Raw genomic sequence first — 57,531 nt, forward strand, 5'->3', positions numbered from 1 at the left:
TAGAACAGTGGCAAGACCGCCAGAATGCGCGGCCCAAGCCCCGCAACTGGCAATTCAAAACGGCCGATGCTCGCATCAAACTTGCTAAATTATACCCGACTATCTAATGTTTTTCAACCAGTAGTACGAAAAGGCTTGGCACCAGCCAGGCGCCCGGTGCTGCCGATGAGGGAGCGGGGCCGCAAAACGGGCTACCATACCGATGGGCCTAGCGCGCTGGTATGCGCATGACCTCCATCAAGTTGGGCGTTTCGCGCACGACACGCAGGGAGGTGCCTCGCAGAGCCACGCGCAGGGCCTGCCGGCGCGTGAGCCGACCGCGCACTGCTTGCACGGGCACATTCACCAGCGATTGGTCGGTGTAGCGAATAAAGCAGCCCGTGGCATGGGCAATGGCCCGGGCAGTTTCGTCGAAGCGCTGGGCAGGCAGGTTGTAAGTCACCTGCTTATCGCACCGGCCCAGTTGAATGCGGGCCTTAACCGGCCGCGGTTGGGCCGGGTGCTGGGCACTGGCACTGGCAGCGCTGGGGGCGGCCAGCACATACGCGAGAACCATTAGGTAGAAAGCAACGCGGGTAGGAAGCATACGTGAAAGTAATAACTCGGCCTTATTAGAAGGCATCAAAAGGTATGAGGCAGTCCTGCTTTTCAGTCGAGCCGGATGGAAACGACCCAATTTAGCTGTTGCCATCACGAATAGCGCTGCGGGCCGAGCGCCTGGCGCAGTTCCCAAGTCGGTGTACGGAGCAGGCTGCCGGGGTTGAGCCGGCTGGCCGCCCCAGCCAATCTGCACACCGACTTGGGAACTACGCTAGGAACCAATTTCAGCCAATCAGAAAAGCATGGGCACAAAAAAAGGCCGCGCCACCCGGCACGACCCTTTCCAAACCCGGACGCAGCGAGAATTCCCACCCAGCGCTGGTCCGTGGCTCCAACCCAGGGCTAGTGCCGGAACAAAAGCTCGCGGTACTTCACCAAAGGCCAGTCCTCATCGGCTACAAGCAGTTCGAGCTTGTCGGCCGCGCGGCGAATTACCGCGAATTTTTCCTTCACCTCGTCGCAGTACGCAATGGCACGCGCGCGGGCATCTTCAATCTTATTAGCCACCTTGCGGGCTTCGGTCATGGCATCTACCGTCTTTTTGATGGTCGATACGTAGCGCGAGATGGATTTAATCATTTCTACCGTCACTTCGCTGTTCTCGTCATCGAGGCCGAGGTCGCGCAGGCCGCGCACGTTCTGCACCAGCTTGTTCTGGTAAGCCAGCGCCGTAGGAATCACGTGGTTGATAGCTAAATCGCCAAGTACGCGGCTCTCAATCTGAATTTTCTTAGTGTAGTCTTCCAGCAGAATTTCGTGGCGGGCGTGCAGCTCTACCTGCGACAGGATACCGTGGCGGGCAAACAACTCGGCGGCATCTTCGCGCACCATGGCGTCGAGGGCCAGCGGCGTGGTGGGCACGTTGGCCAGGCCGCGGCGGGCCGCCTCGTCCTTCCACTCGTCCGAGTAGCCGTTGCCTTCAAAGCGAATGTCCTTGGAGCTGATAACGTAGCTGCGCAGCACATCCACAATGGCCACTTCCTTCTTCTTACCCTGGGCAATCAGCTCGTCTACTTCCTGCTTAAAGTCGATGAGCTGGTCGGCTACCATGGTGTTGAGGGCGGTCATGGCCGACGAACAGTTGGCCGACGACCCTACGGCGCGCAACTCAAATTTGTTGCCGGTGAAGGCAAACGGCGAGGTGCGGTTACGGTCGGTATTGTCGAGCAGGATGGCCGGGATTTTATCAATGCCCAGCTTGAGGTAAATGTTGTCGCCCTTGTCGAGCGGCAGCTTGGCGGTGCGCTCCAGCTCGTCGAGCACGCCATCGAGCATCGAGCCCAGGAATACCGACATGATGGCGGGCGGCGCTTCGTTGGCCCCGAGGCGGTGGTCGTTGCTAGCCGAGGCAATGCTGGCGCGCAGCAAGTCGCCGTAGCGGTGCACGGCCTTCACGGTGGTAATAAAGAAGGCCAGGAATTGCAGGTTCTCCTTGGGTCGGCGGCCGGGGGCGAGCAGGTTCACGCCGGTGTCGGTGCTCATTGCCCAGTTGTTGTGCTTGCCCGAGCCATTGACGCCGGCGTAGGGCTTTTCGTGCAGCAGTACTTTAAAGTTGTGCTTGAGGGCCACGCGGTCCATCACATCCATCAAGAGCTGGTTGTGGTCGATGGCCAGGTTGGCGTCTTCGAAGGTAGGGGCGCACTCGTACTGGTTGGGCGCTACCTCGTTGTGGCGGGTGCGCAGCGGGATGCCCAGCGCGTTGGCTTCTTCCTCGAAGTCAAACATGAAGGCGTGCACCCGGGGCGGAATCGAGCCGAAGTAGTGGTCTTCCAGCTGCTGGCCCTTGGCGGGCGCGTGGCCAAACAGGGTGCGGCCGGTCATCACCAGGTCGGGGCGGGCGTCGTACAACGCCTTGTCTACCAGGAAGTACTCCTGCTCGATGCCGAGCGTGGTGTTCACGCGCTGCACGTCTTTATCGAAGTAGTGGCACACGTCGAGGGCCGACTTCTCCAGAATGGCCAACGACTTGAGCAGCGGCGCTTTGTAGTCGAGCGCCTCGCCGGTGTAGGCCACAAAAATCGTGGGAATGCAGAGCGTTTTGGCCCCTACCGTTTCGATGATGAAGGCGGGCGAGGTGGGGTCCCAGGCGGTGTAGCCACGGGCCTCAAACGTGTTGCGGATGCCGCCGTTGGGAAACGACGAGGCATCGGGCTCCTGCTGCACCAGCGCCGAACCCTTGAAGGTTTCAATCGGCCGGCCGTCGGAGTTAAGGTCAAAAAACGAGTCGTGCTTTTCGGCGGTAGCGCCGGTGAGGGGCTGAAACCAGTGCGTGTAGTGGCTGGCGCCCTTGGCCATGGCCCAGGTTTTCATGGCCGAGGCTACGGCATCGGCTACGTTGCGCTCTACCGGGGTGCCATGCTTGATGGCAGTCTGTAGCTTCTTGAAATATTCGCCGGGCATGTTGGCCCGCATCGCCTCCAGGTTAAACACATTTTGCCCAAACGAGTCAGAGCGGCGGCTAGCCAAAGGCTTTACCGTCAGCGCCTGACGGTGGTCAACGAGTTCGAGAGCTTTAAAGCGAAGAATGGCCATACTGGCAAGCAGAAAATGGGAGAAGGGATAAACTCCTGCAAAGGTAGGCAGAAAATGGATTTTAGCAGAAATCACTACCAAGAAGAGGGTGATTAAAGAGGATTTCTATTCATTTGGCCGACTACCACCCTTTTATAAACACCTACTTATCAATAATAGTCATAAAAATGAGGCTACCCTGTTTCGGATTTTAAATGGACACATTATTTTAACACTGCTTTTTCGCCAGCCTGACTACTGCTCTAAGTAATGGTAGAAGGTAGCTAAAAGGGTGAAGATAGCCTTGAATCACATGTTAGGTAAAATTATTTTTTTATATATATTTAGTTTCTTTTAATTATTAAACTCAACAAAACGAACACCTTAAACTTGTGAATGTGCTACCTATCATTACTTTTGCCAAAGACGCTTACTTAAGAACTTGGCCTATTATCTTAAGGCACTCCTACTCTTTTGTTCTGTATAAATTCCCTACCCCACCCCCAATCGCATAGTCATTACTGATAAAATCTCTAGGTTTTCCCATAGGACGGGTATAAACCGACAGTCACTCTGCTGCCGTACTCACCTTGTTTTTTCTTTTAAAAGACCTGTTCATCCTATCCCTGAAAATCATGAGAAAAAAGGTACTTTCTACCATCCTGGCTTTAGGGGCCGTGCCAGCAATGGCCCAGATTGACTCTACTGACACTGGCAAACTGAGCATTTCGGGCTACATCGACTCGTATTACCTTACGGCCTTCAATCGACCCAAGTCGGGCAACCTGCTGGGGGTAGACCAGTTGGCCGGCCGGGCCTTCGACCGGCTGCCCAACCAGTTTGCACTGGGCCTGGTCCAAACCAAGTTTGCTTACTCCAACCGCAAGTCGGACGTGGTGGTGGACCTCACCTTTGGACCCAATGCGGAGTTGGGCAACTTCGGCAACACCACCGGGGCCTTTAATTCCTACCGCCCGCAGGCCCCCTACTCGGCGGCGCTCTATGGCACTTCGGCGGCCATCAAGCAGGCCTATTTCACGTACCGAGCCACGCCGAAGCTGAGCTTTACGATGGGGCAGTTTGGCACCCACATCGGCTACGAGGTGATTGACGCGCCGCTCAACTACAACTACTCGCTTTCCAACCTCTTCAACAACGGCCCTTTTTACCACGTAGGCATGAAGGCGGCCTACACCCTCAGCGACCGGGCCGCGCTGATGCTGGGCGTGGTCAACAACTGGGACAACCTCACGGACGACAATACCCAGAAGTCGCTCATCGGCCAGTTTATGTTTAAACCGCTGCCTACCTGCACGGTATACCTGAACTGGATAGGCGGCTACGGCGACGACCCCTACCTCAACAGCCTGGTGAAGGCGGGTACGCTGCCCACGGAGTTTAGCAACTACGTGCGCAACCTCTACGATGTGACGGCCAACTACCAGGTCACGCCCAAGTTTTACCTGGGCCTCAACGCGGCCTACGGGCGCTACGATTTTCACCCTGGCAACGCAGTGCAGGAAACGCTGTATACCGATAAGTTTGGCAGCGCGCAGCCTACCTGGGGCGGCGTGGCGGTGTACAGCAACTATGCTTTCAGCGACGTGGTGGGCCTGGGCGTGCGCATTGAGCACTTTGAGGACAAGCACGCCGTGCGCTACCTCCAAACGGTGAATAGCTCCCTCACCATAACGGCCCCCGTTACGCTGGCCTCCGGCAAGCTGCTGGTGAAGCCCGAGCTGCGGCTCGACGCGACCCCCACCAATTACTACGAGGACTCGAACGGGCTGGGCCAGCAGAGCCAATCGACGCTCGGGGTGGCCTTTATCTATAAGTACTAGCCGCTGGGCTAGCCTGGGGAGCGCCCATTGCCGGCCCCCTACCCCCTCCACTTTTACCGGGTTTGTTTATGCGCGCATCGCTTTGCCTGCTGGCTACGGGGTTTTTACTGGCCTTGGGGGCCCACGGGCAGGCGCTGCCCACCGACGAGCGCGGCCGGGTGGCCTTTTACGAAGTGGTGCCCGCCGACAGCCTGCGCGCCGGCCTGCTCTACGCCCACGCCAAGGCCTGGCTGCACCGCCGCGGTTACGTGCTCGCGGCGGCCGACTCGCTGGGCGGCCGGTTGGTGGCTACCAACGCCTTTGGGGTGTACGACCGGGGCTACGTCACCAAAAAGCTACACGGCAAGGTGGCGTATGAGCTGACCGTGGAAGTCAAAAACGGCCGCTACCGCCAGCAGTTTACCGACTTCGTTTTTGCCTACTACCACGAAGACCGCACCTACCACACGGTGCCCACCGGCAAAACCAAGTCCCTCGAAGAGCCCACCGCTGCGGGCTGGCAAAAGCTCTGGGACGGCCACCGCCAGGCCACTCGCCAAGCCGTGCAAGGCTTCGCGGCCGAACTGAAAACCGCCATGCTGGCCGTGCCCAAACCCCTGGCCCAGCAGCCGCGCAAACTGGCCGACTGGTAGCCAGTAGCTGCTAAGTGCCTATCCGAACGGGAGTTGGGTAAGCTGGCGCTGCCCAGGTTGAGTTGATTACTTGCGCGCCGCCAGAACGAGCGGCGCGAACAACGCGCGGACAGCCGGCGAAAAAGCCAGCAGCCCGCCCAATGCCTATTCGGGTAGCCTATAAGTAATGGGCTGTTGGTTTCCAGTATTGTTTATAATTAATTGATTATCAAATATTTATAAATAATATGCCATTTACTTACTACCGCCTGACTACCTGAGTTTTATTTATTTTTCTCATTTTCAACACGTTACACTTCCTTCTTATGCAGAAACCTAACTACATTCCGCTGCTGCTTTTGCTGGTGGTGGGCCTGGGAGCCGCCCTTGTGCCGTCGTTGCCCACCAAAATAGTGACCGAAGGCCTCGACACTGGCGACACCGCCTGGATGCTGTGCGCCACGGCACTGGTGCTACTGATGACGCCCGGCCTGGCCTTTTTTTACGGCGGCATGGTGAACTCTAAGAACGTGATTTCGACCATGTTGCAAAGCTTCGTGGCCATGGGCATTATCAGCCTGCTGTGGGTGGGGGTGGGCTTTAGCCTGGCGTTTGGCGACTCTATCGGGGGCTTTGTGGGCGACCCGCGCACGTTTTTTCTCTTCAAGGGCGTGCTCGACGGCAAACCCTGGTCGCTGGCCCCCACCATTCCGCTAATGCTGTTTGCGTTTTTCCAAATGAAATTCGCCATCATCACCCCGGCCCTCATCACGGGCGCGGTGGCCGAGCGCATCAATTTTAAGTCCTACATCGTGTTCATCGTGCTCTTCAGCCTGCTCGTGTATGCGCCGCTGGCCCACTGGACCTGGCACCCCGACGGCTTCCTGTTTCAGCTGGGCGTGCTCGACTTTGCGGGCGGCACCGTGGTGCACATGTCGGCTGGCTGGGCCGCGCTGGCCTCGGCCATTTACCTCAAGCCCCGTTTTTCGCACGGCGCCGAGCAGGCGCTGCCGCCGGCCAACATTCCGTTTGTGCTGCTGGGCACGGGCCTGCTGTGGTTTGGCTGGTTTGGCTTCAACGCCGGCTCGGCCGTGGCGGCTAGCCCGCTGGCCGTGAGCGCCTTCGCTACCACCAACGTGGCCGCCTCGGCCGCCGGCCTGGCCTGGATTCTGTTTGACGTGGCGCGGGGCAAAAAGCTGTCGGCGGTGGGCTTCTGCATTGGGGCCGTGGTGGGCCTGGTGGCCATTACGCCCGCCTCGGGCTACGTAACGGTGCCGGTGAGCATCTTCATTGGGGTGGTGGCGGGCGCTACCAGCAATTTCTTCGCGCACCTGCGCTCCAAGTCGCGCCTCGACGACACCCTCGACGTGTTCCCGTGCCACGGCATCGGCGGCATGGTGGGCCTGCTTATGACCGGCATCTTCGCCAGCAAGGCCGTGAACACGGCGGCCGTCGATGGCCTGGCCTACGGTGGTACCGAGCTATTTTTGAAGCACTTGCTGGCGCTGGTGGTCGTGTCGGCCTTCACGTTCGGCGCATCGTTTGCGCTGCTCAAACTCACCGACCTCCTCACGCCGCTACGCGTAACGGCCGAAGATGAGCGCCGAGGACTCGACGTGAGCCAGCACGAGGAGCAGTTGCTGGCCGGCGCGTAGCCGCGCGGCCCGCGGTGGGCTGCTACGTGCCGGCACCCTGCCTTTTTTCAGAGAAGCCGGAGCCGTTGCGCTGGCTTTTTTGTTGGGGGTTGCCCTGGCCACCTGCCAATCAGCCGGCCGGCCCTACCGGCGGGCTAGCTGGCTGGCCGTAACTTTGCAGGCTTATGCCGGGCGGGCAGATTGATTTAACAGTGCGTTGCCTGCCCCCTGTTGCCAGCCCGAACAAAAGCTAACAGCTAGTAGCTAAAGGCTAACAGCTAACTTCTTATGACTCCGCAAACCGTTGCCTTTTATACGTTGGGCTGCAAGCTCAACTTCTCCGAATCGTCGGCCCTGGGCCGGCAGTTTGAGGAGCGCGGCGTGCGCCGCGTCGAGTTTGAGCAGGGCGCCGACGTGTACGTCGTCAACACCTGCTCGGTCACCGACCACGCCGACCGCAAGTGCCGGCGCGTGGTGCAGCAGGCCCGCAAGCACAACCCCAACGCCTTTGTGGCCATCGTGGGCTGCTACGCCCAGCTCAAGCCCGAGGAAATTGCCAATATCCCCGGCGTAGGCGCGGTGCTGGGCGCGGCCGAGAAATTCCGGCTGGCCGAAATTCTAACTGAGTTGGAACTGCCAGAGCCAGGCGCGGCGGCGGGGCCGGGCCGGGTGTTTGCCTCGCCCATCAGCGAGGCGCACGAGTTTCACCCGGCGCAGTCGCTGGGCGAGCGCACGCGCACGTTTCTTAAGGTGCAGGATGGCTGCGACTACTCGTGCTCATTTTGCACTATTCCGCTGGCGCGGGGCGCGAGCCGCTCGGGCAGCGTGGCCTCGGTGGTGGCGCGCGTGGAGGCACTGGCCAGCCAGGGCGTGCAGGAGGTAGTGCTCACGGGCGTAAACCTCGGCGACTTTGGCATTCAGGGCCCCACCCGCGAGCGGCTGGAAAACTTCACCCAATTGGTAGAGGCCCTCGACCAGGTAGAAGGCATGCGCCGCTACCGCATCAGCTCGTGCGAGCCCAACCTGCTCACCGACGAGGTTATCCAGACCGTGGCGGCTTCGCGGCGCTTCATGCCGCATTTCCACCTGCCGCTGCAAAGCGGCTCCGATAAAATACTGGGCCTCATGCGCCGCCGCTACCGCCGCGCCCTCTACACCGAGCGCGTGGCCCGCATCAAGGAGCTACTGCCGCACGCCGGCATTGGGGTTGACGTGATTGTGGGCTTCCCGGGCGAAACGGAGGCTGATTTTCTGGAAACCTATTCTTTTCTTAACGAATTGCCAATCAGTTATTTACACGTTTTTCCCTATTCGGAGCGGGATAATACGCTGGCGCCCACCCTGCCCGGCCGCGTGCCCGAGCGCGTGCGCTCGGAGCGCACCACGCAGCTGCGCAGCCTGTCGGAAAAGAAAAAGCGGGCTTTTTATGAGCAGCACGCCGGCTTCGAAACCGAAGTGCTCTTCGAGGACGACGTAACCGATGGCCGCGTGGAGGGCTACACGCCCAACTACATCCGCGTGGCTGCCAAATACGACCCGCTGCTGGTGGGCGAAATCCGGCCCCTGCGCCTCACCCAAGTCAATGCCCTGGGGCTGATGGAGGCCGAGGAAGTAGGCTTGTTTGTCTAAACCGCGGATTTAGCGGATTCGTCGGATTAATCGGATTTTGGTACTGGCGCGCTACCAGTATTGGTAAGCTCGTTCAAACGCAAAGAAGGCCCGCTGAAGCGGGCCTTCTTTGCGTTTGAAATAGATTTTAGTTTGAGTGCCATCACCAAAATCCGACGAATTCGCTAAATCCGCGGATTTAGCTAGTTCGTTGCAGCAGGGCCACCATTTGCTGCATAAGTGCCTGCTGCGCTACTAAGTGCTGGTTGCGCTGCTCGGCCAGGGCCAGTTGATGTTGCAGGTACTGCGTTTGGAGGGCCACCGTGAGGTAGGCGGGGTCGGGCGAGGGGGCAGCGAAGGGAGCGGCCGGGAGCGGGAGTGAGCCAGTGGGGGTGGCAAGTATGCTGGGCGCGGCGGCGGGTATGCTAGGCGCAGCGGCGGCCATGCCGGGCACGGTGGCGGGCTTGGGAAGATTGGCGGCGGCCAAGGCCACGGTGGCGGCAATGTCAGCGGGTTGCAGCAGGGCTCCATCGTCGGTGGCCCGGCGGCGTAACGGCGGGGGGAGCGGCGGCTCGAATGCTTCTGCCGGGGCGGCAAGCGGCGCGGCCGGGGCGCTTGCCGTGGGGGCGGTGGGCTCCAGCAGCATGGGGCCCTGGCCAAGCATCAGCCAGTCTTTCGACACATTTGGGTATGTATCGAATACCTTACACAAAAGGTCATATCCGGGCTTATTACGCTCATCAACAAGATGTTGGATAACGGTGGCCGTTTTATCCAGCGACTGTGCGAAGGCATTTTTACTCAGGCCCAGATGCTGAATGAGTTGGGTAAAGCGTTGGCCAATGGAATCGGGAGCGGGCATCTGGGCAAGGAGAAGTTTGCACAAATGTATAAAGCTTGCTGTTATCGCGCCGGGGCCTGCCACTGGCCGAGCGGGTAACTTACCTACGCTGGCCAGGATTTATAGCCACTGCGCTACCAGGTCGCAGCATAGTATGCGCAGCTCAGCGCCCCAGAACTGGATTTCGTGGACTACCCTATTTGTGGTGGCCTCTACGCTTATTTCATCAATAAGCAGGCCATCTACCGCATGTTCTACGTCGGGCGGTAAGCGGTTCAGCTGGAAGGAAACCACCCCGTAGTAGTCGATGCGAAGGTTTTTCTCGTGTTTGAATTCACTCTTGTCCAGGAAAACCGTGTGCGACAAGGCTGTGCTACCGTTGGTAATTTCTATTCGATTCAGTTTCAGGTCATGCGTGCAGTACTGGCCGTAAAAATTGTAGTGTTCAGAATCCGAGGCAAAAGCATAGGCATTGGGTGGAAGGAGCCCGGCTATGCGATGCAGGTAAGCCGCATAGGCAGAAGTATCGAGTATCCCTTCGTAGGTTATTGCTTGCATAGGTAACCGGGTTGCGGTAGGCGTCCTCCCAAAAAAACCGGGCCTAAACAGCGCTCAAATGCCTTGGCTGTACATATCATAGGCTTGCACCTTAATATCGGTCAGGTTCTCCAGATTAATGGAATAAACCTGACAGTCGGAATACGCCTTCAGGCGTATTCCGACTACTTCCAATTTTTGAAATGGGTTAGATGCGGTTGAAAACAGGGTCCACAGCAATCCATCTGCGTTAGTAGCCGCCACAAATCCTTCGTTGCCCATTGCGCCCTCTCCACAACGAAAGGTGGTGTCGCCCACAATTATCTGACTCCCATGAAGCTGAATCTCAGTCCAAAGGTCATCGTCGTATTTCACAATGCCTTCAATGGTTGTATCAGCTACTGGGAATGCATAGAATTTTTCAGTTTGGTCAGAACGAACGGTATAAATACGGAGCAGGGTTACCCGACCATCGCCGTAGCTGAGGGCATTGAGCCCTAGCAGATGGCTGTCCGCCCATTGCAATTGCACAGAATTGCGATGGGCGGAAGGCAGAGAAGGAGAAGAAGGCATTTGATAACAAATTTATTTTCTGGGTCAACTGGGCAAGCAGCAAGCTCGCATAATTGTCGCAAACTATATACGTTGCCGCGCCGGGGCCCGCCACGCCCCATGCTGCTGCCGCCACGGCCGAAGCTCGGCGAAGGAGTAACGGTACTCCGGCTCGGGGGCCAGGTTGTAGTATGGGTGGGGGAAATTTTTGGTCAGCAAGTTAAAAAAAACCAGCCCGTGCCGGGTCAGGTAAAAATCGAAATCAGCCAGCGGCACCGCATCCATTTCACCAACGATGCCGGCCAGCTGCGCCTGCATGTCGGGGTCGTCGGGCAGCGCTTCGGCAATGGCTTGCAGCGTTTCGGCTTTGCGGGCGGCGCAGCGCTTAGCCAGGCTGCGGGCCAAGGCCCGGGGCTGGGCCACCAGGTCGGCGGGCCGGAGCTGCCGGCCCATGCCCAAGTCAAAGGTGAGGTGGTGAACATCTTCAATAGACGCCCCCGGTTGGTTCACGGTAAATGCCAGCGAAAGCAAACCGTGCGCGTTGTAGCGCACCTCGTACAGCAGGCTACCGGACGCGTTGCCCCCACTGTGGTTGCGCAGCATTGGCCGGGCAAGCCGCACGGCCTGCCCGGACAATGCTGGCAGCACGGTATCGGCAACTTCGGCCAGATGCTGCACCAGCACCGCGTTGATGCGGGAGGCCGCGGCAGCATTGGGCAGCTGCACCTGCGGCAGCCGCACCTGGTAATCCGGGTCGCCGGGCACGCTATCCCCCAGGGTTACCAGCGTGGCATGCAGGCCCAGGCTATCGGCCGCGAGCGGCGGGGGCAAAAGCAGTACGGCCGATGCTGGCCGCTCGGGCCATTCGGCCAGCGGACCACCCGAAGCAACCGCCTCCTTCGATTGCGGCGCCCCGTAACCAACCACACTGCCCACGCCTAACCAGCCAAGCATCACCCGCGCCATAAGCAGCCGCCCCACTGGCACGTTCATCTTCATTGATTTAAACCCACAAAGTTTACTCTAACCAATCTCCAAACCCAAGCTCCCTCCCAAGTAGCCAGGAGCGTCAGCTCCGTATCTGTGAAATCCGTTAAATCCGTTTGAATCTGCGGTCTATTCGTAGCGCAGGCTGTCGATGGGGTCCAGGGCGGCGGCCTTGCCGGCCGGGTACGAGCCCGCCAGCAGCCCCACCGTGATGCAGATGGTGAGGCCCATCCCTACCCAGGCCCACGGCACGATAAACGATTTGCTGCCCGCCAGCACTGCCACGGCGTTGCCGGCCCCAATGCCCAGCAGGATGCCCAGCGTGCCGCCCATAACGCAAATCACGATGGCCTCCAGCAGAAACTGAAGCCGCACCTGCTTCGCGGTGGCCCCCAGCGCCTTGCGAATCCCGATTTCGCGGGTACGCTCCGTCACCGATACCAGCATGATATTCATGAGCGCGATGCTGGCCCCCAGCAGCGCCAGAAACGCGATGATGCCCCCGGCCACCTGCATTTTGCCGGTGAGCGAGTCGAGCGTGCCGGTGAGCGACTCGGGGCTTTCAAGCTCAAAGGAGTCTTCCTGGCCCAGGCGGTCGTTGCGCACGGCGCGCATTACGCCAGTGGCCTGGCCCTGCAAAAAGCTGAGGGAGGCAGCGTTGGGCGTGGCGGTTTTTACGTCGTAGGTAAGGGCACCCTTGCGGGGCAGCTGGTTGCCGGTTTCGAGGGGCACCAGCAGCAGGCGGTCAGCCCCGGAGCCACCCATTGAGCTGCCACTTTTATCGAGCAGGCCCACCACCTGGAAGCGCTGGCCCAGCGCATACACGTACTTGCCCACCGGCGTTACCTGCGGAAAAAGCTTTTCCTTCATCTCGGCCCCGATGATGGCTACGTTGGCCCCGCTGTTGAGCTCGGCCGGCGAGAAGGTACGGCCCTGGGTGAGGGCGTAGCTCTGGATGCGCAGGTAGTTTTCGTCGCCGGCCACCACCTGCATGTTGGGGTTGGTTTTTAGGCCGCTGGCCTTGATTTCGGTGGCCCCGCTGATGAAGGCCGACAAACCCACCACCGTGCCCGGCTCGCGGCGCACCAGCTCCTTTTTATAGAGCGTGGCTTGCAGGTAGCTGAGCGCCGGGTACTGCTTGCCCTGCACACCCCCGCGCCGGAAGCGGTTGCCGTAGCCTTTGGCCTTGATTTCGAAGGCATTAGCGCCCAGGCTGGCGAAGGTGTCGCCCAGCGAGCTGCGCATGGCATCAATGGCCGTGAGGATGCCCACCAGGGCCATCAGCCCGATGCTCACGATGAGGGCGGTGAGGATGGTACGCAGCAGGTTGCCGGAAATGGAGCGCAGCGCCTCCCGGATATTTTCTAGAAAACTCATCGCAGATTCAAACGGATTTCACAGATACAGAGCTTGTGCTTCTGGCTTACATAATGTGCACATCGTCCAGCTTTATAGTTAGTTGCATGGCCGTTTTAACCATGTTGAATGTCGCGGTTAAGTCAGAAACCAACCCGTTGATATTCAAATCGTACCATACACTGCCGCGCTGGCCGTGCCAGCTTACCTCCTTACGCTGGCGGGCCGGATGCAGCTTACCTGCTCCGTCCAGCGCGGTGCCATTATTAACCAGCGTAACCCTATTATCGGGGCCGTCACCGTAGCTGGCAATTACCTCGGCCAGCAAGTCAGCGTTCCACCAAGTAGCGCGCTGACTCGGAATAATACGCATTGCTTCAGCAAATTTTTGCTGTTCCAGCAACTCAACCCAGCCATCGAGGTGGCTGATGATTTCGGCATCCAACGCACTGGCAGGCAGGACGGTTGTGGGCATGAGAAAGACGTGAAAGCAGGTGTAGATGGCGGAAGTAGCAAGGGCCAACTGCTGGAGGAAAGCCAATTTCCGCCAATGAGGCAGGTTTGCTGAGCTGAGCGCGGCGCGGCTGTTTAACCCGGGCTAAGATACTGGTTCTGGGCCGGTCGGGCTACTTAGCCACCAATTCCCACATGCCGTAGGGGTTTTCAAAGTCTGGGTAGCCGGCGTAGGGCTGCTGCTTGGCTTCGGTCAGGCGATAAACCGGCGCGTCAGCGGCCATGCTGAACGTGTGGCCGGGGGCCAGCACGGGCTGCTCGGCCACGCCAAAGCACGTGAACTCGCGCAGTAAGTGCGTTGCATCGGCGGCGGGCAAGTGGCGCACGAGGGCATCTTTGAGGCCCAGGTTGTGCATGCCGCAGGTAAAAAACGCCCCTTCTGGCGTGCCAATGGCCGCCGCCACAAACAATTCCCACAGGGCCCCGGCCGCATCGGCGGCCGCGAGCGCTTGCCACTGCGCGGCTTCAAAGGCTTTGCCGGCCGTTTCAACCTTCACGGCCAGGCCGCCCGCATCGAGCAAAGCCGCGGCGGCCTGGGCTACCGCGCGGGCGCTGGCGTGGCTGGGTTCCATATCGGGCGGAGTGAGCAGGTAGGCAACCATTTGGTGAGCACCGATGGCTGCTACCGCGGTTTCGCTCATCGCCGAAAACCGGCCCGCCCGCCCAAAAGCCGCTTCCAGCTCGGGGTCGGCCTCGTAGAGCTCCAAGAAGAAATGCACATCGGCAGCGGGCTTCGCCAGAAGACCGCCTATGAAAAGGTACTCCCCATCGCGGGCTTTTATAAGTGCCTGCATAAACTCGGTTCGGCTGGCCCACGGGCCCGGAATGCACAGCACAGTTTGCATGAGGAAGGATAGAAGTGGGCGAAAGTTCGGTAGGTTCGCCCTAACTTAAGCTATGAATTTAGCCGCGCCCGGCCCTAATTGTTGAACCAGCCCCTAAGGCTATCCCGTTAGCCGGTGTTGGCTCCGCTATTTATTTCCCCCTTTCCTATGAATCGTTTGCTGCCTGGGTGCCTATTGTTTGTTGCCCTGCTGGCCCCTACCCTGGCGGCCCGCGCCAACCGCATTTTTATCCCGATGGATAATACCCAGAAGGAATGTCTCAAGGCTTACGGCCTGTGCTACTGGGCGTTGAGCAAACAGCTGGAGGTCGATTGGCTGCTCAACTACCGCGGCGGCTCGTTTGCCTGCGAGTCGCAGCCGGCCCTCGAAAACGAGCTGGCCGTGCGCGGCATCACGTTCCAAACCATCTCGGAGGCGCAGTACACCGGCATTTTGCAGCAAATAGCCGACCCCAACGCCAACATGGACGTGATGAAGCTGGAGAGGGTGCCCAAAATTGCGGTGTACACGCCCAAGGGCAAGCAGCCCTGGGACGATGCCGTGACCATGGTGCTCACCTACGCTGAGATTCCGTACGACAAAATTTACGACGATGAGGTGCTGAGCGGGGTGCTGCCCAAGTACGACTGGCTGCACCTCCACCACGAGGACTTTACGGGCGAGTACGGCAAGTTTTACGCGAGCTACCGCTACGCGCCCTGGTACCAACAGCAGGTGCGCGACTCAGAAGCCGCTGCCAAGCGCAACAACTTCAAAAAGGTGAGCCAGATGAAGGCCGCCGAGGCCGTAAAAATGCAGGAGTTCATTGCGGGCGGCGGCTTCATGTTTGCCATGTGCTCAGCCACTGATAGTTATGACATTGCGTTGGCGGGCTTAGGCATCGACATGGCGGCCGAGATGTACGACGGCGACCCTGCCGACCCCGCCGCCCAAAGCAAGCTCAACTTCAATCGCACGCTGGCCTTCCAGAATTTTCAACTCAAAACTAACCCCTTCGAGTACGAGTATTCCAACATCGACATGCAGCCCGGCGAGCGCGGCCTGTATGAGCAAAACGATTACTTTCAGCTCTTTACATTCTCGGCCAAGTACGACCCCGTGCCGACCATGCTGACCCAGAACCACGAAAAAACCATTCACGGCTTCATGGGCCAGACCACGGCCTTCCGCAAAAGCCTCATCAAGCCCGACGTAATTGTGATGGGCGAAACCAAGCAAACCGGCGAGGTGCGCTACATGCACGGCACCCTCGGCAAAGGCACCTGGACGTTTTACGGCGGCCACGACCCCGAAGATTATCAGCACCTCGTGGGCGAAGAACCCACCGACCTCTCGCTGCACCCCAACTCACCGGGCTACCGCCTGATTTTAAACAACGTGTTATTTCCGGCGGCCAAGAAGAAGAAGCAGAAAACCTGAGTGTTAGTAACGCGAAGTTTCGCGAAATAAAAAAGCGAAGTTTAGTAAAGCCGCCTCAGTCGTGAGTTCGGCTTTACTAAACTTCGCTTTTTTACTTCGCGAAACTTCGCGTTAGATTAGCCTTTAGCCGTCAGCGTAATATACGGAATAATGCACTCCTCCAGCGATACGCCGCCGTGCTGGAACGTGTCCTTGTAGTAGTTCACGTAGTAGTTGTAGTTGTTGGGGTAGGCGAAGAAATAGTCGCCGAGCGTGAAGACGTAGGCCGTGCTCACGTTTTCGCGGGGCAGGAAAATTGCCTCCGGCTTGCGCACCACGTAAATGTCGCGGCTCTCATCGAAGCCCAGGTTGCGGCCGTGCTTATAGCGCAGGTTGGTGTTCGTATTGCGGTCACCCACAATCTTATACGGCCGCTTTACCCGAATGGTGCCGTGGTCGGTGGTGATGATGAGCTTGCCTTTTTTCTCCGAGATGGTTTGCAGCATTTCGTAGAGTGGCGAGTGCAGAAACCACGAGCGCGTGAGGCTGCGGTAGGCGCTTTCGTCGGCGGCCAGCTCCCGTATCATCGCCATGTCGGTGCGGGCGTGCGAGAGCATGTCCACAAAGTTATAAACGATAACGTTGAGCTTGAAATTGTTGTGCAGGTTGGCCATTTTGCCCAGCAAGTCCTTGCCAGCCTGCAAGTTGGTTATCTTGTGGTAGCTGTGCTTGGCCTTCTGGTTGTTGCGCTGGAAGTTAATTTCCAGGAACTCGGCTTCGTGCAGGTTTTTGCCTTCCTCGTCCTCATCCCACACCCACAGGTTGGGGTATTTTTTCTGGATTTCGCTGGGCATCATGCCCGCAAAAATCGAGTTGCGGGCGTAGGCTGTGGTAGTGGGCAAGATGCTGTAGTACAGCTCCTCACTATCAACGGTAAACAACTCAGCAATAATGGGTTCGAGCACCTTCCACTGGTCGTAGCGCAGGTTGTCGATGAGCACGAAGTACACGGGCGTGTCGCCGGTCTGCTTCATCAGCGGAAACACCCGGTCTTTGAAGAGCTGGTGCGACATCATGGGCGCGTCCTTGTCGCGGTTATTCACCCAGTCCTCGTAGTTCTCCATAATGAAGCGGCCAAAGTACGTGTTGGCCTCGTCCTTCTGCATGTTGAACACCTCGGCCATGCTCTTGCCTTCGGTTTCATTGATTTCCAACTCCCAGTATACCAGCTTCTTATACACGTCCACCCACTCGGAGGGCGAGAGGCGGTCGGAGAGCTGCATGCCCAGCTGGCGGAAGTCGCGCTGGTAGCCCGAGTTGGTAGCTTCGGTTACTAAGCGCTTGTTATCCAGCACTTTCTTTACCGATAGCAGAATCTGGTTCGGGTTGACGGGCTTGATGAGGTAATCGGCGATTTTTGCCCCAATGGCCCCTTCCATAATGTGCTCTTCCTCGCTCTTGGTAATCATCACCACGGGCACCGTGGGGCGCACCACCTTGATTTCGGTGAGCGTTTCGAGGCCGGTGAGGCCGGGCATGTTCTCGTCGAGAAAAACCAGGTCATACGTATTTTCCTGCACTTCTTCCAGGGCATCGGCCCCAGAGTTGACGGGCGTGACGTCGTAGCCCTTCTCCTTCAGGAAGAGGATGTGCGGCTTAAGGAGGTCAATTTCGTCGTCGGCCCAAAGAATGGAGTAGCGTTGCATAAGCAGGGCGCGGAGGCGGGCTCCGCGCATCAGGGAAAAGTAAGCGGTAGCGGTTCTAACGGCGGCCGGCGGCGTCCTAGTATCTACGGAGCGTGGGCGGGCCTACCGTAGCTTTACCGCAAAACCAGGGTTTGGGTTCGTCCAACGTCCGGCTTAATCGGCCAACCGGCCCCAAACACCGGCTAATGCCTCCGACCAGCCCGCTGGGCTGCGTTTTGCCTCCGATGAATAAAAAGAAGATTTTCAACGACCCCGTGTACGGGTTCGTGACCGTGCCCACCGAGTTGCTGTTCGACCTCATCGAGCACCCGTACTTTCAGCGGCTGCGGCGCATCCAGCAGCTGGGTCTCACCAACTTCGTGTATCCCGGGGCGTTGCACACGCGCTTTCACCACGCGCTGGGGGCCATGCACCTCATGCAGCTGGCCCTGCGCACGCTCAAAGACAAGGGCGTGACCATTTCGGTGGCCGAGGGCGAGGCGGCCCAAATCGCCATTCTGCTGCACGACATCGGCCACGGCCCACTCTCGCACGCCCTCGAAACCAGCATCTTTCAGGATGTGCCCCACGAGCAGCTGTCGCTGTTTTTGATGGAGCGGCTCGACGCGCAGTTTGGCGGCAAGCTGCGCCTGGCCATTGAGATGTTTAAGGGTAGCTACGGGCGCACCTTTTTTCACCAACTCGTTAGCTCCCAGCTGGATATGGACCGGCTCGACTACCTCAACCGCGATTCCTTCTACACCGGCGTGCAGGAGGGCCGGCCGGGGGCCGACCGCCTCATCAAGATGCTGCAAGTAGTGGACGAGCGCCTGGTGCTGGAAGAAAAAGCCGTGTACTCGGTCGAGAATTTCCTGGTGAGCCGCCGGCTCATGTACTGGCAAGTATATCTGCACAAGACCGTTACGAGCGCCGAGCAAATGGTGATTCGGGTGATGCAGCGGGCCCGCGACCTGGCCCGCGCCGGCGTGCCGGTGCCGGGCAGCAGCTGCCTCACCTACTTCCTGGGCCGCGCCGTCACGCTGGCCGAATTTCAGGAGAACGCGCACATCCTTAACCACTTCGTGCAGCTCGACGACGTGGACATTTGGGCCGCCATGAAGCTGTGGGCCAGCCACGAGGATAAAGTCCTGAGCTTCCTCTCGCAAAGCCTGCTCAACCGGCAGCTGTTCAAAATCGTCATCAGCCCCGACCCCTACGACGAAGAATTTCAGCTCGGCATTGTCGAATTGATTGCCGAGCACTTCGCCCTCCCCCCCGACGAGGCCCGCCAGCTCATGATAACCGGCCGCCTCAGCAACACCGCCTACGACCCCAGCGGCCACGAAACCATCAACATCCTCACCAAGCTCGGCAAAGTGGTGAACGTAACCGAAGCCTCGGATTTACCTAATATTCAGGCCCTTAGCCAAAAGGTGCAGAAGTATTATATCTGCTACCCAAAGGAGATTTTGTAGTAAAGCTCACGCGCACAAGCCACCTGTCATTGCGAGCGCAACGCAGTGGAGCGCGGCAATCTTTCCTTCACGCTCGGGTTAGTAATTCTAACGCCGAGGACGAACAAGGAAAGATTGCCACGCTCCACTGCGTTGCGCTCGCAATGACAGGTGGCTTGTGCTTAATTACTAAGTACTTAGCCCAGCTTCTTAATCGGCAACGCCTGTTACGGGCGCGGCTAGAGGGCGACATCTAGCGCTCTAACAAGCGTTACCATTATTTTGGTCAGTGGGCCAATTGGCTGCAATCCTACCAACTCCTCCGTCGCTTCTACCTCAGCTAGAAAGGCATTCTCCGAAGCGGCAGTACCCAGGACTACCCAAGGGTATCCATAGCGCGTATAACCGTAATAAACAGGCAGTTCGGCGTAGCTCGGAGCCGTGTATAAGACCTCCCCAACGGGCAAATCCTGTAACTGCCCGACGAACTCGCAAAGCCCCCGCTCAAGCAACGGAAGCGCTTGTAACAGCTGCGCCAATAGCCGCTGCCGGCTCGCCTGCTCCGCAGCCACTGCCGTATCCTCCTGGCTTTGTGAAACGTTGGCGTATTCCGGCTGCTCGGTTTGCAGCAGGTAGTGGCGCTCGGCAAGGCCCAGCTTGTAGATGCTGTAAATTGTCAGGCGGCGGGCCATAAATAGCAGGCTCAGGGCGCTACTTCTGCACGAATTTCTTGCGCAGCTCCACGATTTGCTCCTTGAATTTTTTGTCCGAATCAATTAAGTCGGACACCGTTTGCACCGAGTGGATGACGGTGGCGTGGTCGCGGCCGCCGAAGTGGTAGCCGATGGTTTTGAGCGAGTGGCTGGTGTGTTCCTTGGTGAAGTACATGGCCACCTGCCGGGCCGTAACTATTTCTTTCTTACGGGTTTTCTCCTTCAGCAAGGCCACCGGCACGCTGAAATAATCGGCCACCGTTTTCTGAATAAAATCGACGTTGACCTCGGCCTCCACTTCCTCGATGATGTGGCGCAGGGCCTGCTTGGCCATTTCGAGGTCGATATCGCGGCGCGTTAACACGCTCTGGGCCAGTAGGGTAGTGAGCACACCTTCGAGCTCGCGCACGTTGGTGGGCACCGAGTGCGCCAGGTACTCGACCACCTGCGGCGCGATTTCCATGCCGTCCTGCTGGGCCTTGTTCTGGATGATGGCGATGCGCGTTTCGAAGTCGGGGCTTTGCACATCGGCGGTGAGGCCCCACTTGAAGCGCGAGAGCAGGCGGTCTTCAAGGCCGCTGAGCTCGCGCGGGGGGCGGTCGCTGGTCATGATAATCTGGCGCCCGCCCTGGTGCAAGTGGTTGAAGATGTGGAAGAACATCTCCTGCGTCTTGCCCTTATTGGCCAAAAACTGCACGTCGTCGAGGATGAGCACATCCACGAGCAGGTAGAAGTTGGCGAAGTCCTGCACGGCGTTGCGTTGCAGGCTTTCGATAAATTGGTTGGTAAACTTCTCGGCCGACACGTAGAGCACGAATTTCTCGGTATTCGTGGCCTTGATGTGGTTGCCGATGGCCTGCACGAGGTGCGTTTTGCCCAGGCCCACGCCGCCGTACACCATCAGCGGGTTGAAGGCGGTGGTGCCGGGCTTGTTGGCCACGGCGAGGCCGGCCGAGCGGGCCAGGCGGTTGCAATCGCCTTCTACGTAGTTATCAAAGGTATACGTGGTGTTGAGTTGCGACGGCACGATGTTGCGGTCCATCGTTTTGGTGGCCTCAAACGGGTTGCGGAGCGTGGTGGCCGCCACCTGCGCCGCGGTGGCCTGGTTGCCGCCGGGCACCAGGTGCCGGGCCAGCGGCGCGGCCGGCCGGCCAGGCTGCTGGCCGCCGGGGGCCGTGCCGTAGTTGGGGCCGCTGGCGGGCACCGGCGCGCTGGGCGCGGCCTTGCGGGCGGGCGGCAGGTGCATGGTTTTGGCCGAAGCCTGGGCGTTGCCCTGGTCCACTACCACGCTGTACTCTAGGCGGCCTTCGGGGCCAAGCTCCTGGTAGATAGCGCGTTTCAGCTCTTCTACGTAGTGTTCTTCGAGAAACTCGTAGAAGTACACGCTGGGCACCTGGATGGTGAGCACCTTGCCCAGCAGCTCGACCGGCGAGATAGGCTCAAACCAGGTCCGAAAGCTTTGCTCCCCCACCTCGGCGCGGATAACGCGCAGGCAATTAGCCCATAGGGTGCGGAAATCCTGCGACATGCGGTGAGAAAAAGGACGATTCGGACCAAGCGGCCCGGGGCGAAAAAAACCCCGCCAAGTGGGGCCGATGGGGTTACCGGCACCGCTTGGGGGGTACAAATTTGCGCATAAACCAGCAGACAAAAAAGCCGCCAAGTCCTTGCTTATATCGGCTGGCTAGCAGGTAGCGCTTACCGGCAGCACCAGCGCGCTGGTGGCGCGCACCGGCTGGGCCCCGCGCCGCATATCGAAGTCAATGCGGCCCAGGTTAATGCCCGACCAGCCCACCTGGTTGATGAGCGTGACGTGGCTATTGGGGCCGGTAATGGGCTCGGGCGCGGGCATAAACGTGTGAGTGTGGCCGCCCAGAATAAGGTCGATGCCGCCCACCTGGGCGGCCAGCTTGCGGTCGTCAAGCTTCTCGCTCTCATACTTGTAGCCCAGGTGCGAGAGGCAGATAACCATGTCGCAACGCTCGTTTTGGCGCAGCTGCTGCACCTGCGCCTTGGCCACGGCTACGGGGTCGAGGTACTGGGTGGTGCCGAAGTTTTTATCGGCCACGAGGCCCTGTAATTCGATGCCCAGGCCAAAAACGCCAATTCGCGCCCCGGCACGCTCAAATACTTTGTATGGGGCGAAGCGGCCGGCCAGCGGCGTGCGGCTAAAGTCGTAATTGGCCACCAAAAACGGGAAACCGGCATTCGGCAACTGCTTTTGCAAGCCTTCGAGGCCGTTGTCGAAGTCGTGGTTGCCGAAGGTGGAGGCGTCGTACTTCATGCGGCTCATGAGCTTGTACTCCATCTCGCCGAGGAAGAAGTTGAAGTACGGTGTGCCCTGCCAGATATCGCCCGAGTCGAGCAGCAGCACATTGGGCTCCTGCTTGCGAATGCTGGCAATGAGGGCCTCGCGCCGGGCCATGCCGCCCAGCCCGGCCCACTGCGGGGCATTATCGGGGAATGGCTCGATGCGCGAGTGCATGTCGTTGGTGTGCAGGATAACGAGCCGGGCGGGGCCGCTGGCGGCGTTGGCCACGAGGCTGGGGCCCAGCAGACTAAGGCCGGCCGTGCCGAGCAGGGATTTCTGAAGAAAGTCGCGACGGGTGCTCATTTCAATTACAATTAGCAGTCATCTACTTGTTAACTAAATGACTGGCAGGCTGAGTGTTATATAAATAGCGAAGAGAGCATTTTATCAAAAAGCAGCAAGCTACTAGTAGCTGAACGACTGCCACTTGATAATTGCTCCCTGATGAGTGAAATCACCGCACGCGGCCTTCGACCTTGGCCGTAACGGACTGGCCAGCAGCCGTGAGGGCCTTGATGTGGTCGATGATGGCGGTGCGCAGCAGCAGGCCGGTGCGGCGCGCGGGGGCCGCTTTCAGGAACTCCATGTGGTCGCCGCCGCCGGCCAGGTAGTCGGAAAGGGCGATGCTGTAGGTGCGGGTGGGGTCGAAGGGCTTGCCGCCGATGAGAATGGCCTGCGGGCGCTTGTCGGGGCCCACGGTATACACGGCCCCCGACACGGCCATGCCCACGGGCGCGGCGTAGTCGAACAGCTGCTGCACCACCGGGCCGGGCGCATCAATCACCAGCAGCTCATTCTCGAACGGCATGAGCTCAAACGCGTTGCCCACGGTGATGGGGCCGGCGGGCAGCGCATTGCGCATGCCGCCGTTGGTCATCACGCCCAGGTCAATCACCTGGCCTTTGAAGAATTGGCTGGCGGCGGTGCGCTGCAAGTCGGCCACGAAGTTGACGAGGGGGTTTTCGCCGGCATTTTTGCCCAGCGCCACCGGGGCCGTGCCAATCACCACCTGCATCTGGCGCTCTACCTGGTCGTGGTAGGGCTTGATGTAGTCGGCCGCGCCAGCATCGGGGACGATTGCCTTGCCCACGGGCTGGCTGGTGGTGGCGGGCAGGTGGGCCGTGGCTTGCAGCGGGCCGCGCTGGCAGGCGGTGGTGGCCAGGGCCAGCGTGAGCAGGCCAGCGGCAAGAGGACGGGCGAAACGCATCAGAATCGTGGCAGGGTAAACGAGCGGAGCCGCTCAAACCACAAAAGTAGCGGCTGCCCTCGCCAAACCGGTTTGCCGCGCCCTTCGCCCCTTCCCCAAACCGGCCAAGGCGGTATCTTTCGGGCCAGGGGCCCGGCCAGGCGGCGCGGCGCTCACCGAAAAAAGCATGACTGATTCTTCCCCACCCATCATCCCACCGGTTTCGTTTCCTGAGTTTGCACCCGTTACCACGGCGCAATGGCAGGCCCAGCTCACGCGCGAGCTCAAAGGAGCCGACCCGGCCAGCCTGCGCTGGACCATGCCCGACGGCTTGGTGGCCGAGCCCTTTTACCACCGCGAGGCCCTCACGGCCCTGGGCGGGCCGCCCGCACCCCTGCCGCCCCGCCCCGCTGGCTGCCGCAACGTGGTGGCTCTCACCGTGCCCGCGAGCACCGACGGCCGCCTGCAAATAGAGCAAGGCGCCGACGCCCTGGCGCGCGGGGCCGAGGGCCTGCACTTTATCCTCGCCGGCAACCCCGACCATTTTGCCGTGGCCGACCTGGCCGAGCGCCTGCCGCTGGCCACCACCTGGCTCGGCTTCACCGTGCAGCAAAACCCGGAGCCGCTGCTCGAACGCCTGCTCACGGCCAGCAGCGGCCAGCCGCTGCGTGGCCTGCTGCGTTTCCTGCCTTTTGCCGTGCCTGAGGGAGCCGAGCTACTCCCCTACCGCGCCACGCTGCGGCGCTGCCTGGCCCTGGCCCAGGGCTGGCCCGATTTCACGGCGCTGGCCGTGAACGGCACGTATTTCGGCAACCGGGGCGCTACGCTCACGCAGCAGCTGGCCTTTAGCCTGAGCACGGCCGCCGCCATGCTGGCGCAGCTGCCCGACGAGGCCACCGGCCTCACGGTGGCCGAGGTGGCGCGCCACCTGCACCTCGATTTTGCCGTCGGCCCCAGCTACTTTCCCGAAATGGCCCGGCTACGAGCCGCCCGCCGGCTGTGGGCCACGCTGCTGCACGCCTTTGGCCTGCCAGCGCAGGGCGCGGCCACGCTGCCCATTCACGCCACTACTTCGACCTGGACGCAGACCACCCTCGACCCGCACACCAACCTGCTGCGCCACACCACCGAAGCCATGAGCGCCGTGCTGGGCGGGGCCGATTCCATTCAGGTAGCGCCATTCGATTGCCTGTTTCAGGCCGTCAATGAGTTTAGCGCCCGGCTGGCGCGCAACCTGCCCATCATTTTGCGCGATGAGGCTCACCTCGACTGGGTGGCCGACCCGGCGGCGGGCTCCTACTTTGTGGAGACCCTGACCGATGACCTGGCCCGCGCCGCCTGGGCTGAGTTTCAGGCCCTGGAGGCGCACGGCGGCATGCTGCACGCCCGCGCCAAGGCCCTGGAGGACGTGAGCCTGGCCGGCCTGGAAAAATTCAAGCGCGTGGCCACCGGCCAGGATGTGATAGTGGGTACCAACCGCTTCCAGAATGCGCAGGAGAAATTCGACTTCCAGCCCAAGCAGCTGCTGCGCTCGCGCGACTTCGATACCACCCGCGCCACCTACCCCAGCGAGGTGCTGCGCCTGGCCACGGCCCTGCACTTCGAGCGCCGCGCCAACCAGGACAAGCAGGCCACGCTGGTGCTACTGGGCAACGTGCGCGTGAACGCCGAAATCGCCGAGGCCTTCTGGCACCTGCTGCACCCCAGCGAGCGCGAGGCCTCCGCCCCCCTCCCCGAGCTTGAGCCCGATACCTATTCGGTGCTCTTCTCCAAGCCCGAGGAAGCCACCCTCATGTATGCCCGCCCCGAGCAGTTCGACCACTTGGCGCGGGTGGTGCAGCAGGTGCCGGCCGGCCACGTCTTCGATATTCCCTCGCTCATCACCGCCGACCTAGCCACGCTGCTGGAGGCGGTGCGGGTATTTGGGTTCAAGGAATTTGTGGTGGAAGGGCACCGCACGGAAGAGGTACTGGCACGCTTGCAGGGCCGGTAACATACGTTGTCATTGCGAGCGCAACGCAGTGGAGCGCGGCAATGACAATCGATAACTGATAATTGTTAACTGATATTATGCACCCCGACTTTTCCACTATCCCCTACGACGCCGCCAGCCTGCCCACGCCCGCCAAGCCGGCCGACTACCCCAGCGCTGGCCCGGCCGTGTACACCACCGCCGATGCGGCGCAGCTGCCGCACCTGGGCTTTGGCGCGGGCATAGCGCCTTATCTACGAGGGCCTTACGCCAGCATGTACGTGCGCTCGCCCTGGACGGTGCGGCAGTACGCGGGCTTCAGCACGGCCGAGGCGTCGAACGCGTTTTACCGGCGCAACCTGGCCGGCGGGCAGAAGGGCTTGAGCGTGGCCTTCGACCTGGCCACGCACCGGGGCTATGACTCGGACCACCCGCGCGTGGTGGGCGACGTGGGCAAGGCCGGCGTGGCCATCGACTCGGTGGAGGATATGAAAATCCTGTTCGACCAGATTCCGCTGGGCGAGATGTCGGTGAGCATGACCATGAACGGGGCGGTGCTGCCCATTCTGGCCTTTTTCATCGTGGCGGCCGAGGAGCAGGGCGTGCCGCCCGAGAAGCTGACGGGCACCATTCAGAACGATATTCTGAAGGAGTTTATGGTGCGCAACACCTACATCTACCCGCCCGCGCCGAGCATGCGGCTCATCGCCGACATCTTCGCCTACACGGCGGATTTCATGCCTAAGTTTAACAGTATCAGCATCTCGGGCTACCACATGCACGAGGCCGGCGCCACCGCCGAGCTGGAGCTGGCCTACACCCTGGCCGACGGCTTGCAGTACGTGCGCGCCGGCCTGGCGGCGGGCATCAAGCTCGATGATTTCGCGCCCCGGTTGTCCTTTTTCTGGGGCATCGGCATGAACCACTTCCTCGAAATTGCCAAGCTGCGCGCCGGCCGCCTGCTGTGGGCCAAGCTCATCCAGCAATTCAATCCGCAGAATAACAAGAGCTTGATGCTGCGCACGCACTGCCAGACCTCGGGCTACTCGCTCACCGCCCAGGACCCCTTCAACAACGTGGCCCGCACCACCGTGGAGGCGATGGCCGCGGCCCTCGGCGGCACCCAAAGCCTGCACACCAATGCCCTGGACGAGGCCCTGGCCCTGCCCACCGATTTCTCGGCCCGCATTGCCCGCAACACCCAGCTCTACCTCCAGCACGAAACCGACATCACCAAAGTAGTGGACCCCTGGGGCGGCTCGTACTACGTAGAAAGCCTAACCGCCGACCTCGCCAACGAGGCGTGGGCGCTGATGGAAGAAGTGGAAGCCCTCGGCGGCATGGCCGCCGCCATCGAAACCGGCCTGCCCAAGCTCCGCATCGAGGAAGCCGCCGCCCGCAAGCAGTCGCGCATCGACACCGGCCAGGAGGTGATTGTGGGTGTGAACAAGTACCTTGCCCCCGAGGGTGAAGCGCCGCTCGATGTATTACAGATTGATAATGACGCCGTTAGAGAGTCGCAAGTGGCGCGCCTGAAGCAGATTCGCAGCACCCGCGACAACGACGCCGTGCAAGCGGCCCTAAAAGCGATAACGGACTGTGCGGTAAGCTTCAGCTTGCCGTCGGAAAGCATCACCAACGAGCCCGCCGCCGACCAGCCCACGCCTCAAGGCAACCTGCTGGCCCTGGCCGTAACCGCCGCCCGCGCCCGCGCCACCCTCGGCGAAATCTCCGATGCGCTCGAAGCCGCCTGGGGCCGCCACCAGGCCACCAGCCGCACCGTGCAAGGCATCTATCAGCAAGGCATGACCGACAACGCCGACTTCGCCCTGGCCCGCCAGGCCGCCCAGGATTTTGCCGCCCGCGAGGGCCGCCGCCCCCGCATGGTAGTAGCCAAAATGGGCCAGGACGGCCACGACCGCGGGGCCAAAATCATTGCCACCAGCTTCGCCGACGTGGGCTTCGACGTGGACCTCGCGCCCCTCTTCCAAACCCCCGCCGAGGTAGCCCGCCAGGCCGTGGACAACGACGTGCATGTAGTCGGCGTGAGCAGCCTCGCCGCCGGCCACAACACGCTGCTGCCCCAGCTCATCCAGGAGCTCAAAAACGAAGGCCGCCCCGATATTCTCGTCATCGCCGGCGGCGTCATCCCGCCCCAGGACTACCAGTTTCTCTACGATGCGGGCGTGGCCGGCATTTATGGGCCCGGCACGGTGATAGCCAAGGCCGCGCTGGAGATTTTGGGGAAGCTGTAACCCAGGCTTCTACGCAGCCCTAGCAGCCTGCCTGCCCCGTTATTTTTAAAAATCGCCCTACCCTGCGGGACGGCGACGCTGAGTTGTACGGCCCCACTTTTTTGCTTTTCTGATGATGATGCTAACTTCCGCCACTGCGCCAGTATTTTCCCTACTCGAACGCCTGGGGCAGCAACTCAGTACCTCGGCCCAAACTATCTACGGGGACCCCGTTGAACGCGATGGGGTTACCATCATTGCCGTGGCGCGCGCTTACTATGGGTTTGGCGGCGGCGGGGACACCGAGACCAGCGAAAAAGCGGGCGCCGGCGCCGGCGCAGGGGTAGCGCTCACGCCAGTAGGGTACATCGAGCTGCGGCAGGGGCGCAGCCGCTTCCGGCCCATCCGGTCGTCGGTGGTGCCGCTGGTGGCCGTGAGCGGCGCTATCGCCTGGCTTTTATTGCGGAGCGTGCCTAAGCTGCTCTCCAAGCGCCACGGCGGCTAGGCGGCCCGGCACCGCCGGCATTGCTGTTTTAGAGTTATCAATTTCTCTGCGATGCGGGTGTGCCCGGCATCTACGGACCGGTTACAGTAGTAGCCAAGGCCGCACTGGAGATTTCAGGGGGAATTGAAGGACGTAGGAAAAACACTTAATTTATGAATAAATCCGCTGTTCTCACAGTCATTTTAGCAGGGTTTTGTGGCGCTTGCAATCCTGAGCACCGTGAACAGGCGAATATTCGTTTGCAAATTAGAATTTCGGGCACTGGCTTAGCTACTATTAAATCAGAGGTATCTTCAAAAGGTAAGCAGGGGTTTTTAATGTTTAATGACCCTGCTCAGGTTATGTCTTTCAGGAACCAGGATACGATTAACTACCTGTTTCCTATCGGCAAAAAAGATGTTGCTGGACACTTTGACACCATTCATATTACGCGCAAAGAAACGTTGGTACTTGCTATTAAAATAGCGGAAAATAAACTAGCGGGCCGCCCCACTTCTGCTGCAAAGCCACACTTGCGCGTTGAGCTTCTGGCAGATAACAAAGTGGTTCAATCCGTGCAGCTTCCAGCCATACCCCCTGCGGGTGGCAAGCCAACCGCCCAAGACTCGGCGGCCACCTTAACCTTTCATACCGATACTTTATAGGCTACTACATGCCCCTGTTTGCCCACCGCGACCGCCTGCGCGCTGACCTCAATGCCCTCGCGCCCAAGCAGGAGGCGCGGGTGCTGCAAAAGTTTCGGCTGGAATGGAATTACCACTCCAACGCCATTGAGGGCAACTCGCTCACGCTGGGCGAAACCCGCTCACTGCTACACGGCCTCACGGCGGCTGGTAAGCCCAAGCTCGTTCAGCCCGGACGCTACAAAAGCAGCCCCAACAAGGTGCTCACCGCTACCAACGAGATGTTCTGTTTCGCCAGCCCCGAAGAAGCTTCGGCCGCCTAACTGACCCCGGGAACTGGCACCGCCGGGAGGAAGCCACGCCTACCACGCTGCCCGTAGTCCTGGCCACCGGGCTTCACTGGTGCTTCGTGCGCATCCATCCATTCGATAGTGGCAGGGCAAGGGCTAGGATACTGCGATGCAGTTTGAAGTAACTGAGCTCCGGGCGGGGCCAGGCCGAACTTCTTTTTCGCCCCGCCCACGCCAAAAATGCTCATGCACTACTGGCAGCTACACTTGCGGCGAGTAGCTTGCGGCATTATTTCACTTTCTTTTTTTGCCAATACCTAATACTCAGATAATGAAGAATTTTTACGCATTGGGTTTGCTGCTGAGCGCGCTGGGTGCTTCGGCACAACGGCCTATTTACCAACCTATTGACCGGGGCCAAATGACGGAGTACGCGGCCCTGCCCAAGCAGCCGCTGCTGGTGGTGTTACCCGAAGAAATTAAAGACCCCAAGGTGCTGCGCAAAAAATATCAGAAGCCGGCCGACCTGGCTGCCTACCAAGCCGAAGTGGCCGCTACGCGCACCTGCCTGGAAAGCGCCGCCAAATACTGGACCCTGAGCGAGACAAAATTTATTACGCCCGCCGAGGCCAGCCAGTTGGAGGACGATATCAAACAAGGCCACCTGCTGCTAGAGATGGGGGTGGTGAGTAGCGAACTTAGCCCAACTGCCAACAACCGCAGCCCCACCCTGGCAACGCCGAGCCTGATGCTGCGCTGGGTGGGCAAGATGCAAAAGCCTTCGGCGGGCCACGTCCTCCTGGCAATTGCTGGCGGCGGGTCGCTCTTCCCGGGAAAGTCGCGGCTGGCCGCTTTTCAGTCGTTCTACTACAGCTACAAAAGCACGCTGATGCAGAACTATCACACCAGCGACTTTATCAGCACGGTGCAGCAAATGCAAGCCTACGTGCAGCAGCGGGCGCAGGGCCAGGAGGACAAGGAAATCGAAAAAGCCACTAAGGCCCGTGTGGGCAAAAACGCCCCGCTGCTCAAAAGCAAAACCCTGCTGCTCGACCGCATGCAGTTGTCGGAGAACCTGCCGGAAGCCAAAATCGCCAAGCTTTACCCCTACCCCGTGCAAGTTACTGACCGGGCCACGGTGGAGGCGGCCGTTGCCGCCGCCGACCCGCGCTACCTCTACGTGCGCTACGTGACGGTGCTGCGTAACAACGGCTATCAACTCTTGGACGCGGCCACCGGCCAGGTAGCCAGCTACGCCGAATTTCACATGCTGAAACCCACTGACCTGGGCAAAGTGCAAGACTCCAACCTGAAGGAAATGTACAAAACTGCCGTGGCTAATTCCAAAGAGTCACGCTAAAGCCGCCGGGTAGCACCCTACCAGCAGTGGCCGCGCGGTGGTAATAATAATGGGATAAGCCGCTGGCGCACGTGGTAGACGCGCGCCAGCGGCTTATCCCATTATTAATTTCTGGGGTAAAAAGTGGCCCTCTACGGCGCGGCGCACCGATACCTACCTGGGCCGCGTGAAGCTGCACGGGGCCACCGCCCGATATACCCGCAACGCGCGTCACCTGACCTTCAACAAAAGCGAAAATATTGATGTGCTTACGGGTAGCGCGTTTTTCTTCCAGAATACCGTGGTACTCGCATTTTAGCGCGGCGGGCTTGGAGTGGTAAAGGAGGCTGGCCCCGCCCGGCGGGCCGTTTTAGTATTGACTGTGGTTTTTTTGAAGAATTAATGCCTTTCTCTTCTGCACTGTGCACTCGCTCAGCAAGTTACTCATCGGCCTAGTGGCCTTCACTCACGCGTATCTCGTGTGGCTGGAGATGTTTGCCTGGACTACGCGGGGGCCGCAGGTTTTCAAAATGCTGCCGGCTGAGCTGTTTCCGCAAACCAGGACGCTGGCCGGCAACCAAGGCTTTATAATGGCTTTCTGGTGGCGGGGCTAGGTTGGGCGCTTTTCATCACTGCCCCGGCGTGGCACCACCACGTGGGCGCGTTTCTTCTGGGGTGCGTGGCGGTGGCGGACTTGTACGGGGCAGCTACGGCCGGGCGGCGCATTTTGCTGATGCCAACGGTACCGGCGGGGCTAGCACTGGTGGCGCAGTGGCTCGCATAGGACCTGGCCGCAGCCGGTTTTATTTATACTACTGTTTACGCGGGTAGCACTGGGCCCTCCACAATGGCGCGGGTTTTGGGTAGGCACTCGGGGTAATTGGCGTGGATGAAGGCTACCAGCTTTTCGCGTACCTCGCAGCGCAAATCGAAGGCGATGGAAGCATCAGCGGCGCTCACCAGGGCGCGTAGCTCCAGGGTATGTTCTTTTATATCAGTAACTTGCACCGTAGCCACGCGGCCGTCCCAGCGCGGATTATCGGCCACGATGCGCGCCAGCTCGGTGCGCACGGCTTCTACGGGAATGGTGTAGTCGGCGTAGAGAAATACCGTGCCCAGCAGCTGCGACGAGCTGCGCGTCCAGTTCTGGAAGGGCTTTTCGATGAAATAACCGAGCGGCAGCACCAGGCGGCGCTCGTCCCAGATTTTGAGGATGACGTTGGTGAAAGTAATTTCCTCCACCCGGCCCCACTCGCCTTCTACCACCAGCACGTCGTCGATGCGAATGGGCTGGGTAAAGGCTATCTGGAAGCCCGCCAGCAAGTTGCTGAGTGAGCGCTGGGCCGCGAAGCCCACAATGACGCTGGCAATGCCCGCCGACGTTAGCAGACCCGCCCCAATGCGGCGCACCGTAGCAAAGCTCATCAGCACCAGGGCCATAGCTACGAAGAAGATGAGCGACACGCCGATTTTCTTCACGAACTGCAACTGCGTCAGCAGCTTACGCACGGCCAGGTTATTATCGCGGTCGAGGCGATAGTGGTCGAGCACCAGCTCTTCGAGCACATCCACGGCCCGCATCAGCAGCCAGGCGAAGGTAGCGATGGAGACAATGCCCACCACCCGGCGCACCGCTTCCAGCGGCCCGGGGGCCAGCGTGGCCAGCGGCAGCAGCACCGCCAGCAGCAGCACCGGCAAAAAAAACGCCGCCGCCGGCCCCGTATGCCGCACCACCGCGCCGGCCAGCACCGAGCCCGTGCGCCGCTCGTAGGCGCGCAGCATCCAAAATAGCCCCACCTTGAGCAGCCAGCCGCCCACCAGGCTGCCGCCCATTACGAGCAGCGCAGTGAGGCCATCGGGAAACCGGTCGAGTACTCGTAAAAACTGTTCTTTCATGAGGCAGTGGGTAGCAGAGGAAGGCGCGCTCCGTAGCGCGCGGGCCACAAAGGTCGCGCGGCGGGCGGCGGCCCTTGCGCCCGGCCCGCGCCCTTAAGCAATCAAAAGGCCGCTGCCACAGGTTTGAGATACCCGGTTTGCCACACGGGACCAATGTGACCCTGGCTACGTTTTTACGTACGCTCCCTTCAAAACCACCTTATTTTTTTCGTCGTCATGGACCTCCATCTCACGGGCAAAACTGCCCTCATCACTGGCTCCACGGCCGGCATCGGCCTGGCTATTGCGCTACGCCTGGCCGCCGAGGGTGCCGCAGTACTTATTACCGGGCGCACCGAGGCGCGCCTGGCCGATGCCAAAGCCACCATTTTGCAGCATACGCCGGCGGCAGTAGTGCGGGGCGTGGCCGTTGATTTTGGCGACGCGGCGCAGGTCGATAACCTGCTGCAAGAAGTGCCTACGGTAGATATCCTGGTCAATAACGTGGGCATTTTCGAGCCCAAGCCCTTTGCCGAGATTACGGATGCCGACTGGCTGCGCTTTTTCGAGCTAAACGTACTGAGCGGGGTGCGGCTGTCGCGCCAGTATTTTCCGCTGATGCTAAAGCAGGATGCGGGCCGCATCATCTTCATTTCCAGCGAGTCGGCCCTCCAGATTCCGGCCGAGATGGTACACTACGGCACCACCAAAACCGCCCAGCTCGCCGTGGCCCGCGGCCTGGCCGAGCTCACCAAGGGCACCGGCGTCACGGTAAACTCGGTGCTGCCCGGCCCCACCGCCTCCGAGGGTGTAGAGGAATTTCTGCAAAAACTGGCTGGCGAGGGCAAAACCCGCGAGGAGGCCGAGCACGAGTTTTTCCGCGATGCGCGGCCCTCGTCGCTGCTTCAGCGCTTCATCACGCCCGAGGAAATTGCCAATATGGTGGCTTACCTGGCCAGCCCACTGGCCGCCGCCACCAACGGCGCCTCAGTGCGGGTTGATGGCGGCGTAGTGCGGCACATTTAAACAACTGATTACCCGACTATTCTTCGTCCTTACCACCGAGCAGCTTCGAGGCTTCGGCGTTGCCTTGCTGGCCGGCGAGGTGCAGGGCGGTGAGGCCGCGAATATCTTTGAGCGTGGCATCGGCCCCAGCCTCTAACAACATCTTAACCAGCTCATTACGGCCGAAGAGCGTGGCAAACATGAGGGCCGTGCCATCGTTGCCGTTGCGCAGGTTGAGGCTGGCCCCGCGGGCGATGAGCAGGCGGGCAATGTCGGCGTAGCCTTTGAAGCAGACGCCCATCAGGGCCGAATTGCCGCTGGCATCCTGCAAGTTGAGGTCGGCCCCGGCGTCGAGCAGGGCCTGGGCGGCGGCGAGGTGGTTGTCGTAGGTAGCCAGGATGAGAGCCGAGTGGCCCTTGCCGTTTTGGGCGTTGATATCCAGCTGCGGGTTTTGCAGCAGGTGCTGAATTTCGGCCACATCGCCCCGGCGGGCGGCATCGTAGAGCAGGTCGGTAGCTTGTGTGGAGGAGGAAGGCATGGGATTTTTGAGTGAGTAAGCGGTAGGACAAGCCAGGGCCGCCGGATGTTTGGCCGGTGAAGCGGCGGCATACGCGGGCGCGGCCGCAGTATTGCGCACGGAGCGGCGGGCCGCCGGGCTACTGCATGTTGCGAATGAGGGCGGCGTAGAAGCGCACCACGTTTTGGTAGGCCTGGGTACCCAGCCGCTCGTTGGTGCCGTGCAGGCTTTCAATGGCGGCCTGGCTCATGAGCACGGGCATGAAGCGGTAGGTGGCCTGCGGGCACAGGCTGGCGTAGGCGCGGGCATCGGTGGCGCCCACCACCACGTAGGGCGCCACCAGCGCCTGCGGAAACACGCTTTTGATAGTACGGTGCAGGGCCCGAAACGCCGCATTGTCGGTGCCCGACACGGGCGAAGCGGCGCGCGCCTCCCCCAGCGTGGTTACCCGAACTTCGGGGTCGTTGATAATCTCCCGCACTTTTTGGATAACGGCGCGCACCGAGTCGCCGGGCAGCAGCCGGAAGTTGACGGTGGCCGTGGCCCCGATAGGCAGCACGTTGTCCTTGTCGCCACCCCGCATGATGGTGGGCGCGGTAGTGGTGCGCAGCGCCGCGTTGCCGGAAGGCGTGGCGGCCAACGACCTCTTAATCAAGCCACCAAATAGCCATTGGTTGGCAAAAACCAGGCGCTTGCCAAACGGCACGGCGGGGGCCAGGTAGGCCAGCAGGTCGCTCACGCCGCCATCGAGGCGGGCCGGAAACGGCTGGGCTTCCAGGCGGGCCACGGCGGCGGCCACCCGGCCCACGCTGGTGAGCGCGGGCGGCATGGACGAGTGCCCACCCTGCCCGGTGGCCGACAGTTCCAGGCTGAGGTAGCCCTTTTCGCTCACGCCCACCAGGGCCACGGGCTGGGTGAGGCCGGCCACGCCATCGGCCTTGATGAGGCCGCCTTCGTCGAGCACCAGTTCAAGCTGCGGGTGCTGGCGGCGCAGCACGGCCGCGATGGCCGCCGCCCCGCGCCGGCCCTGGGTTTCTTCGTCGTGGCCGAAGGCGAGCAGCACCGTGCGCCGGGGCTGGTAGCCGGTGCGCAGCAGGTACTCCACGGCTTCGAGCTGGCCGATAACGTTGAGCTTGTCATCGAGGGCGCCGCGGCCGTAGAGGTAGCCGCCCGCCTGCTGCCCGGCGAAGGGTGGGCGCGCCCACTGGCCCTCGGTGCCGGGCAGCACGGGCACCACATCCTGGTGGGCCAGCAGCAGCAGGGGCTTCAGGCCGGCATCGGTGCCGGGCCACTCGTAGAGCAGGCCGTAGTGATTGATAGCCTGGCGCCTGAGCCGCTGATGCACCAGCGGAAATGTGCGCTGCAAATAGGTTTGCAGCTGGTCGAACGGCACCGTATCCGTTTCGACATATGCGGTGCGCGACACGGTGGCGATGCGTAGCGCGCCCGCCAGGTGGGCCAGGGCCGAATCGGGGGCCAGGGCGAGCGTGGGGGCAGCCGGCACCGCCGCCAGCTGGTGGCTGGGCAGGCGCAGGGTGTTGGTAAGGATAACCACAGCCAGGCCAAGTAAAGCGAGAAATAGCAGGCGTAGGAGACGACGCATAGCAAGGCAGTTGTTTACAAAAGAACGTTATGCAAACCGCAGGGAAGCAGTTCGCCCGGGCCAGTAACTCAATCGTTGTAATGGGTTTGATTACCGTCCCGGGCGAGCTGCTTCCCTGCGGTCTGCATGACGTTCTTATTTCTAGATAACTACTTTAAATATAATGCATTACCTCAACCCAGCAGCCGCTGCGCCCAGCGGCCCAGGCCGGGCAGGCGGGCCAGGCGGGTGCCCAGGTTCATGAGCCAGGGCCGGGTGCCGAGCAGCCGCATGAGGCGGTAGCTGCGCGCCAGCTGCGGGCCCAGCTGGCGCTGCAAGGCCGCATCGTACTGCTGCATAAATTCGGCGCTAAAATTTTCTTGCTCAATACATTGCACTACCTGCGCGGCGGCCAGAATGCCGCTGCGGATGGCCATGTCGATGCCGTGGCCCTGCAAGGGGTCGATGAGCGAGGCGGCGTCGCCGCACAGCATAAAGCGCGGGCCGCTGGCCGGCCGCTGCCGCCCGCCCCCGATGGGCAGCCCGAAGCCCGCCACCGGCCCCAGCTGCCGCGCCCCGGCAAAGCGCCCGGCCAGCGCCGGGTGGGTGGCCAGGTTATCGAGCAGCAGCTGGCGCAGGTCGATTTTGTGCTTGGCCACCAGCTCGGAGAGCATGCCCAGGCCCACGTTGCAGCGCCCAGCGCCCACCGGAAACAGCCACAGGTAGCCTGCCAGGTAGTTATTGCTGAAGAAAAACTCGGTGGTGCCCGACTCTACGCCGGCCACATCGTCGAAGTAGGCGCGCACGCCGGCGCAGTGGTGGGCGCGGGCCAGGCGGGGCTCGGGCAGCAGGCGGCGGCCCACCACCGAGTGAGCCCCATCGCAGCCGATGACGAGCCGGGCCGTGACTTGGGTGCCGTCGGCCAGGTGCAGGCGGGCGCACTCGGGCGTTATTTCTATCGTTTTGAGGGCGGCATTTTCGCGGATTTCGGTGTCGGTGTGGCGGCGCACCAGGGCCAGCAGCGCGGCGTCGAAGTCGAGGCGAGGACTGTTAAAGGTGGGTAACTTCCAGTGCAGGTCGAAGCTGGCCCCGCCGGGCGCTACCAGGCGGCTGCGGCGCACCTCGTCGCGCGGCTCCAGCTGCCATAGTTCTTCTACGTAAGCGGGGTCGAGCTGGCGCAACGCCTTGAGGGCGTGACCAGGCACGGCATCGCCGCAGATTTTATCGCGCGGGAAAGTGGCTTTGTCCAGCAGTAGCACGCGCAGGCCGCGGCCGCGCAGAGCCAGCGCGCAGGCTGTGCCGGCGGGGCCCGCGCCCACCAGGGCAACGTCGTAGGCGGGCGATTCGGGGGGGAGCATGGGCACGGGGTAAAGGTAAAAGCGGCGGGCGGGTTGGGCGGGGCAACAGTCCGGTTGGCCGGTTTTTTTGGGGCACTGAGCGTTTATTTGCACAGCTTGGCCCGATTTAGGTCCACTAACCGGCCGCCGGGCTGTTACCTTTTTAAACCTGGCCTTTCTCACCGCCAGCACCTCATTCCTGCGGTTCCGGCCGTTAGCCTCCTTGTATGGACGACCCCACGCACGCCAATTACGGCCTTTCGGCGGCCCCCGAAACCCACCTGGCCGACGAATCAGACAACTCCCTGCCCCGCGCTGTGCTGCGCCCGGGCCACCACTTTTTACTCGACGGTACCTGGCGCTTTGCCATTGACCTCGCTGATAGCGGCCTCACCGAAGAATGGGCCGAGGGCTACGATTTCCAGCACACCGCGCAATGGCCCGGCTCTATTGAGGAGCACATGGCCCAGGCCCACACCGGCGGCACGACGGCCTGGCGCGATAAGATTGTGGCTTGGTACGAGCGCGAGTTTACCCTACCCGAAGTAGCTGATAACCAGCGAAATAACCTAATTCAGCTCACCTTTGGGGCCTGCGGCTACGAAACGCGGGTGTGGCTCAACGGCCAGCTGCTGACTACCATCGAAGGCGAGGCTATTCACTACGGCGAGTACACCTCCTTCACCTACGAGCTGCCCGAGGAGCACCTGCACCTCACCAACCGCCTCACGGTGCGCATTGCCGATACTATGGACGCCGAAACCACGCGCGGCAAGCAGGAGTCGCACGTATATAAGCGCGGCGGCATCTGGTACCAGACGCACTCGGGGGCCGTGCGCTCGGTGTGGCTCGAAACTGTGGAGCGCAACCGCCTGCGCTCGCGGGTGGGCGTGGTGAGCACCATTGAGGACCGGCTGGTACGCTTCAACCTGACGCTGCGCGTGCACGACCCGGCCGACTACACGGTGCGCCTGCAGGTATTTGAGCCCGAAGATGGCCCCAACGCCGCGCCGCTGGCCAGCTCCGACTTTCCGCTGCACCTCACCCAGGGCCAGCACGAGCAGCGCCTGGTGCTAGAGGTGCCGGGGGCCGAGTTGTGGTGCCCCGAAAACCCACACCGCTACCGCCTGGTGGCCCAACTCATCGACGCCACCGGCTACGCGGCCCAAATTGAGGCGCGCTTCGGCTTTCGCAAGATTGAGGCGCGCGGCCGCAAAATTTACCTCAACAACGAGCCCATTTACCTCGACGGTATTCTCTACCAGCCCGGCACGGCCACCTACGCCGAGATGCGGCGCCACATGCACGCCATGAAGGCGCTGGGCTGCAACCTGGTGCGCGTGCATATTGCCGGCATCGACCCCCGCATTTATAACCTGGCCGACGAGCTGGGCCTGCTGCTGTGGGTGGAGGTGCCCAGCCCGCACAGCAGCACCCCGCGCAGCCGCGAAAACCACCGCGCCGAGCTGCTGCGCATGCTCACGCTCATGGAAACGCACCCCAGCATCATCATTTGGAGCCTGTATAACGAGGACTGGGGCGCCCAGGACATTGCCACCAACCCGGCCACCCAGCGCTACATCGTGCAGACCTACAACTACATGCAGCTGGCGCACCCGCAGTTTTTGGTGATTGACAACGATGGCTGGCACCACATCAGCTACCAGGGCCAGCTGAAGTCGGACCTGCTTACGGCCCACCTCTACACCCCCGACCTGGGCCGCTGGCGCGAGCTGCTCGACCGCCTCATTCACGGCGAATTGCAGGGCACGGCCGCCTTCCCGCTGGTGGTGGGCGACCCCTATTTTTACCGGGGCCAGAAGCCGCTGCTGGTGAGCGAGTGGGGCGGCTTCGGCTTCTCGGACTACGGCGGCCCGGCCGATGCCGAAGCCCGCACCAACAGCATCCGCGACTTCAAGCGCGAGCTGCGCGCCCGCCCCATCGCGGGCGACGTGTACACCCAGGCCACCAACATCGAGGACGAGCGCAACGGCCTCATCGGCTTCCACAGCGGCGAGCTGGAAGTGCCAGCAGGCCTGCTGCATTCGGAGGTGGAGCCGCCGAAATAGACTTATAAGTTTTTGATAATTAGTTAATTAAATTAGCACAAAGTTTCGCAAGGTCAAAAAAGGTTTCGCAAAGTGTACGCCATACTAAGGCAAACTTTGCGAAACCTTTTTTAACCTTGCGAAACTTTGCGCTAAATTTTTCTTATGCCGCTTCTCCTTTCGCCGCGCCCGCTACTTACCTACCTGGCTTTAGCCCTCCCGCTTACCACCCTGGCCCAAGACGCGGCAGATTCTCCCCTCCCCCGCCTGCTGGCCGAGCGCAAGGTGCTCACCCAGCAATACGCCGCCGCCAACGCGCAGCGCCACGGCCTGCTGGGCCTCAGCAACAAGCCTTCCAAGGGTGATTTGCAGGATGTGGTGGATGCCCTGCAAGGCATCGTGGACAAGGATGAGCAGATAGTGGCCGTACTCAACCAAACTACCCAGCGCGCCCAAACTACCGCCGCCCAGCTGCAAACCACCGCTTCCACACTCCAAAACACGGGCCGCGACGACCGCAACCTCACCGCCCAGCGCCTCAACGAGTTGCAAGACGAGGAAAAAAACCTGCAAGAGCGCCTGCACCAAGCCAGCGAGCACCAGCTCGACCTGGAGGCCGAATTGCGCGAGGCCCAGCAGGGCCGCACCCTGCGCGATGGCCTGGTGGTAGCCCTGGTGCTGGCCGGCCTGGGCCTGTTTTTTTGGCGCCGCCAGCGCTAGGTACATGCGCCGCCGGGCCTAACTTGGGCCGCCGATAGGTGCACCCGGCTGCCCGCTAAGCTGTCAAAAGAAGGCAACGCCTTTTTCACAACTTATTGTTAATCAAGACGAAATAACAGCTATCAGCTAAAAGCTGCCAGCTCATTACCTAGCAGCTCACCACACTATGCTGTCCTTTTCCGAAGACCAGGCCACGGCCCTCGTTACCGACCCCGGCACCCTGACGCGGGGGCGCGCGCTGGCCGGCCCCGCCAAGTGGGGCGGCCTGGGCCGCACCGATACCGCCGCCTGGGGCGAGTGCGCCGGCAGCGGCAGCAAGCCCTACCTCACTGGCATCGACCTCACTGAGCCGGCCTTTAAGTGCTCGTGCCCGAGCCGGGTGTTTCCGTGCAAGCACGGGGCCGGGCTGCTGCTGCTGCTGGCCCGGCAGCCGGCGCTGCTGCCCCCCGGCACCCCGCCCGCCTGGCTGGCCGACTGGCTCGACAAGCGCCAAACCAAGGGCGCGGAGCAAGCCGAAAAAGCGGCCGCCCGGCCCGCCAAAACCACCACCGAATCAGCTGACGCAGGAGGCACTACCAGCGTCGCCACGGCCAACGCCGGCCGCCAAAAGCGCGAAACCCAGCGCGAGGCCCGCATGCAGGCCGGGGCCGAGGAGCTGGAAACCTGGCTGCTCGACCTAGTGCGCGCCGGCCTCGCCGACCTGGGCCAGAAGCCCGGCAACTTTTGGGAAGTGCCCGCCGGCCGCCTCGTCGATAACCAGTTGCCCGGCCTGGCCGCCACCCTGCGCGAACTGGCCGACTACCCCACCGCTGGCCCCGACTGGGCCGGCCGCCTGCTGGGCCGCCTCGGTGAGGTGTACGTGCTGCTGCGCACCTTTCTCAACCGCAATACTTTAGCCCCCACCGCCCGCCAGGATGTGGAGCAGCAAGTAGGCAGCACGCCCAAAAAAGACGAGCTGCTGGCCGACCCCGCCACCCTGGTAGTGGCCGATACCTGGCTGGTGCTGGGCCAGTACGCCTGGGCCGAGGAGCGCCTCACGGGCCGCCGCAGCTGGCTCTACGGCCAGCAATCGGGCCGCCTGGCGCTGGTGCTGGACTTTGCCTTTGGCAACCAGGCGTTTGGCACGCCGCTTATCCCGCAGGGCACGTATGCGGGCGAGCTGGCTTTTTACCCCGGCCTGCTGCCACTGCGGGCCATTGCGGTAGGCTTGGCCCTGGGGGGCAGCGCGGCCGCGGCCGCGCCGCCGGGCCTCACCATCAGCCACTTGCTGAACAGCTACGCCACCGCCCTGGCCCACCAGCCCTGGCTGCGCCAGTGGCCAGCCGCCCTGGCCCCGGTGCAGCTGCGGCCCTCGCCCGATGGCCGCTGGCTGCTGCACCACACCACCGAGCCGCTCACGCTGCCCCTGCGCCTGGCCGATGAGGAGCTGGCCTGGCACTGGCTGGCGCTAAGTGGCGGCCAGCCCCTCACCCTCTTCGGCGAGTGGGACGGCCAGGCGTTTTGCCCCCTCATCAGCTGGGTGCCGGATGACGAAGAAACAAGTGCTAATCCGCTGGAAGTCATGTTTTTTGAACAAGAAACGGATACGCGGGAGCCGGTGGGGGACGCAGCTACTATCTTGGCGCACCGGCCGCCAGCGGCGCCCGACCCCGCGGCGACAAGCGAAATTTTCTCAGGGGCCAATGCCCCCGCCTGGCCGCAGCTACTGCGCCTGGCGCTGCTGGGCACCCGCCAAACGGTTGAAACCCTGCCGACCTGGGCCGCGCTGCCCCTGCCCACTATGCGCGAGCAGCAGCTGCTACTGGCCGCCGGAGCCCTCACCCTGGTGCGCAAAGCTGGCTACCGGCCGGCGGCGGCCACCGCGCCCGCGCCCCTGCCCGCCCCCGCCGAGCCGCTGCCCGCGCTGGGCCCACGCGGCACCGAGTGCCTGCACCAGATGCTGACAAATTCGCAACACCTTGACCTGCTGCCCAACTACTTACGCCGGGTGGCCGCCGCCGGCCGCCGCGTGCCCACCCGGCTGCTGGCTCCGCTGCTGCAGCACGCCACCCGCTCGGCCACCCTTACTACCGAGGTGGGGCCGGTACTTGGCGCGCGGGGTGCCTGGCTGGCAGCGCTCAACCCCGCCTGGGCCAGGCTGATTACCGCCGCGCTGCCCGCTACCACCGACCCGGCCGACCTCAGCCCCTGGGAAACCGGCACCCTGGCCGTGCGCCTGGCGTGGCTCCAAAACCGCTTTACCCAGGATGCCGACGCGGCCCGCGCCCTGCTGCTGGCCGCCCTGCCCACCGAGCCGGCCAAAGAGCAGGAAGCGCTCCTCAGCGCGCTGGCCGACCACCTGCACCCCACCGCCGAGCCGGCGCTCGAAGCCTTGCTCAGGGCGCGGGGGCAGCAGGTGCGCCGCCGGGCGGCCTCACTGCTGGTGAAGCTGCCCGGCGCGGCCCTCACCGAGCGGCTGTGGGCGCGGGCCGCGTCGCTTATTACGGCCAGGCGCAAGCTGCTGGGCCTGGGCAGCGTGGAGCTGGAAATCACGTTGCCCACCACCTGGGATAAGTCGTGGCTGGCCGACGGCATTGAGGAGCAAAACGACCTGTTTGTATTTAATTCCTTCGACCCCAGCATCCGCAGCACGGTGGGGCCCGCCGCCGCCCGCCTCGGCAACCTGCTGGCGCTGCTGCCCCCGCACCGCTGGGCAGCGCACCTGGGCCTCACCCCCGCCGAGCTGCTGGCCGCCGCCCTGGCTTCGGAGTGGGCCGTGCCGCTGCTGCCCTGCTGGGCCCAAAGCACGCTACTGCACCGCGATGCCGACTTTGCCACCGCCTTTCTGGCCCTGTGGCAGCAGCTGCCCTACCTGCACCGGCAAGTGCCCGGCCAGCAACAGCATCACCACCTGCGCAATATCAGTTGGGCAGGGCTGGCCTACCTGCTATCGACCGCCGACCGCCAGACCCTGCTGCTAGCCCCCGCCCTGGAGCGCGTACGCCGCCAGGAAACCGACTGGTCCGACGGCCTCCAGTTCGTGCCCGCGCCCTGGCCGCGCGTACTCAGCCTGGCCGTTACTGAGGCTATTGCCACTATGCTGACGGGCACCGCCGGGCTGACGGATACCGCAGGGCTGATAGCCGGCTACAATCTACCCGGGCACCTTCAGGAAATTGCCTGGCTGCTGGTGCAAACGGTGCACCCCCGCATTGCCCCGGCCGACCGGGTGGAGGCCGCCCGGCAGATAGAAGCCATTGCGCAGCCACACGAGTATTTTCAGCACTCTATCCAGACGTTTGTAGCTACGCTGCGCTTCCAGGTCGAGCTGGAAGCGTCGCTGCAGGAGTAGAATAACCCGGCCCTGCACACCGGTCAGAAGGTCATGCTGCGCAGCATGACCTTCTGTTATGACATGTCAAATTCCTCACCCCTCCTTCTAAATTCTTTCCCAAAATGCTGCTCCGCCCCCACGCCGAAGACGTTTACGCCGAAGAATTGGCCGCCCTCAAAGCCACCGACGACCGCCCCAAGCCGCCCAACTGGCAGCTCTCGCCCTGGGCCGTGGTTACGTACCTCATGGGCGGCAAGCTCGACAATGGCTTTGAAATCGAGCCTAAGTACATCGGCCAGCGGCGGCTGATGGAAATTGCCGTGGCCACCCTGGCCACCGACCGCGCCCTGCTGCTGCTGGGCGTGCCCGGCACCGCCAAAAGCTGGGTGAGTGAGCACCTCACCGCCGCCGTGAGCGGCCACACCAGCCTGCTGGTGCAGGGCACCGCCGGCACCGCCGAAGACAGCCTGCGCTACTCCTGGAACTACGCCCGCCTGCTGGCCGAGGGCCCCTCGCTGGCCGCCCTGGTGCCCAGCCCCCTCTACCGCGGCATGCAGGAGGGCCAGCTCGTGCGCATCGAGGAGCTGACGCGCATCCCCTCCGACGTGCAGGATACGCTGCTTACCATGCTCTCGGAGAAGGTGTTACCAATTCCGGAGCTCAGCACCGAGATTCAGGCCACCCAGGGCTTCAACGTGATTGCCACCGCCAACGACCGCGACCGCGGCGTGAACGAGCTGAGCAGCGCCCTGCGCCGCCGCTTCAACGCCGTGGTGCTGCCCCTGCCCGCCACCCTGGCCGAGGAAGTAACCATCGTGCAAACCCGCGTCGAGAAGCAGGGCCGCACCTTGCAGCTGCCCGCCGAGGCCCCGGCCCTGGAACAAATCAGCCGCCTCGTTACCATCTTCCGCGAGCTGCGCCAGGGCATGACCGACAACGGCAAAACCAAGCTCAAAAGCCCCAGCGGCACCCTCAGCACCGGCGAGGCCATCTCGGTGATGAACGCCGGCCAGGCCCTGGCCGCTTACTTCGGCGATGGCACCCTGCGCGCCGCCGACCTGGCCGCCGGCCTCACCGGCGCCATCATCAAAGACCCCGCCCCCGACCGAGTAGTATGGCTCGAATACCTCGAAACCGTGGTGAAGGAGCGCGAGGGCTGGAAGGATTTGTACCGCGCCTGCCGCGAGGTAGTGGCGTAATGGATAATGCCGCGCTCATCGCCCGCCTCCGGGCATCAGGACCACTACCTGATGCCCGCCTGCCCGACGATGACAGCTTTCCGCTTCAGGAGTTTGACGATTTACTCCAACAGTTTACCGAGCCTCTAACGCAAGCCCAGGCCATCCAGCTAATTAACCTGGGCCCGCCGGCCGATTGCGGCTGCTACGGAGTAGAGTGGTCGCTGGTGCACTTGGTAGAACTGCTATCCGTAGAGGACTCGCAGCAGGCGGTGCCGCTCGCCAATGATACAGAAGTGAAGCGAATACTGGAAATACGGCTGGCCAATTATTTGAAAGCCCAAGCGGCACTTTGAGTACCACTGTTACCCCGCCGCCAGCCACGCATTGGCCGCGCCCTCATCCACGAACCGGGCAAACTGCACGGGGCTGCCGGGCACGGCGGGCGCTCCGGCCCCCGTCGATAGGCTAGCCAGGTAATCGGGCAGCACCAGGAAGCACACGCGCAGCGGGCCACTCAGCGCCCGCTGCACCTCGGGCAAAAACTGCGTGGTAACCCATTCGGGGCCGTTGAGGCTGCGGTTGGTGCGGCGGCGGGCATCGATGAGCCAGTGGCCGCAGCCGTGGTGCAGCGCCGCCCGGCGCAGGGCCGCGTAGCCGGCGTGCAGCTCGGCCTCCGATACCGAGCGCAGCCAGCGGCCGGTGAGGTGGCCGAGGTCGGGGCGGTGGGCTACTTGCAAAAAATCGGTAGAAAACTGGTCGGGTGCCATGGGCGAAACAGGTAAGCCGTATGAAAGCAATGAGCTAAAGCGGCCCGGCAGAAGTCTCCGGCCACCGGGCAAAACCAGGCGCATCACTCAATTGGCTGGTTCAATGTACAGCTAAATTTCAGGCATTTTATTCTCTGCCATGCCCACATTCGCAAGCCTGCTCGCTTGCCTCGACGCCCTGCTGCGGCAGCACCAGCTCACCTACCACGCGGCCCTGAATCGGCCGGTTTCGGCGGCGGCCCTGGCGGCCTTTAAAACCGGTTGTCGTTGCGCAGTCCGCGCCGCGAGCCGGCCGACCGGGAAGGTTAGCTACCAAAGCGTTTACCCTAAAACACCATTTTACCAGCGGGCTATAATCGCTCAACAAGCCCACCCAATGCCCCCAAGCCGCCATGCCTTCCTTCAATGACCAGGTTTTTCTATATGCCGACCTGGCCCTGACCTGGGGCCTGACCTTGGAGGCGACCGAAGCGGCCCTGCCCGCGGCCAAGCGCCTGCCCACCTACGGCGGCTGGCCCACGCTACGCTGCCGATGTCCATCGGCCTACGGGCTAGCCACCACCGAGTGTAGCCTGCGGGCACCCGGCCGCCGCAAGCCTGTGCTACAAGCCAGCTACGAATTGGCCCCGCCGCCCCACCACGGCTCCTACGTCATCGACCCGGCTTATTGGCTGGTGCCCCTCACGCACCTGCTGGGGCCGCCTGGCAAGGCGGGCAGCTCGGCCGGGCCCAGTACCAGCAGCAACGTGGTGCACTGGGCCACCTGGCAACGGCCGACGGTGCGCGTTTCGCTCTCGGTATTTGGTGGGCTGCGGGAGGACGATGGCGCGGTGAGTGCCGCCGGCCTCTACCTCGATTGGCAGGATGAGCGCACGGCCGCCCAGCCGTCGCTGGCCGCCGCGCTGGCCCAGTCGGCCGCCCTGGCCGCCCGGGTTGGCGCGGCTAGCAAGCTGCTGCTATTTGCTACGGCGCAGCCCCAAGGCCCCTATTTTCACCCCGACCTGAGCCAGCCAGCCCCCTACACCGCCACCCCCGGCCTGTTGCTGCGGCAAGCACAGCGCGCCCTGTATGGCGAAGATTTGCTGGACACGCCGGCCGCCATCAGTGCCCGGCTCACCGACCACGGCGTGGCCCTGTGGCCCGTGCCGGGCGGGGCGCAGTGGGCCGTATCAACGCGCTGGGATACCGTGCTGCTCACGCCAGCGGGGCCGCCAACCGACCTGCTTACCCTGCGGCCGGCCCGGGGCACCGGGGGCGTACTACTGCACGTGGGCGACTTGCAACTACCTGATGCTTACGGTAGCAGCGCACTGGCCACCCTGGCCACGGCCATCGAAAAGCACGTAGGCGCGGCCGTGAGCCGGCGCGAGGACTCGGACTACTAGCACTACTGCATGTAGGGTAATCTTTAGCTTACCAGTAGCGGAGTTAATTATTTCACATCTGCCTAATAACCAAAATTTTAAAATATTTTTCTAGCAAACCCAAGTCGCGGACCAGCGCGCCGCCCTGGCAAGTTTCAGCTTGTAGGGCCGCTTTGCCGGTCCGCCGGCGCGAGCCGGCCGACCGGGGAGCATGGCTCGCAATTTGGGTTAGCAGGCTAAAGCTTACCCCACACTTTGGTTGCGCCAGCTTTAGTATCATTGCTCACCCATAAAACGGGTTTGAAAGTTAAAACCCTACCCCGCTCAACCGGCGCCTGCTCCCGCCCCTTATGGTCACCGAATCCTGGCATAAAATCGAGCGCTGGCTGGCCGCCCATGCCCCGCGCATCCTCCACGAGTCGCTGAACCCCGGCGCGCCCGAGGCCGAGCTGGCGGTGCTGGCCGCCGCCGTGGGCCGGCCCCTGCCCGCCGACTACCAGGCCCTCTACCGCCGCCACAACGGCATGCGCGACGAAACCTGGGGCAGCCTTTGCTACGGCATGAGCCTGCTGCCGCTGGCCGCAGTACTGGATGCCTACGAATACCACGCGCCGGCCCAAATCCTGACCTCGCCCCTGCGGCGGGCCGCGCCCACCGTGCGGGCCGGCGCGCTGCAAAACCCCTACTGGCTGCGCCTGGGCTTCGACTACTCGCGCAGTTGGCTACTCCTGGACCTCGACCCCGCCGCGGCCGGCACCTATGGCCAGGTGCTGTATCTGGATGTGCTAGAAGAGCTTGCCTTCCCGGTGGCCAGCTCGGTGGCCGAGCTGCTCGCCACCTTTACCGACGACCTGACCCAGGGCCTGTATACCTTGGACGCAGGCGCGCAGAAAGACACGTATGAGTTTCTCGTGCCCGATGCCCGCATCAGCCTGGATAATTGGGAGCAGGCCGAGCGCTGGCTCAATGCAATAACTAACTGATTTTCAAGTAATTATGTTAAATCATTCTTTTTGGGGCGACGTCGCCGAAGACTGGGCAGGCTTGTCGGCTGAGCACCCCGTAACCTTACCGGGCTTCGAGCGGCCAATCGAGGTTTTTCTGGGCGAAGAGCTCTTCGAAGAAGATGAAGAATACAACCCGACCCCGGCGCAACTGGATGCCTACTCGGCTACTTTTCAGCGTTTTATGGCCCACGCGCCCGAGCTCATTGCCGAGTTGCAAGAGCAGGCGTTTGCGCAGTACCAGCAGCTATACGCCCACTATTACGACGACCCCGCGCAGTCGGGCGAGCCGGCGCTGGGCCTCACCAGCGCCGCCCAGCACGCCGTCTATATGCAGGATATCAGCTACCTGCGCGTGTCGGACGAGGATACGCTGCGGCTGGTCATCGCCTACGACCTCGACCCCGAGCACGGCCTGGAAGCCAGGTTTGTAGCCAACAAGCTGGTTGAAATCGGGGGCATCGCCGACACCTAATGCTTTTTCATTTATCGTATTACTAATCAGTACTTTGCGATTAAAAGACTAATCCGCTAGCCACTAGCTTTTCTGCCGTGTCCGTTTCCTCTTCGCTCCCGCCCGTGCATTGGGTGGTGCAGCACAACTTGCTGCCGCCCGCCACGCTGGCGGCCTTTCGGCAGGCGTTTGCCCAGCATCGTATTTCCTATGAAGAAGTGCTGGCGGTGCCCTTCTCCCCGGAGCTGCCCGCGCTGCAAAACCCGGCAGCTTGCTGCGTGTTTTACGGCGCTACTACGCTGATTATGAACGCCTACCACTCGGCGCGCTACGCGGCCGGGGTGTGCTACGACGCGGCTACGTTTACGATGGCCAACTACGAGGCGCAGTGGGGCCCGCGCCTGCTCAACCACGGGGCCGCTATCGAAACGCTGGGCCGCTTCGTGGCCCGGCCCCACGCGGCCGCCAGCCAGTGGTTTGTGCGGCCCAATGACGATACCAAAACCTTTGCGGGCCAGGTGCTTAGCTTCGCGCAGCTGCAAGCCTGGCACCAGCAGCTGGCGCAGGTGCCGGGGGCCGAGCCGGGCCCGCGGGCGCAGCTGGTGTTTGCCGCGCCCCGGGCCATTGAGAAGGAGTGGCGGCACGTGGTGGTGGGCGGCCGGGTGGTCACGACTACGCGCTACCAGTGGCGGGGCGAACCCCGGATTTCGGCCACCGATGTGCCGGCCGGGCTGCTGGCCTTCGTGGCCGATTGCTGCGCCACCTACCAGCCGCACGGCGTATTTGTGCTGGATACGGCCCGCACCGACGGCCACTATTTCATCGTGGAGTGCAATTGCTTCAACGGCACGGGCTTCTACCAGCTAGCCGATATCGCGCCCGCCGTGGTGGCCGTCACGGCCTGGCGGGCCCAAAACCCGGCCTGACGACTGGCCGCGGACGCGTATGTTTGAATACTTTCGCCTTGGCGGTGGGGCCGCGCCCCGCCCGTCCTTTTTTTCCAGCCAGCCGGCCTTCGTGCATTCTACTTATGGTTCTGCGTCGCCTCACCGAATCCATTTTTGAAATTACCGATTTCCTGTCGCCCACCGAATGCGCCAAACTCATTGCCCGCAGCGAGCAGCTCGGCTACACTGAGGCGGGCGTGGGCACGGGCGCCAGCACCCAGGTGCTGAAGGGCATTCGCAACAACTTCCGGCTGGCTTACCCGGCGGCCGGCCTGGCGGCGGCGCTCTGGCAGCGGGCCCGGCCGTTTTTGCTGCCGGAGGCCGATGGCGCGCCCGCCGTGGACTTGCACGACCAGTTCCGTTTTTACCGCTACGATGTGGGCGAGCGCTTCAACAAGCACAAGGACGGCCGCATTCGCCAAAGTGCAGCGGTGGCCAGCCGCTGGACCTTCCTACTGTACCTCAACGCTGATTTTGAGGGCGGCGAAACCGAGTTTGAGGCCCTCACCGTGGCCCCGCAGCGGGGGGCGGCCCTGTGTTTCCGGCACGAGCTGCGCCACAAAGGCTGCGCCGTGACCCAGGGCCGTAAATACGTGCTGCGCACCGACGTGCTCTACGAGGGCGCGTAGCCCCCACCTCGGCGGGGTGCACCCCCCGCCTTTTTGCGCAGGTTTGCGCGCTTTCTTTCGTTTCATTTTCCGCCTTTTCCCGTGCCCACCGACCTCCGCCTCTTTGGCATCCGCCACCACGGCCCCGGCAGCGCCGCCAGCCTCGTGGCCGCGCTCGATGCCTTTCGGCCCGACATCGTACTGCTCGAATGCCCCGCCGACGGCGAGGCCGCCCTGGCCACCCTGCGCGACGCGGCCCTGGTGCCACCGGTAGCGCTGCTACTCTATAACCCCAAGCAGCAGGGCCAGGCGTCGTTTCTGCCGTTTGCCGAGTTCTCGCCCGAGTGGCAGGCCGTGCAGTGGTGCTTTCGGAATGAGGCGCACGTACGGTGCTTCGATTTGCCGATGGCGCTGCGCTTTGGGCTGGATAATGCGGTAGAACCGCCCTCCGAAAGTGCCTCACCCCCTAGCCCCTTCTCCTTCAGAGAGGAGGAACTAGCATCTAACTCTAGCTTAGAAACTCCCGATGATACCACCCTCGCCGCTAGCTTAGAGCTAGAAACTAGTTCCCTCTCTCTGAAGGAGAGGGGGTTAGGGGGTGAGGCACCCGCGGAAGACGACCCCGAAATCGAGGCCGACCCCGTGGCCTATATCGCCCGCCTGGCCGGCTACACCGACTCGGAACAGTGGTGGGAAACCCACCTGGAGCAGGCCCCCGGCCACGCCGATACCTTCGCCGTGGTGCTGGAAATGATGACCGCCCTGCGCACCGAGCTGGCCCGCCCCGAAAGCGACGAAACCCTACTGCGCGAGGCCTACATGCGCGAAACCCTGCGCGCCACCCTCACCCAGGGCTACCAGCGCGTGGCCGTGGTATGCGGGGCCTGGCACGCGCCGGTGCTCACCGACCCCGACGCCCACAAAAAGGAAGACAAAGCCCTGCTCAAGGGCCTGAAAAAAGCGCCCGTCGAAGCCACTTGGATACCGTGGACCTATGAGCGCCTGTCGTTTAGCTCGGGCTACGGGGCGGGCGTGCTCTCGCCGGCCTGGTACGAGCTGCTGTTTGCCCACCCCCGCGCCACTGTGGTTACGCAGTGGATGGTGCGCGCCGCCCGCCTGCTGCGCGACCAGGACCTCGATGCCTCCTCGGCCCACGCCATCGAGGCCGTGCGGCTGGCCCACTCACTGGCCGCTGTGCGCGGGCTCCAGCTGCCAGGCATCGGCGAGCTGCAGGAGGCCGCCGTGGCGCTGCTGGGCGGCGGCTACGCCGAAGGCCTGCAAGTTATTCAGCAGCAATTAGTTATTGGCGAGAAGCTGGGTGAGGTGCCGCCCGGCCAGCCCGCCACGCCCTTGCAGCAAGACCTGGCCCAGCAGCAAAAAGCCCTGCGCCTCAAGCCCGAGCCCGGCCGCAAGCCCCTGGCCCTCGACCTGCGCCAAGATGGCCACTTGCAGCGCAGCCACCTGCTGCACCGGCTGCGGCTGGTGGCCATCAACTGGGGCCAGCCCCAGCGCGTGGGCGGCGGCAAGGCCGGCACCTTCCACGAAGACTGGGAGCTGGAATGGCCGCCCGAAATGGCCCTGGCCGTCATCGAAGCCGGCCGCTGGGGCAATACCGTGCTGGCCGCCGCCGCCGCCCGCGCCACCGCCCGCGCCGCCGAAGCCACCACGTTAGAGGTTGTCAGCCAGCTGCTTGACGAGGCCCTGCGCGCCGACCTCGGCCCGGCCATGCCCGCCCTGGTGGCCCGCCTCGAAAGCCTGGGGGCCACCACCCGCGACGTAACCCACCTGCTGGCCGCCCTGCCCCCGCTGGCCCAGGTGCTGCGCTACGGCAACGTGCGCCGCACCGATACCCAACAGGTGGCCCAGGTGGTGCAGCAGCTGGTGCCGCGCCTCTGCATTGGCCTGCCCGCCGCCTGCACTGGCCTCGACCTCGACGCCGCCCGCCCCCTGCTGGAAAAAATCGAAGCCACCCACGCCGCCATCCGGCTGCTGCAAGATGCTGGCCACGAGGCCGATTGGTACGCCGCCCTGGCCGCCGTGGGGCGCAATACGGCCAGCAACGGCCTGCTGGCCGGGGCCGCCGCCCGCCTGCGCTTTGACACCCAGCAGGCCGACGCCGGCGCCACGGCCACCGTCCTGGGCCTGGCGCTGGCCCCCGCCCAGCCCACCACCTACGCCACCGCCTGGATGGAGGGCTTCCTGCGCGGCTCGGGCCTCGTGCTCATTCACCACCCCGAGCTGTTTGCGCTGCTCGATACCTGGCTGGGTGCGCTGAGCGAAGACGCGTTCCGCGAGGTGGTGCCGCTGCTGCGCCGGGCCTTTGCCGAGTTTTCGCGCCCCGAGCGCCGGCAAATTATGGAGCTGGCCGGCACTGGCCCGGCCGCCGCTACACCGGCCGCCGCGGAGCTGGATTTTGACTGGGCCCGCGGGGCGCGGGTGCTGCCCGTGCTGCGCGAGCTACTGGGCGCGCCCACGCTGGCGTAACCGCTCAAGAACTATTCTCACCCTATGAATTTACCGGAGCAGTACGCAGCGATGCGCCAAGCAGCCCTGCGCCAGTTTGCGCAAGGAGCAGCCGAAGTTGATGCGCTGCTAGGCGCGCCGCACGATACCCGCCGCGGCCTCACGCTATTGGCGCGGCCGCCGGCAGCAGTCATGGCCAGGCTCGAAACCATGCTGGCTGATTTTCGGCAAGCGGAGCCCGAACAGTACTACTACCCGGCTACCGATATCCACCTTACCATTCTCTCCATAATCTCTTGCTACCCAGGCTTTAGCCTACAGGCTATCAGTCCCGAAAAATACCGACGGGCACTGCGCGGCATTCTTCAGGCGGCGCGGCCTTTTACTATCCGCTACGCAGGGCTCACGGCCTCGCCGGGCGGCATTATGGTGCAAGGTTTTCCGCAGGGCGATGCCCTGGCTAGTCTGCGCCAAACCATTCGGGAGTTTTTTCAGCACGCCGACTTGCCGCATTCCATCGACCAGCGCTACCGCTTGCAAACGGCTCATTCCACGGTGATTCGCTTCAGGAAACCCCTGGCTAATTCGGTGGCGCTGCTCGAAAAAATAAGCAAGTACCAAGCGCAGGATTTCGGCTCCTTTGAAATAGCCAGCGTAGAGCTGGTGCACAACGATTGGGACCAGCAGGCGGCCCACACAGTGTTGTTGGAAAAATACCCGCTGGGCCGCTAAGCAGTCGCTATTTTTTCGGTAGCTGCCAAAACCGCTACCTTCCCCTATGACGTCCACGTTTCCCTTTAAAATAGCCGCCGCCAAAGCGCCCGCCGACCCGGCCCGCCAGTTCCTGATTCTAGCCGATGTGAGTGGCCTCGACGACTACTACAAGCTATTCGAAGAGTACGGTTTCGGCGGCGACGGCCCCTCCTGGCGCGAGCACATCGAAACCATCATCGAAGAGTTTCAGCCTGAACTATTGGAGAACCTGGAGTTTGCCGAGGACCGCGATACCTTCCTGGTGTACGCCGACAGCCCGGCCGCCGCCCGCGATTTTATGGCCCTGGTGCTGCCGCATTTCAGTGATTTGGGTAAGCTCAAAAAGTACTTCAGCCAAACCGACCCCGACGATTTTTTCGCGTAAAAAACCGTCCTGCCCCACCCCAGAAAATTATCCGCGAAATCCGAAAAATCTGGATGAATCCGTGGTTCAGATAACCTCCGCTATGAATCCCACCGCGCCCCGCTGGAAACTCGTGCTTGGCAGCGCCGCCGACGCCGACAATGCCGTACCCATGCCGCCCGACTACGGCCCGCTCGACCAGGTGCTCACTGCCCTCTACGACGGCGAGCGCAAGGGCGGCCTCGGCGGCTCGGCCCCGCGCGTGAGCCGCTGGCTGGGCGATATCCGCCAGTATTTCCCCACCGAGGTGGTGGCCATTATGCAGCAGGATGCCATGGACCGCCTGGGCCTCAACCAGTTGCTGCTGGAACCCGAAATACTGCGCACCGTGCAGGCCGACGTGCACCTCGTGGGCCTGCTGCTCTCGCTGGGCCGCGTGATGCCCGCCAAGGCCAAAGCCACTGCCCGCGAAGTAGTGGCCAAAGTAGTGCGCGAGTTGGAGCAGAAGCTGGCCCAGCCCCTGCGCCAGGCCGTGCAGGGTGCCCTCAGCCGGGCCGTGCGCAACCCCCGCCCCCGCTACCACGAAATCGACTGGGGCGCCACCATCCGGGCCAATCTTAAGCATTACCAGCCCGCCTACCGCAGCGTTATTCCCGAGCGGCTGGTGGGCCACGGCCGGCGCGGCCAGGCCCTCAAGGAAATTGTACTCTGCCTCGACCAAAGCGGCTCCATGGCCGCCTCCGTGGTGTACGCGGGCGTGTTTGGGGCGGTGCTGGCTTCGCTGAAAGCGGTGAAAACGCACATGGTCGTTTTCGACACGGCCGTGGTCAACCTCACCGAAAACCTAAACGACCCGGTGGACCTGCTCTTCGGCGTGCAGCTGGGCGGGGGCACCGATATCAACCTGGCGCTCACCTATTGCCAGCAGCTTATTACCCGGCCCACCGATACCATTCTGGTGTTGGTGACCGACCTCTACGAGGGCGGCAACGAGCGGGAAATGATAAAGCGCGCCGCCGCCCTCAAGGCCAGCGGCGTCAGCTTCATCGTGCTGCTGGCGCTGTCTGACGAGGGCTCGCCGAGCTTCGACCGGCGCGTGGCCGAGCAGCTGGCGGCGCTGGGCATCCCGAGCTTTGCCTGCACCCCAGCCCGCTTTCCGGAGCTGATGGCGGCCGCCATTCAGGGCCAGAAGCTAACGCTGGACTAGGGTGCGGGCATGCCAGGCCAGTCGCTCCAACGCGCATTCGCCTGGCACTCATTGCCTGTTAGCGGTAAATTATCTTCGGTATAAACTTTTATATATCAACTCATTACCTCCTGGCGCTTTGCCAGCCAGGCATTCCCGGTACCCTCATCCAGGTGCCGCATAAACTGCACGGGGCCGTTGGTGAGGGTGAGCTGCTGGCTATCGGGCAGGCTGTCGAGGTAGTCGGGCAGTACCAAGAAGCACACGCGCAGCGGCTGAGCTAGCTCCTGCTGCACCAGGGGCAGAAACTCGTTGGTAACCCAGTCGCAGCTGTTGAGCGTAAGGTTGACGCGGCGGCGCGAATCGACCAGCCACTGGCCGCAGCCGTAGTGCAGGGCGGCCTGGCGCATGGCGGCGTAGCCGGCGTGCAGCTCGGCCTCCGTTACGGAACGAAGCCAACGGCCAGCTATCTGGTTGAGGTCAGCTCGATAGGAGACCTGCATGGCAATAGTAGAATAGTGATTGCAGAACATAGGCGGAGAGTGAGCGAGCAGCAGCAGTGCGGATGCGCATGCCTGTAGTTCACTACGAGGCCCTTCAGGCGTTCGGATTGCGGCCGCTAAGCCCCGGTTGACCAGGGTGAGTGGAGCACCGAAGCACCGCGCCCCACGGAACCGAAAGGACGCAGGCCTCATTTTCAAAGTATAAATCTCTTTAGAATCTGATAAATGCAATTCTCAGGCAATAATCAAGTATTAACGACTGACCCAGGCTATTTAACGTCCATTTTTTCTTGGTTTCTTTCAAGGAAAAAATAATGAACTTTTCCATAAATACCTGAAAAAAGTTTCAGCCTCTGCTACGCTTGCTAGTAGAGGCTGCCAGTACCCAGGCCAGAGATACGCCCAACTAGCCCAAACCCCACCGATGGATTAGGACAGTTGGGGCAAGCTTACCTGCGACGTGGCCGGGCCAACAATCTGGCAGGTGGCCAACGCCACGGCCAGCAACGGTATGGAAGCTGCCGGCTACCAGTGCCCCGTGTCGCGGCCATAACGTGACAGGGCTACTCTTGACGGAGGAAGCAGTTAAGCGCTAGCTATTTCAGGAAAAGCGTCATGCTTAGCTGGCACCCATTCGCTGAAGCAACTCGCTCGTACCATGGAGGTTATTGCTCCACGGTGCAGGCGAGCTGCTTCTGCAAGCAAACACTAGCTAATTACGAAAATTTATCAATGAAAATATCAAGCATCTTTAATATGCGCCGTTTCCTGCTCAGTCCCGGACAGGCTTAGCACCAATCGACATTTTGGACAGCGGCACCGGAAACCCCACCGTTTCCACGCCCTTCTGGAAGCCGGCCGTGCGGTTTATCTGCGGCACCGGAATTCAGGGATTGCCCACGTGGTCTATCCCCATCGCGGCGGCTTAGATGAGGCGCGGGTCTTGCACCAGCACGCTGCTCCTGGCATCGGGCGTCACGTTAAGAATGCGCTTCTCGTTGGCATCGGCTACATACAGGTTGCCCTCGGAGTCGATAGCAGTGCCGCCGCAGGTGGGCGAGTTAAAGAAGCAGGTCACTTTCTTGGCTAGGTCAGCCGAGCTGATTTTGGGGTTGTCCAGGTACTGGGTTTCCACGCGGCACATGGGCCAGGCCGTGCGCATCGGGGCGCTGGGCACCAGCCTCGACGTAGCCGCGCTGCCCGCGGCCTCTACCTGCTCGTGGTAACCACCCAGGACCAGCAAACGCTGAACCGGCGCTTTATTTAGCATTAAGTAGCACATTATGAGTAATTTGCGAAATCTACCCGGCTTCCAGGCAGTATTTTTTTGCGCGGCGGCGGGCCCCCGGGGCGCATCTTTACGCACGCTTTCCCCTCGTTGCCTATGAACCGCCGCGCTTTTGTACAAGGCACGGGCATGCTGGCCCTCAGTCCCTTGCTGCCTTCCTTGCTGCTGGCTAGCCCGGCCGCGGCCGCCCTGCCCGTGGTGCGGCCGGCGGCGGGCCGGCGCCACTTTCAAAGCCAGGCCGTGGAGGCGGCCATCGGAGAGTTTCAGCGCCATGTGAAAGACCCCGAGCTGGGCTGGCTCTTTGCGAACTGCTTCCCCAACCCCCTCGACACCACCGTGACGCCCGGCACCCGCGCCGGCCGGCCCGATACGTACGTCGGCACTGGTGATAGCGACGCCATGGGGCTGCGCGATAGCACGGCCCAGGTATGGCCCTACTTGCCGTTTGTGAAGCAGGACGCGGCCCTGCGCCAGCTGGTGGCGGGCGTCATCAACCGCCACACGCAGTGCATCTTACGCGACCCGTATGCCAGTGCGTTTTACCACGACCTGGCCCGCGTGGGCGAGTGGCAGCCCGGCGTGCACGCGCGCAAGTGGGCCGTCGATTCGCTCTGCTACCCCATCCGGCTGGGCTACCACTACTGGAAAACGACCGGCGACGACCAGCCCTTTGATGCCGACTGGCGGCGGGCCATTGCCCTGACGGTGAGCACCTTTCGGGAGCAACAGCGCCAGACCGGCCCCTACCGCTACCAGCGCCCGGCGCTGAGCGCCGCCGATACCCAGCCGCTGGGCGGCTACGGCTACCCGGCGCGGCCGGTGGGCCTTCTCGCTTCGGCCTTTTGGCCTGGGGGCGAAGCTACGCGGCTGCCCTTTGTAGTACCCAGCAACTTTTTGGCCGTCAGTACATTACGACAGGCATTTCTCATGCTAGCTGATATTGCCCACGATGGCCCGGAGGCTCAGGAATGCCTGGCTTTATCGGACGAAATTGCCGTGGCTCTGCGCCAGCACGCCGTAGTGACGCACCCCCAGTTTGGCCCCGTGTACGCCTACGAAGCCGATGGCTGCGGCGGCCACTCGCTGCTCGATGAGGCCAGCGTGCCCGGCCTGCTGGCCCTGCCCTACCTCGGGGCCACACCCCTCAACGAGCCCACCTACCAAAACACCCGCCGGCTGGTGCTTTCGGCGGCTAACCCGTTCTTTTACAAGGGCTCGGCGGGTGAGGGAATCGGCAGCCCGCGCAGTGGCCCCGACCAGATTTGGCCCCTCAGCATCATAATGCGTGGCCTCACCAGCACCGACGACGCCGAAATAAGGGCGTGCGTGCAGCAGTTGCGCGCCACGCACGCCGGCACTGGGTACCTGCCCGAGTCATTCTACAAAAACGACCCGGGCCGGCTCACCCGCGCCCAATCGCCCGAAACTAACGTACTGTTTAGTGAGTTTCTGTGGCGAATGTACCAGGAGCGGCCACACCTGCTGACGTAGCCCGCGCGCAAACGCCGATTTAGTAGCACCACTACTAAGCTGGCAAACAAGCCGCTGGTTGGTAAAAAACGCACGCTAGACCCTTATATTTGTCCTACTTTATCTTATTTCCGTGGAAAATCCTGCTACTCTGACTCCCCTAACTGAGGAGTTGCGCCTCGAAGCCCTGCGCCCCTACCAGCTCTTCAATACGATGCGGGACGAAACGTTTTCGGAGCTGGTGCGCCTCACGGCCAAGCTCTTCAACGTGCCCATCGGCATTGTGGCGTTTGTGGAGGAAGAGGAAGTGCGCTTTGGCCTCAACTACGGCCTCGACCCCGACCTGGACCGCGTGAACCGCTGGGAAACCCTGTGCTCGGTGGCCATGCTGCACGAGGAAATCAGTATTTTTGAAGACTTGAAAACCAGGCCCTGCGACCTCATCAACCCGTCGCTGGTGCAGCGTCTCAATCTGGGCTTTTACGCGGGCAGCGCCCTGCGTACGCCCGAGGGCTATTCTATTGGTGTGCTGTGCGTTATCGACCACAAGCCCCGCACCTTCAGCCCCGCCGAAGCCGACTTGCTACAACGCCTGGCCGGGGTAGTAATGAGCCTGCTCGACCTGCGCCTGCACCT

General features: G+C 62.2%; 50 protein-coding genes and 1 pseudogene (1 of these 51 only partly in view). 30 read left to right on the forward strand and 21 right to left on the reverse strand.

The genetic code is table 11. The annotated features are described in order from the left end of the window. Positions 1-208: 208 nt before the first annotated feature. A complete protein-coding gene (locus QMK33_RS18885) occupies positions 209-556 on the reverse strand; it encodes an STN domain-containing protein (RefSeq protein ID WP_283566179.1) in 348 nt (115 codons plus the stop codon). A gap of 386 nt (positions 557-942) precedes the next feature. Beyond that, positions 943-3,132, reverse strand: a complete 2,190-nt coding sequence (locus QMK33_RS18890) for a glutamine synthetase III family protein (protein ID WP_283566180.1) — start codon at positions 3,130-3,132, stop codon at positions 943-945. Positions 3,133-3,746: 614 nt separating this feature from the next. On the opposite strand from QMK33_RS18890, the gene QMK33_RS18895 reads away from it, so the two are divergent. From QMK33_RS18895 to mtaB, 4 genes are all read left to right on the forward strand, one after another. Beyond that, complete coding sequence (locus QMK33_RS18895) at positions 3,747-4,952, forward strand: outer membrane beta-barrel protein (protein WP_283566181.1); 1,206 nt, start codon at positions 3,747-3,749, stop codon at positions 4,950-4,952. A 68-nt stretch (positions 4,953-5,020) separates the two neighbouring features. Continuing rightward, positions 5,021-5,584, forward strand: coding sequence for a DUF4468 domain-containing protein (locus QMK33_RS18900; protein WP_283566182.1), 564 nt, complete (start codon positions 5,021-5,023; stop codon positions 5,582-5,584). Positions 5,585-5,889: 305 nt separating this feature from the next. Continuing rightward, a complete protein-coding gene (locus QMK33_RS18905) occupies positions 5,890-7,218 on the forward strand; it encodes an ammonium transporter (RefSeq protein WP_283566183.1) in 1,329 nt (442 codons plus the stop codon). Between the two features lie 267 nt (positions 7,219-7,485). Then, positions 7,486-8,826: a tRNA (N(6)-L-threonylcarbamoyladenosine(37)-C(2))-methylthiotransferase MtaB gene (gene mtaB / locus QMK33_RS18910; protein WP_283566184.1), complete on the forward strand. Its 1,341-nt coding sequence runs from the start codon at positions 7,486-7,488 to the stop codon at positions 8,824-8,826. Between the two features lie 178 nt (positions 8,827-9,004). On the opposite strand, the gene QMK33_RS18915 is transcribed toward mtaB, so the two are convergent. From QMK33_RS18915 to QMK33_RS18945, 7 genes are all read right to left on the reverse strand, one after another. After that, positions 9,005-9,667 (reverse strand): helix-turn-helix domain-containing protein, encoded by a 663-nt coding sequence (locus tag QMK33_RS18915; RefSeq protein ID WP_283566185.1) that lies wholly within the window; start codon positions 9,665-9,667, stop codon positions 9,005-9,007. Between the two features lie 99 nt (positions 9,668-9,766). Next, a complete protein-coding gene (locus QMK33_RS18920; protein ID WP_283566186.1) occupies positions 9,767-10,204 on the reverse strand; it encodes a hypothetical protein in 438 nt (145 codons plus the stop codon). Between the two features lie 54 nt (positions 10,205-10,258). After that, positions 10,259-10,756 (reverse strand): hypothetical protein, encoded by a 498-nt coding sequence (locus QMK33_RS18925; RefSeq protein ID WP_283566187.1) that lies wholly within the window; start codon positions 10,754-10,756, stop codon positions 10,259-10,261. Positions 10,757-10,819: 63 nt separating this feature from the next. Continuing rightward, positions 10,820-11,566, reverse strand: coding sequence for a hypothetical protein (locus QMK33_RS18930; RefSeq protein WP_283566188.1), 747 nt, complete (start codon positions 11,564-11,566; stop codon positions 10,820-10,822). A gap of 285 nt (positions 11,567-11,851) precedes the next feature. Beyond that, positions 11,852-13,099, reverse strand: a complete 1,248-nt coding sequence (locus QMK33_RS18935; protein WP_283566189.1) for an ABC transporter permease — start codon at positions 13,097-13,099, stop codon at positions 11,852-11,854. Between the two features lie 46 nt (positions 13,100-13,145). Next, positions 13,146-13,553, reverse strand: coding sequence for a hypothetical protein (locus QMK33_RS18940; RefSeq protein WP_283566190.1), 408 nt, complete (start codon positions 13,551-13,553; stop codon positions 13,146-13,148). 151 nt (positions 13,554-13,704) lie between these two features. Then, on the reverse strand, positions 13,705-14,436 hold the full coding sequence (locus tag QMK33_RS18945) for a hypothetical protein (protein WP_283566191.1): 732 nt from the start codon (positions 14,434-14,436) through the stop codon (positions 13,705-13,707). 147 nt (positions 14,437-14,583) lie between these two features. On the opposite strand from QMK33_RS18945, the gene QMK33_RS18950 reads away from it, so the two are divergent. Next, complete coding sequence (locus tag QMK33_RS18950; RefSeq protein WP_283566192.1) at positions 14,584-15,855, forward strand: asparagine synthetase B; 1,272 nt, start codon at positions 14,584-14,586, stop codon at positions 15,853-15,855. Between the two features lie 116 nt (positions 15,856-15,971). Here QMK33_RS18950 and porX read toward each other — a convergent pair whose 3' ends face one another. Beyond that, positions 15,972-17,540: a T9SS response regulator signal transducer PorX gene (porX, locus tag QMK33_RS18955; protein WP_283566193.1), complete on the reverse strand. Its 1,569-nt coding sequence runs from the start codon at positions 17,538-17,540 to the stop codon at positions 15,972-15,974. Positions 17,541-17,764: 224 nt separating this feature from the next. Here porX and QMK33_RS18960 point away from each other — a divergent pair, with 224 nt between their 5' ends. Next, on the forward strand, positions 17,765-18,994 hold the full coding sequence (locus QMK33_RS18960) for an HD domain-containing protein (protein WP_283566194.1): 1,230 nt from the start codon (positions 17,765-17,767) through the stop codon (positions 18,992-18,994). Positions 18,995-19,212: 218 nt separating this feature from the next. On the opposite strand, the gene QMK33_RS18965 is transcribed toward QMK33_RS18960, so the two are convergent. The 4 genes from QMK33_RS18965 to QMK33_RS18980 form a co-directional block, all read right to left on the reverse strand. Next, complete coding sequence (locus QMK33_RS18965) at positions 19,213-19,665, reverse strand: hypothetical protein (RefSeq protein WP_283566195.1); 453 nt, start codon at positions 19,663-19,665, stop codon at positions 19,213-19,215. Between the two features lie 19 nt (positions 19,666-19,684). Beyond that, positions 19,685-21,214, reverse strand: coding sequence for a chromosomal replication initiator protein DnaA (gene dnaA / locus QMK33_RS18970; protein ID WP_283566196.1), 1,530 nt, complete (start codon positions 21,212-21,214; stop codon positions 19,685-19,687). A 156-nt stretch (positions 21,215-21,370) separates the two neighbouring features. Then, positions 21,371-22,300: a bifunctional metallophosphatase/5'-nucleotidase gene (locus QMK33_RS18975; protein WP_283566197.1), complete on the reverse strand. Its 930-nt coding sequence runs from the start codon at positions 22,298-22,300 to the stop codon at positions 21,371-21,373. A 151-nt stretch (positions 22,301-22,451) separates the two neighbouring features. Further along, complete coding sequence (locus QMK33_RS18980; RefSeq protein ID WP_283566198.1) at positions 22,452-23,204, reverse strand: 5'-nucleotidase C-terminal domain-containing protein; 753 nt, start codon at positions 23,202-23,204, stop codon at positions 22,452-22,454. A 166-nt stretch (positions 23,205-23,370) separates the two neighbouring features. On the opposite strand from QMK33_RS18980, the gene QMK33_RS18985 reads away from it, so the two are divergent. The 7 genes and pseudogenes from QMK33_RS18985 (at position 23,371) to QMK33_RS19015 (ending at position 30,930) form a co-directional block, all read left to right on the forward strand. Continuing rightward, positions 23,371-25,176 carry a methylmalonyl-CoA mutase family protein gene (locus QMK33_RS18985; RefSeq protein WP_283566199.1) on the forward strand — a complete coding sequence of 602 codons (1,806 nt, stop codon included), beginning with the start codon at positions 23,371-23,373 and terminating at the stop codon, positions 25,174-25,176. Positions 25,177-25,253: 77 nt separating this feature from the next. Next, on the forward strand, positions 25,254-27,410 hold the full coding sequence (gene scpA / locus QMK33_RS18990; RefSeq protein ID WP_283566200.1) for a methylmalonyl-CoA mutase: 2,157 nt from the start codon (positions 25,254-25,256) through the stop codon (positions 27,408-27,410). 115 nt (positions 27,411-27,525) lie between these two features. Then, positions 27,526-27,894: a GerW family sporulation protein gene (locus tag QMK33_RS18995; protein ID WP_283566201.1), complete on the forward strand. Its 369-nt coding sequence runs from the start codon at positions 27,526-27,528 to the stop codon at positions 27,892-27,894. Between the two features lie 152 nt (positions 27,895-28,046). Continuing rightward, positions 28,047-28,538, forward strand: a complete 492-nt coding sequence (locus QMK33_RS19000) for a hypothetical protein (protein WP_283566202.1) — start codon at positions 28,047-28,049, stop codon at positions 28,536-28,538. A gap of 8 nt (positions 28,539-28,546) precedes the next feature. Continuing rightward, entirely contained in the window at positions 28,547-28,840 is a 294-nt protein-coding gene (locus QMK33_RS19005) for a hypothetical protein (protein WP_283566203.1), read from the forward strand. Positions 28,841-29,138: 298 nt separating this feature from the next. After that, on the forward strand, positions 29,139-30,167 hold the full coding sequence (locus tag QMK33_RS19010; protein ID WP_283566204.1) for a hypothetical protein: 1,029 nt from the start codon (positions 29,139-29,141) through the stop codon (positions 30,165-30,167). 470 nt (positions 30,168-30,637) lie between these two features. After that, a pseudogene (locus tag QMK33_RS19015) lies at positions 30,638-30,930 on the forward strand (DUF1304 domain-containing protein). 35 nt (positions 30,931-30,965) lie between these two features. Here QMK33_RS19015 and QMK33_RS19020 read toward each other — a convergent pair. Next, a complete protein-coding gene (locus tag QMK33_RS19020) occupies positions 30,966-32,042 on the reverse strand; it encodes a mechanosensitive ion channel family protein (protein WP_283566205.1) in 1,077 nt (358 codons plus the stop codon). Positions 32,043-32,258: 216 nt separating this feature from the next. Here QMK33_RS19020 and QMK33_RS19025 point away from each other — a divergent pair, with 216 nt between their 5' ends. Next, positions 32,259-33,047 carry an SDR family NAD(P)-dependent oxidoreductase gene (locus QMK33_RS19025; RefSeq protein ID WP_283566206.1) on the forward strand — a complete coding sequence of 263 codons (789 nt, stop codon included), beginning with the start codon at positions 32,259-32,261 and terminating at the stop codon, positions 33,045-33,047. Between the two features lie 16 nt (positions 33,048-33,063). Here the strand turns inward: QMK33_RS19025 and QMK33_RS19030 are convergent, their stop codons facing one another. The 3 genes from QMK33_RS19030 to QMK33_RS19040 all read right to left on the reverse strand — a co-directional run bounded on the left by QMK33_RS19030 (position 33,064) and on the right by QMK33_RS19040 (position 36,483). Further along, positions 33,064-33,564 (reverse strand): ankyrin repeat domain-containing protein, encoded by a 501-nt coding sequence (locus QMK33_RS19030; RefSeq protein ID WP_283566207.1) that lies wholly within the window; start codon positions 33,562-33,564, stop codon positions 33,064-33,066. Positions 33,565-33,682: 118 nt separating this feature from the next. Then, positions 33,683-35,146 (reverse strand): M20 family peptidase, encoded by a 1,464-nt coding sequence (locus tag QMK33_RS19035; protein WP_283566208.1) that lies wholly within the window; start codon positions 35,144-35,146, stop codon positions 33,683-33,685. Positions 35,147-35,319: 173 nt separating this feature from the next. After that, positions 35,320-36,483, reverse strand: a complete 1,164-nt coding sequence (locus QMK33_RS19040) for an NAD(P)/FAD-dependent oxidoreductase (protein ID WP_283566209.1) — start codon at positions 36,481-36,483, stop codon at positions 35,320-35,322. Between the two features lie 206 nt (positions 36,484-36,689). Here QMK33_RS19040 and QMK33_RS19045 point away from each other — a divergent pair, with 206 nt between their 5' ends. The 5 genes from QMK33_RS19045 to QMK33_RS19065 all read left to right on the forward strand — a co-directional run bounded on the left by QMK33_RS19045 (position 36,690) and on the right by QMK33_RS19065 (position 44,077). Further along, entirely contained in the window at positions 36,690-38,531 is a 1,842-nt protein-coding gene (locus tag QMK33_RS19045; protein ID WP_283566210.1) for a glycoside hydrolase family 2 protein, read from the forward strand. A 144-nt stretch (positions 38,532-38,675) separates the two neighbouring features. Next, a complete protein-coding gene (locus QMK33_RS19050) occupies positions 38,676-39,230 on the forward strand; it encodes a hypothetical protein (RefSeq protein WP_283566211.1) in 555 nt (184 codons plus the stop codon). Between the two features lie 166 nt (positions 39,231-39,396). Next, complete coding sequence (locus tag QMK33_RS19055) at positions 39,397-42,561, forward strand: SWIM zinc finger family protein (RefSeq protein WP_283566212.1); 3,165 nt, start codon at positions 39,397-39,399, stop codon at positions 42,559-42,561. 104 nt (positions 42,562-42,665) lie between these two features. Beyond that, positions 42,666-43,742: an ATP-binding protein gene (locus tag QMK33_RS19060; RefSeq protein WP_283566213.1), complete on the forward strand. Its 1,077-nt coding sequence runs from the start codon at positions 42,666-42,668 to the stop codon at positions 43,740-43,742. Next, complete coding sequence (locus QMK33_RS19065; protein WP_283566214.1) at positions 43,742-44,077, forward strand: hypothetical protein; 336 nt, start codon at positions 43,742-43,744, stop codon at positions 44,075-44,077. Before QMK33_RS19060 ends, QMK33_RS19065 begins: the two co-directional genes overlap by 1 nt. A gap of 9 nt (positions 44,078-44,086) precedes the next feature. Here QMK33_RS19065 and QMK33_RS19070 read toward each other — a convergent pair whose 3' ends face one another. Then, complete coding sequence (locus QMK33_RS19070) at positions 44,087-44,491, reverse strand: hypothetical protein (protein ID WP_283566215.1); 405 nt, start codon at positions 44,489-44,491, stop codon at positions 44,087-44,089. Between the two features lie 392 nt (positions 44,492-44,883). Between QMK33_RS19070 and QMK33_RS19075 the strand changes: the two genes are divergently transcribed. The 9 genes from QMK33_RS19075 to QMK33_RS19115 all read left to right on the forward strand — a co-directional run bounded on the left by QMK33_RS19075 (position 44,884) and on the right by QMK33_RS19115 (position 53,655). Then, on the forward strand, positions 44,884-45,876 hold the full coding sequence (locus tag QMK33_RS19075; RefSeq protein WP_283566216.1) for a hypothetical protein: 993 nt from the start codon (positions 44,884-44,886) through the stop codon (positions 45,874-45,876). Positions 45,877-46,205: 329 nt separating this feature from the next. Next, the gene (locus QMK33_RS19080) at positions 46,206-46,838 is read left to right on the forward strand and encodes an SMI1/KNR4 family protein (RefSeq protein WP_283566217.1); all 633 of its coding nucleotides are present in this window, start codon (positions 46,206-46,208) and stop codon (positions 46,836-46,838) included. Between the two features lie 13 nt (positions 46,839-46,851). After that, on the forward strand, positions 46,852-47,334 hold the full coding sequence (locus tag QMK33_RS19085) for a DUF6985 domain-containing protein (protein ID WP_283566218.1): 483 nt from the start codon (positions 46,852-46,854) through the stop codon (positions 47,332-47,334). A gap of 77 nt (positions 47,335-47,411) precedes the next feature. Beyond that, complete coding sequence (locus QMK33_RS19090; RefSeq protein ID WP_283566219.1) at positions 47,412-48,239, forward strand: ATP-grasp domain-containing protein; 828 nt, start codon at positions 47,412-47,414, stop codon at positions 48,237-48,239. A gap of 104 nt (positions 48,240-48,343) precedes the next feature. Continuing rightward, a complete protein-coding gene (locus QMK33_RS19095) occupies positions 48,344-48,889 on the forward strand; it encodes a 2OG-Fe(II) oxygenase (protein ID WP_283566220.1) in 546 nt (181 codons plus the stop codon). Between the two features lie 81 nt (positions 48,890-48,970). Further along, entirely contained in the window at positions 48,971-51,352 is a 2,382-nt protein-coding gene (locus tag QMK33_RS19100) for a DUF5682 family protein (protein ID WP_283566221.1), read from the forward strand. A gap of 24 nt (positions 51,353-51,376) precedes the next feature. Further along, positions 51,377-52,063, forward strand: a complete 687-nt coding sequence (locus tag QMK33_RS19105; protein ID WP_283566222.1) for a 2'-5' RNA ligase family protein — start codon at positions 51,377-51,379, stop codon at positions 52,061-52,063. Positions 52,064-52,109: 46 nt separating this feature from the next. Next, entirely contained in the window at positions 52,110-52,469 is a 360-nt protein-coding gene (locus QMK33_RS19110) for an Imm51 family immunity protein (protein WP_283566223.1), read from the forward strand. 82 nt (positions 52,470-52,551) lie between these two features. Continuing rightward, positions 52,552-53,655: a VWA domain-containing protein gene (locus QMK33_RS19115; protein WP_283566224.1), complete on the forward strand. Its 1,104-nt coding sequence runs from the start codon at positions 52,552-52,554 to the stop codon at positions 53,653-53,655. 95 nt (positions 53,656-53,750) lie between these two features. Here QMK33_RS19115 and QMK33_RS19120 read toward each other — a convergent pair whose 3' ends face one another. Together QMK33_RS19120 and QMK33_RS19125 are read right to left on the reverse strand one after the other, a co-directional pair. Further along, on the reverse strand, positions 53,751-54,137 hold the full coding sequence (locus QMK33_RS19120; RefSeq protein WP_283566225.1) for a hypothetical protein: 387 nt from the start codon (positions 54,135-54,137) through the stop codon (positions 53,751-53,753). A gap of 925 nt (positions 54,138-55,062) precedes the next feature. Further along, on the reverse strand, positions 55,063-55,407 hold the full coding sequence (locus tag QMK33_RS19125) for a hypothetical protein (protein ID WP_283566226.1): 345 nt from the start codon (positions 55,405-55,407) through the stop codon (positions 55,063-55,065). A gap of 114 nt (positions 55,408-55,521) precedes the next feature. On the opposite strand from QMK33_RS19125, the gene QMK33_RS19130 reads away from it, so the two are divergent. Together QMK33_RS19130 and QMK33_RS19135 are read left to right on the forward strand one after the other, a co-directional pair. Next, positions 55,522-56,916: a glycoside hydrolase family 125 protein gene (locus tag QMK33_RS19130; protein ID WP_283566227.1), complete on the forward strand. Its 1,395-nt coding sequence runs from the start codon at positions 55,522-55,524 to the stop codon at positions 56,914-56,916. Between the two features lie 112 nt (positions 56,917-57,028). Continuing rightward, positions 57,029-57,531, forward strand: the 5' portion of a protein-coding gene (locus QMK33_RS19135) for a GAF domain-containing protein (RefSeq protein ID WP_283566228.1). 226 nt of this gene lie beyond the right edge of the window; only the first 503 of its 729 coding nucleotides appear in the window; its start codon is at positions 57,029-57,031; its stop codon lies off the right edge, out of view.

Source organism: Hymenobacter sp. H14-R3, assembly GCF_030063445.1.
Lineage (GTDB): Bacteria > Bacteroidota > Bacteroidia > Cytophagales > Hymenobacteraceae > Hymenobacter.

Coding starts and splice junctions, on each gene's coding strand:
- QMK33_RS18905 (WP_283566183.1), top strand. CDS start 5,890: ATGCAGAAACCTAACTACATTCCGCTGCTGCTTTTGCTGGTGGTGGGC.
- QMK33_RS19010 (WP_283566204.1), top strand. CDS start 29,139: ATGAAGAATTTTTACGCATTGGGTTTGCTGCTGAGCGCGCTGGGTGCT.
- QMK33_RS18925 (WP_283566187.1), bottom strand. CDS start 10,756: ATGCCTTCTTCTCCTTCTCTGCCTTCCGCCCATCGCAATTCTGTGCAA.
- QMK33_RS19035 (WP_283566208.1), bottom strand. CDS start 35,146: ATGCGTCGTCTCCTACGCCTGCTATTTCTCGCTTTACTTGGCCTGGCT.
- QMK33_RS19050 (WP_283566211.1), top strand. CDS start 38,676: ATGCCGCTTCTCCTTTCGCCGCGCCCGCTACTTACCTACCTGGCTTTA.
- QMK33_RS18975 (WP_283566197.1), bottom strand. CDS start 22,300: ATGAGCACCCGTCGCGACTTTCTTCAGAAATCCCTGCTCGGCACGGCC.
- QMK33_RS18920 (WP_283566186.1), bottom strand. CDS start 10,204: ATGCAAGCAATAACCTACGAAGGGATACTCGATACTTCTGCCTATGCG.
- QMK33_RS19055 (WP_283566212.1), top strand. CDS start 39,397: ATGCTGTCCTTTTCCGAAGACCAGGCCACGGCCCTCGTTACCGACCCC.
- QMK33_RS19110 (WP_283566223.1), top strand. CDS start 52,110: ATGACGTCCACGTTTCCCTTTAAAATAGCCGCCGCCAAAGCGCCCGCC.
- QMK33_RS19045 (WP_283566210.1), top strand. CDS start 36,690: ATGGACGACCCCACGCACGCCAATTACGGCCTTTCGGCGGCCCCCGAA.
- QMK33_RS19125 (WP_283566226.1), bottom strand. CDS start 55,407: ATGCTAAATAAAGCGCCGGTTCAGCGTTTGCTGGTCCTGGGTGGTTAC.
- QMK33_RS19095 (WP_283566220.1), top strand. CDS start 48,344: ATGGTTCTGCGTCGCCTCACCGAATCCATTTTTGAAATTACCGATTTC.
- QMK33_RS19085 (WP_283566218.1), top strand. CDS start 46,852: ATGTTAAATCATTCTTTTTGGGGCGACGTCGCCGAAGACTGGGCAGGC.
- QMK33_RS19070 (WP_283566215.1), bottom strand. CDS start 44,491: ATGGCACCCGACCAGTTTTCTACCGATTTTTTGCAAGTAGCCCACCGC.
- QMK33_RS18980 (WP_283566198.1), bottom strand. CDS start 23,204: ATGCGTTTCGCCCGTCCTCTTGCCGCTGGCCTGCTCACGCTGGCCCTG.
- QMK33_RS18995 (WP_283566201.1), top strand. CDS start 27,526: ATGATGCTAACTTCCGCCACTGCGCCAGTATTTTCCCTACTCGAACGC.
- QMK33_RS18895 (WP_283566181.1), top strand. CDS start 3,747: ATGAGAAAAAAGGTACTTTCTACCATCCTGGCTTTAGGGGCCGTGCCA.
- QMK33_RS18950 (WP_283566192.1), top strand. CDS start 14,584: ATGAATCGTTTGCTGCCTGGGTGCCTATTGTTTGTTGCCCTGCTGGCC.
- QMK33_RS18885 (WP_283566179.1), bottom strand. CDS start 556: ATGGTTCTCGCGTATGTGCTGGCCGCCCCCAGCGCTGCCAGTGCCAGT.
- mtaB (WP_283566184.1), top strand. CDS start 7,486: ATGACTCCGCAAACCGTTGCCTTTTATACGTTGGGCTGCAAGCTCAAC.
- QMK33_RS19000 (WP_283566202.1), top strand. CDS start 28,047: ATGAATAAATCCGCTGTTCTCACAGTCATTTTAGCAGGGTTTTGTGGC.
- QMK33_RS19030 (WP_283566207.1), bottom strand. CDS start 33,564: ATGCCTTCCTCCTCCACACAAGCTACCGACCTGCTCTACGATGCCGCC.
- QMK33_RS19025 (WP_283566206.1), top strand. CDS start 32,259: ATGGACCTCCATCTCACGGGCAAAACTGCCCTCATCACTGGCTCCACG.
- QMK33_RS18935 (WP_283566189.1), bottom strand. CDS start 13,099: ATGAGTTTTCTAGAAAATATCCGGGAGGCGCTGCGCTCCATTTCCGGC.
- QMK33_RS19020 (WP_283566205.1), bottom strand. CDS start 32,042: ATGAAAGAACAGTTTTTACGAGTACTCGACCGGTTTCCCGATGGCCTC.
- QMK33_RS18985 (WP_283566199.1), top strand. CDS start 23,371: ATGACTGATTCTTCCCCACCCATCATCCCACCGGTTTCGTTTCCTGAG.
- QMK33_RS18890 (WP_283566180.1), bottom strand. CDS start 3,132: ATGGCCATTCTTCGCTTTAAAGCTCTCGAACTCGTTGACCACCGTCAG.
- QMK33_RS19120 (WP_283566225.1), bottom strand. CDS start 54,137: ATGCAGGTCTCCTATCGAGCTGACCTCAACCAGATAGCTGGCCGTTGG.
- scpA (WP_283566200.1), top strand. CDS start 25,254: ATGCACCCCGACTTTTCCACTATCCCCTACGACGCCGCCAGCCTGCCC.
- QMK33_RS18915 (WP_283566185.1), bottom strand. CDS start 9,667: ATGCCCGCTCCCGATTCCATTGGCCAACGCTTTACCCAACTCATTCAG.
- QMK33_RS19075 (WP_283566216.1), top strand. CDS start 44,884: ATGCCTTCCTTCAATGACCAGGTTTTTCTATATGCCGACCTGGCCCTG.
- QMK33_RS19080 (WP_283566217.1), top strand. CDS start 46,206: ATGGTCACCGAATCCTGGCATAAAATCGAGCGCTGGCTGGCCGCCCAT.
- QMK33_RS18960 (WP_283566194.1), top strand. CDS start 17,765: ATGAATAAAAAGAAGATTTTCAACGACCCCGTGTACGGGTTCGTGACC.
- QMK33_RS19005 (WP_283566203.1), top strand. CDS start 28,547: ATGCCCCTGTTTGCCCACCGCGACCGCCTGCGCGCTGACCTCAATGCC.
- QMK33_RS18965 (WP_283566195.1), bottom strand. CDS start 19,665: ATGGCCCGCCGCCTGACAATTTACAGCATCTACAAGCTGGGCCTTGCC.
- QMK33_RS19130 (WP_283566227.1), top strand. CDS start 55,522: ATGAACCGCCGCGCTTTTGTACAAGGCACGGGCATGCTGGCCCTCAGT.
- porX (WP_283566193.1), bottom strand. CDS start 17,540: ATGCAACGCTACTCCATTCTTTGGGCCGACGACGAAATTGACCTCCTT.
- QMK33_RS18940 (WP_283566190.1), bottom strand. CDS start 13,553: ATGCCCACAACCGTCCTGCCTGCCAGTGCGTTGGATGCCGAAATCATC.
- QMK33_RS19115 (WP_283566224.1), top strand. CDS start 52,552: ATGAATCCCACCGCGCCCCGCTGGAAACTCGTGCTTGGCAGCGCCGCC.
- QMK33_RS18900 (WP_283566182.1), top strand. CDS start 5,021: ATGCGCGCATCGCTTTGCCTGCTGGCTACGGGGTTTTTACTGGCCTTG.
- QMK33_RS19060 (WP_283566213.1), top strand. CDS start 42,666: ATGCTGCTCCGCCCCCACGCCGAAGACGTTTACGCCGAAGAATTGGCC.
- QMK33_RS19065 (WP_283566214.1), top strand. CDS start 43,742: ATGGATAATGCCGCGCTCATCGCCCGCCTCCGGGCATCAGGACCACTA.
- QMK33_RS19040 (WP_283566209.1), bottom strand. CDS start 36,483: ATGCTCCCCCCCGAATCGCCCGCCTACGACGTTGCCCTGGTGGGCGCG.
- dnaA (WP_283566196.1), bottom strand. CDS start 21,214: ATGTCGCAGGATTTCCGCACCCTATGGGCTAATTGCCTGCGCGTTATC.
- QMK33_RS19105 (WP_283566222.1), top strand. CDS start 51,377: ATGAATTTACCGGAGCAGTACGCAGCGATGCGCCAAGCAGCCCTGCGC.
- QMK33_RS18945 (WP_283566191.1), bottom strand. CDS start 14,436: ATGCAAACTGTGCTGTGCATTCCGGGCCCGTGGGCCAGCCGAACCGAG.